Annotated in this window: 55 protein-coding genes and 1 pseudogene; 24 read left to right on the plus strand and 32 right to left on the minus strand. The window is 64.3% G+C overall.

Annotated features, from left to right (window positions below; all coding sequences use genetic code 11):
• Positions 1-208: 208 nt before the first annotated feature.
• Genes I3J27_RS08510 through I3J27_RS08525 form a run of 4 tightly spaced genes read right to left on the minus strand, consistent with a single transcriptional unit; the run spans position 209 to position 7032 of the window.
• Positions 209-2272, minus strand: a complete 2064-nt coding sequence (locus I3J27_RS08510) for a hypothetical protein (RefSeq protein WP_270167685.1) — start codon at positions 2270-2272, stop codon at positions 209-211.
• A 7-nt stretch (positions 2273-2279) separates the two neighbouring features.
• Positions 2280-5093, minus strand: a complete 2814-nt coding sequence (locus tag I3J27_RS08515; protein WP_270167687.1) for a DUF4159 domain-containing protein — start codon at positions 5091-5093, stop codon at positions 2280-2282.
• Complete coding sequence (locus tag I3J27_RS08520; protein WP_270167689.1) at positions 5090-6034, minus strand: DUF58 domain-containing protein; 945 nt, start codon at positions 6032-6034, stop codon at positions 5090-5092. The genes I3J27_RS08515 and I3J27_RS08520 overlap by 4 nt, the downstream gene beginning before the upstream one ends.
• Positions 6034-7032, minus strand: coding sequence for an AAA family ATPase (locus I3J27_RS08525; RefSeq protein ID WP_270167691.1), 999 nt, complete (start codon positions 7030-7032; stop codon positions 6034-6036). The genes I3J27_RS08520 and I3J27_RS08525 overlap by 1 nt, the downstream gene beginning before the upstream one ends.
• A gap of 259 nt (positions 7033-7291) precedes the next feature.
• On the opposite strand from I3J27_RS08525, the gene I3J27_RS08530 reads away from it, so the two are divergent.
• Genes I3J27_RS08530 through I3J27_RS08550 form a run of 5 tightly spaced genes read left to right on the plus strand, consistent with a single transcriptional unit; the run spans position 7292 to position 10879 of the window.
• Entirely contained in the window at positions 7292-7903 is a 612-nt protein-coding gene (locus I3J27_RS08530; protein ID WP_270167693.1) for a DUF1285 domain-containing protein, read from the plus strand.
• Positions 7900-8571 (plus strand): CoA pyrophosphatase, encoded by a 672-nt coding sequence (locus tag I3J27_RS08535; RefSeq protein WP_270167695.1) that lies wholly within the window; start codon positions 7900-7902, stop codon positions 8569-8571. The genes I3J27_RS08530 and I3J27_RS08535 overlap by 4 nt, the downstream gene beginning before the upstream one ends.
• Positions 8568-8831 carry a DUF6111 family protein gene (locus I3J27_RS08540; RefSeq protein ID WP_270167696.1) on the plus strand — a complete coding sequence of 88 codons (264 nt, stop codon included), beginning with the start codon at positions 8568-8570 and terminating at the stop codon, positions 8829-8831. Before I3J27_RS08535 ends, I3J27_RS08540 begins: the two co-directional genes overlap by 4 nt.
• Before the next feature lie 24 nt (positions 8832-8855).
• A complete protein-coding gene (locus I3J27_RS08545) occupies positions 8856-10112 on the plus strand; it encodes a CCA tRNA nucleotidyltransferase (RefSeq protein ID WP_270167698.1) in 1257 nt (418 codons plus the stop codon).
• Positions 10109-10879, plus strand: a complete 771-nt coding sequence (locus tag I3J27_RS08550) for a sulfite exporter TauE/SafE family protein (protein WP_270167700.1) — start codon at positions 10109-10111, stop codon at positions 10877-10879. The genes I3J27_RS08545 and I3J27_RS08550 overlap by 4 nt, the downstream gene beginning before the upstream one ends.
• Before the next feature lie 3 nt (positions 10880-10882).
• Here the strand turns inward: I3J27_RS08550 and I3J27_RS08555 are convergent.
• Positions 10883-11131 (minus strand): annotated as a pseudogene (locus I3J27_RS08555) (transposase); the annotation flags it as partial.
• A gap of 350 nt (positions 11132-11481) precedes the next feature.
• Here I3J27_RS08555 and I3J27_RS08560 point away from each other — a divergent pair.
• Positions 11482-12462, plus strand: a complete 981-nt coding sequence (locus I3J27_RS08560) for an alpha/beta hydrolase family protein (RefSeq protein WP_270167702.1) — start codon at positions 11482-11484, stop codon at positions 12460-12462.
• Positions 12463-13058: 596 nt separating this feature from the next.
• Here the strand turns inward: I3J27_RS08560 and I3J27_RS08565 are convergent.
• Positions 13059-13337, minus strand: coding sequence for a hypothetical protein (locus tag I3J27_RS08565; protein WP_270167705.1), 279 nt, complete (start codon positions 13335-13337; stop codon positions 13059-13061).
• 364 nt (positions 13338-13701) lie between these two features.
• Between I3J27_RS08565 and I3J27_RS08570 the strand changes: the two genes are divergently transcribed.
• Positions 13702-15117 (plus strand): alpha/beta fold hydrolase, encoded by a 1416-nt coding sequence (locus tag I3J27_RS08570; RefSeq protein ID WP_270167707.1) that lies wholly within the window; start codon positions 13702-13704, stop codon positions 15115-15117.
• 177 nt (positions 15118-15294) lie between these two features.
• On the opposite strand, the gene I3J27_RS08575 is transcribed toward I3J27_RS08570, so the two are convergent.
• The gene (locus I3J27_RS08575; protein ID WP_270167709.1) at positions 15295-16149 is read right to left on the minus strand and encodes an alpha/beta fold hydrolase; all 855 of its coding nucleotides are present in this window, start codon (positions 16147-16149) and stop codon (positions 15295-15297) included.
• Positions 16150-16444: 295 nt separating this feature from the next.
• On the opposite strand from I3J27_RS08575, the gene I3J27_RS08580 reads away from it, so the two are divergent.
• Entirely contained in the window at positions 16445-17071 is a 627-nt protein-coding gene (locus tag I3J27_RS08580) for a LysE family translocator (RefSeq protein WP_270167711.1), read from the plus strand.
• Positions 17072-17131: 60 nt separating this feature from the next.
• On the opposite strand, the gene I3J27_RS08585 is transcribed toward I3J27_RS08580, so the two are convergent.
• Positions 17132-17407 carry a hypothetical protein gene (locus I3J27_RS08585; RefSeq protein ID WP_270167713.1) on the minus strand — a complete coding sequence of 92 codons (276 nt, stop codon included), beginning with the start codon at positions 17405-17407 and terminating at the stop codon, positions 17132-17134.
• Positions 17408-17492: 85 nt separating this feature from the next.
• Between I3J27_RS08585 and I3J27_RS08590 the strand changes: the two genes are divergently transcribed.
• Both I3J27_RS08590 and I3J27_RS08595 read left to right on the plus strand, forming a co-directional pair.
• Positions 17493-17771, plus strand: a complete 279-nt coding sequence (locus tag I3J27_RS08590) for a hypothetical protein (RefSeq protein ID WP_270167715.1) — start codon at positions 17493-17495, stop codon at positions 17769-17771.
• 213 nt (positions 17772-17984) lie between these two features.
• Positions 17985-19058, plus strand: coding sequence for a TauD/TfdA family dioxygenase (locus tag I3J27_RS08595; RefSeq protein ID WP_270167717.1), 1074 nt, complete (start codon positions 17985-17987; stop codon positions 19056-19058).
• A 3-nt stretch (positions 19059-19061) separates the two neighbouring features.
• Here I3J27_RS08595 and I3J27_RS39170 read toward each other — a convergent pair whose 3' ends face one another.
• Entirely contained in the window at positions 19062-19202 is a 141-nt protein-coding gene (locus I3J27_RS39170) for a YodC family protein (RefSeq protein WP_370691945.1), read from the minus strand.
• Between the two features lie 79 nt (positions 19203-19281).
• Here I3J27_RS39170 and I3J27_RS08605 point away from each other — a divergent pair, with 79 nt between their 5' ends.
• Together I3J27_RS08605 and I3J27_RS08610 are read left to right on the plus strand one after the other, a co-directional pair.
• The gene (locus I3J27_RS08605) at positions 19282-20331 is read left to right on the plus strand and encodes an alpha/beta hydrolase family protein (RefSeq protein WP_270167720.1); all 1050 of its coding nucleotides are present in this window, start codon (positions 19282-19284) and stop codon (positions 20329-20331) included.
• An 85-nt stretch (positions 20332-20416) separates the two neighbouring features.
• Entirely contained in the window at positions 20417-20854 is a 438-nt protein-coding gene (locus tag I3J27_RS08610; RefSeq protein WP_270167725.1) for a GNAT family N-acetyltransferase, read from the plus strand.
• 144 nt (positions 20855-20998) lie between these two features.
• Here the strand turns inward: I3J27_RS08610 and I3J27_RS08615 are convergent, their stop codons facing one another.
• The 7 genes from I3J27_RS08615 to I3J27_RS08645 form a co-directional block, all read right to left on the minus strand.
• Positions 20999-21196: a YodC family protein gene (locus I3J27_RS08615; protein ID WP_270167728.1), complete on the minus strand. Its 198-nt coding sequence runs from the start codon at positions 21194-21196 to the stop codon at positions 20999-21001.
• A 110-nt stretch (positions 21197-21306) separates the two neighbouring features.
• A complete protein-coding gene (locus I3J27_RS08620; RefSeq protein WP_270167730.1) occupies positions 21307-22353 on the minus strand; it encodes a hypothetical protein in 1047 nt (348 codons plus the stop codon).
• 305 nt (positions 22354-22658) lie between these two features.
• Complete coding sequence (locus tag I3J27_RS08625) at positions 22659-23417, minus strand: HAD family hydrolase (protein WP_270167732.1); 759 nt, start codon at positions 23415-23417, stop codon at positions 22659-22661.
• Positions 23408-24295, minus strand: coding sequence for an oxygen-dependent coproporphyrinogen oxidase (gene hemF, locus I3J27_RS08630; RefSeq protein WP_270167734.1), 888 nt, complete (start codon positions 24293-24295; stop codon positions 23408-23410). The genes I3J27_RS08625 and hemF overlap by 10 nt, the downstream gene beginning before the upstream one ends.
• 129 nt (positions 24296-24424) lie before the next feature.
• Positions 24425-24790, minus strand: a complete 366-nt coding sequence (locus I3J27_RS08635) for a 6-pyruvoyl trahydropterin synthase family protein (RefSeq protein ID WP_270172634.1) — start codon at positions 24788-24790, stop codon at positions 24425-24427.
• 17 nt (positions 24791-24807) lie between these two features.
• Positions 24808-25440 carry a 7-carboxy-7-deazaguanine synthase gene (gene queE / locus I3J27_RS08640; protein WP_270167740.1) on the minus strand — a complete coding sequence of 211 codons (633 nt, stop codon included), beginning with the start codon at positions 25438-25440 and terminating at the stop codon, positions 24808-24810.
• Positions 25441-25455: 15 nt separating this feature from the next.
• Complete coding sequence (locus I3J27_RS08645; RefSeq protein ID WP_270167743.1) at positions 25456-25917, minus strand: tRNA (cytidine(34)-2'-O)-methyltransferase; 462 nt, start codon at positions 25915-25917, stop codon at positions 25456-25458.
• Between the two features lie 278 nt (positions 25918-26195).
• Here I3J27_RS08645 and petA point away from each other — a divergent pair, with 278 nt between their 5' ends.
• The 5 genes from petA (at position 26196) to I3J27_RS08670 (ending at position 32857) form a co-directional block, all read left to right on the plus strand.
• On the plus strand, positions 26196-26726 hold the full coding sequence (petA, locus tag I3J27_RS08650; RefSeq protein ID WP_026232845.1) for a ubiquinol-cytochrome c reductase iron-sulfur subunit: 531 nt from the start codon (positions 26196-26198) through the stop codon (positions 26724-26726).
• 62 nt (positions 26727-26788) lie between these two features.
• On the plus strand, positions 26789-28852 hold the full coding sequence (fbcH, locus tag I3J27_RS08655) for a cytochrome b/c1 (RefSeq protein WP_270167758.1): 2064 nt from the start codon (positions 26789-26791) through the stop codon (positions 28850-28852).
• Between the two features lie 143 nt (positions 28853-28995).
• Entirely contained in the window at positions 28996-29670 is a 675-nt protein-coding gene (locus tag I3J27_RS08660; protein WP_270167760.1) for a dienelactone hydrolase family protein, read from the plus strand.
• A 472-nt stretch (positions 29671-30142) separates the two neighbouring features.
• The gene (locus tag I3J27_RS08665; protein WP_270167762.1) at positions 30143-32308 is read left to right on the plus strand and encodes an anthranilate synthase component I; all 2166 of its coding nucleotides are present in this window, start codon (positions 30143-30145) and stop codon (positions 32306-32308) included.
• A 9-nt stretch (positions 32309-32317) separates the two neighbouring features.
• Positions 32318-32857, plus strand: coding sequence for an adenine phosphoribosyltransferase (locus I3J27_RS08670; protein ID WP_063692050.1), 540 nt, complete (start codon positions 32318-32320; stop codon positions 32855-32857).
• Positions 32858-32870: 13 nt separating this feature from the next.
• Here the strand turns inward: I3J27_RS08670 and I3J27_RS08675 are convergent, their stop codons facing one another.
• From I3J27_RS08675 to I3J27_RS08715, 9 genes are all read right to left on the minus strand, one after another.
• Positions 32871-33203 carry a GIY-YIG nuclease family protein gene (locus tag I3J27_RS08675; RefSeq protein ID WP_270167765.1) on the minus strand — a complete coding sequence of 111 codons (333 nt, stop codon included), beginning with the start codon at positions 33201-33203 and terminating at the stop codon, positions 32871-32873.
• Between the two features lie 83 nt (positions 33204-33286).
• A complete protein-coding gene (locus I3J27_RS08680) occupies positions 33287-33955 on the minus strand; it encodes a hypothetical protein (protein WP_270167767.1) in 669 nt (222 codons plus the stop codon).
• Positions 33956-34015: 60 nt separating this feature from the next.
• The gene (locus I3J27_RS08685) at positions 34016-34768 is read right to left on the minus strand and encodes a P-loop NTPase family protein (RefSeq protein ID WP_270167769.1); all 753 of its coding nucleotides are present in this window, start codon (positions 34766-34768) and stop codon (positions 34016-34018) included.
• A 194-nt stretch (positions 34769-34962) separates the two neighbouring features.
• Entirely contained in the window at positions 34963-36189 is a 1227-nt protein-coding gene (locus I3J27_RS08690; RefSeq protein ID WP_270167771.1) for a M48 family metallopeptidase, read from the minus strand.
• Between the two features lie 33 nt (positions 36190-36222).
• Positions 36223-36783: a LemA family protein gene (locus I3J27_RS08695; RefSeq protein ID WP_270167773.1), complete on the minus strand. Its 561-nt coding sequence runs from the start codon at positions 36781-36783 to the stop codon at positions 36223-36225.
• Positions 36784-36920: 137 nt separating this feature from the next.
• On the minus strand, positions 36921-37898 hold the full coding sequence (locus I3J27_RS08700) for a small ribosomal subunit Rsm22 family protein (RefSeq protein WP_270167775.1): 978 nt from the start codon (positions 37896-37898) through the stop codon (positions 36921-36923).
• A gap of 32 nt (positions 37899-37930) precedes the next feature.
• Positions 37931-41395, minus strand: a complete 3465-nt coding sequence (gene smc, locus I3J27_RS08705; protein WP_270167777.1) for a chromosome segregation protein SMC — start codon at positions 41393-41395, stop codon at positions 37931-37933.
• Between the two features lie 217 nt (positions 41396-41612).
• Positions 41613-42269: a DsbA family protein gene (locus tag I3J27_RS08710; RefSeq protein ID WP_270167779.1), complete on the minus strand. Its 657-nt coding sequence runs from the start codon at positions 42267-42269 to the stop codon at positions 41613-41615.
• A 131-nt stretch (positions 42270-42400) separates the two neighbouring features.
• Positions 42401-42895: a DUF721 domain-containing protein gene (locus tag I3J27_RS08715; RefSeq protein WP_270167781.1), complete on the minus strand. Its 495-nt coding sequence runs from the start codon at positions 42893-42895 to the stop codon at positions 42401-42403.
• Positions 42896-42986: 91 nt separating this feature from the next.
• Here I3J27_RS08715 and mutY point away from each other — a divergent pair, with 91 nt between their 5' ends.
• Both mutY and I3J27_RS08725 read left to right on the plus strand, forming a co-directional pair.
• A complete protein-coding gene (gene mutY, locus I3J27_RS08720; RefSeq protein WP_270167784.1) occupies positions 42987-44087 on the plus strand; it encodes an A/G-specific adenine glycosylase in 1101 nt (366 codons plus the stop codon).
• Between the two features lie 67 nt (positions 44088-44154).
• Positions 44155-44574 carry a PaaI family thioesterase gene (locus I3J27_RS08725; RefSeq protein WP_270167787.1) on the plus strand — a complete coding sequence of 140 codons (420 nt, stop codon included), beginning with the start codon at positions 44155-44157 and terminating at the stop codon, positions 44572-44574.
• Positions 44575-44577: 3 nt separating this feature from the next.
• On the opposite strand, the gene I3J27_RS08730 is transcribed toward I3J27_RS08725, so the two are convergent.
• Together I3J27_RS08730 and I3J27_RS08735 are read right to left on the minus strand one after the other, a co-directional pair.
• A complete protein-coding gene (locus I3J27_RS08730; protein ID WP_270167789.1) occupies positions 44578-45036 on the minus strand; it encodes a Clp protease/crotonase-like domain-containing protein in 459 nt (152 codons plus the stop codon).
• Between the two features lie 604 nt (positions 45037-45640).
• Positions 45641-46921 (minus strand): flavin-dependent oxidoreductase, encoded by a 1281-nt coding sequence (locus I3J27_RS08735; RefSeq protein WP_270167791.1) that lies wholly within the window; start codon positions 46919-46921, stop codon positions 45641-45643.
• A gap of 129 nt (positions 46922-47050) precedes the next feature.
• Here I3J27_RS08735 and I3J27_RS08740 point away from each other — a divergent pair, with 129 nt between their 5' ends.
• The gene (locus tag I3J27_RS08740; protein WP_270167793.1) at positions 47051-47671 is read left to right on the plus strand and encodes a glutathione S-transferase family protein; all 621 of its coding nucleotides are present in this window, start codon (positions 47051-47053) and stop codon (positions 47669-47671) included.
• Positions 47672-47772: 101 nt separating this feature from the next.
• Here the strand turns inward: I3J27_RS08740 and I3J27_RS08745 are convergent, their stop codons facing one another.
• A complete protein-coding gene (locus tag I3J27_RS08745; protein ID WP_270167795.1) occupies positions 47773-48696 on the minus strand; it encodes a LysR family transcriptional regulator in 924 nt (307 codons plus the stop codon).
• Positions 48697-48787: 91 nt separating this feature from the next.
• Here I3J27_RS08745 and I3J27_RS08750 point away from each other — a divergent pair, with 91 nt between their 5' ends.
• The 3 genes from I3J27_RS08750 to I3J27_RS08760 all read left to right on the plus strand — a co-directional run bounded on the left by I3J27_RS08750 (position 48788) and on the right by I3J27_RS08760 (position 51775).
• Positions 48788-49231 carry a nuclear transport factor 2 family protein gene (locus tag I3J27_RS08750; protein ID WP_270167797.1) on the plus strand — a complete coding sequence of 148 codons (444 nt, stop codon included), beginning with the start codon at positions 48788-48790 and terminating at the stop codon, positions 49229-49231.
• Positions 49232-49284: 53 nt separating this feature from the next.
• Positions 49285-49446 carry a DUF1127 domain-containing protein gene (locus I3J27_RS39175; protein ID WP_370691968.1) on the plus strand — a complete coding sequence of 54 codons (162 nt, stop codon included), beginning with the start codon at positions 49285-49287 and terminating at the stop codon, positions 49444-49446.
• A gap of 319 nt (positions 49447-49765) precedes the next feature.
• Positions 49766-51775 carry a HAMP domain-containing methyl-accepting chemotaxis protein gene (locus tag I3J27_RS08760; protein WP_270167799.1) on the plus strand — a complete coding sequence of 670 codons (2010 nt, stop codon included), beginning with the start codon at positions 49766-49768 and terminating at the stop codon, positions 51773-51775.
• Positions 51776-51826: 51 nt separating this feature from the next.
• Here the strand turns inward: I3J27_RS08760 and I3J27_RS08765 are convergent, their stop codons facing one another.
• A complete protein-coding gene (locus I3J27_RS08765) occupies positions 51827-52513 on the minus strand; it encodes a glutathione S-transferase family protein (protein WP_270167801.1) in 687 nt (228 codons plus the stop codon).
• 172 nt (positions 52514-52685) lie between these two features.
• The gene (locus I3J27_RS08770) at positions 52686-53561 is read right to left on the minus strand and encodes a LysR family transcriptional regulator (RefSeq protein ID WP_270167804.1); all 876 of its coding nucleotides are present in this window, start codon (positions 53559-53561) and stop codon (positions 52686-52688) included.
• A gap of 103 nt (positions 53562-53664) precedes the next feature.
• On the opposite strand from I3J27_RS08770, the gene I3J27_RS08775 reads away from it, so the two are divergent.
• Complete coding sequence (locus I3J27_RS08775) at positions 53665-54555, plus strand: SDR family NAD(P)-dependent oxidoreductase (protein ID WP_270167811.1); 891 nt, start codon at positions 53665-53667, stop codon at positions 54553-54555.
• Here the strand turns inward: I3J27_RS08775 and I3J27_RS08780 are convergent.
• On the minus strand, positions 54548-54874 hold the full coding sequence (locus I3J27_RS08780; protein WP_270167816.1) for a hypothetical protein: 327 nt from the start codon (positions 54872-54874) through the stop codon (positions 54548-54550). The two genes, I3J27_RS08775 and I3J27_RS08780, sit on opposite strands and share 8 nt — an antisense overlap.
• Before the next feature lie 175 nt (positions 54875-55049).
• Positions 55050-56180, minus strand: a complete 1131-nt coding sequence (locus tag I3J27_RS08785; RefSeq protein WP_270167818.1) for a site-specific DNA-methyltransferase — start codon at positions 56178-56180, stop codon at positions 55050-55052.
• Between the last annotated feature and the right edge of the window lie 159 nt (positions 56181-56339).

Below are 56339 nucleotides of genomic sequence, written 5' to 3' on the forward strand. Positions count from 1 at the left end.
GGCGTGGCGGGGAGCTCGCCTGCAGCCATCCTTCGAGACGCCCGCCTGCGGCGGGCCCTCAGGATGAGGTCGGAGTGTGAGGCAGCGACGTCAACAAGCCGAGCTGCCCGCTCAGCCTCATCCTGAGGAGACCGCGAAGCGGTCGTCTCGAAGGACGAGGCGCTTGCTCAGGCCCCGCCGCCAAGAGAGCCCATCACGGTTCAGCAGATCACCGCCCCTCGCGCACCCACGTCGCCGCAAACGCGCCGAGCAGCAGCAGCAGGCCGATCAGGCCGGCGAAGATCGGCAGCACGCCGACGCCCTTCACCACGCTGGCGTCGCGCATCCGCACGCCCATCCAGCCGTCGCCGGCGAACACGCTGGTCGAGCGCACCGGCACGATGCGCGGCAGCTCGACGTTTGTGCCGTCGACGACGCGCACGGCATTGCCGCCGGTCGCCTGGGTCAGCGGCTTCAACGTGTCGGTGGTGGAGGTGACTTCCGAAAACTCCTTCGGATTGGTCGGGCCGACATTGATCAGCGCCTTCAGCGTGCCGTCGGTGGCCTGCCACAGGCCGAGTTCGCTCGCCGGCAACTTGGCGCGCCACTCGCCGGGATCGCCGGGACTGAGCGTCAGGTCCTGCGACACGCCGGACGGCGAGGTCACGCTTACCGGCTGGACGCTGTCCGCCATGGTCTGGCGCACCACCACGAGGTCCTTGCCCTGCACTTGCAGGCGCAGCGCTTCTTCATCCAGATCAGGCTGCTTCATCAGCCAGTGCGACATCCGCCGCAGCAGGTCGAGATGCGGGCCGCCGCCTTCATAGCCGCGCGCCCACAGCCAGATGTGGTCGGACAGCAGCAGCGCGACGCGGCCCTCGCCGAAGCGCGACAGGAACAGCAGCGGCTTGCCGTCGACGCCGGTCATGACAGGCGGGTTGACGGCGTTGCGGGTGTCGACGGTGCGGAAGAAGCGGCTCCAGCGCGGCGGCTCGCTTGCCGAGCCTTCGAGGCCGCGCGTGACCGGATGGCGTTTGCCGACGTCCGACAAATGCGCATAGAACGGCTTCTCGGTTACGCCGACGGGTTCGGCCGGCAGCACCGAATCCAGCGGCGTGCGCCAGATGCTGGTGTTGGAGGCGTAGTCGGGACCGGCCGAGACCAGCACCGCGCCGCCGCCGCGCACATAGCGCGCGATGTTGTCGAAATAGGCGATCGGCAGCACGCCCTGGCGGGCGTAGCGGTCGAAGATGATCAGCTGGAATTCGTTGATCTTCTGCTGGAACAGCTCGCGGGTCGGAAACGCGATCAGCGACAATTCGTTGATCGGCGTGCCGTCCTGCTTCTCCGGCGGCCGCAGAATGGTGAAGTGCACGAGGTCGACGCTGGCGTCGGACTTCAGGAGGTTGCGCCAGGTGCGCTCGCCCGAATGCGGCTCGCCCGAGACCAGCAGCACGCGCAGCTTGTCGCGCACGCCGTCGATGGCGACGACGGCGCGGTTGTTCACCGGCGTCAGCTCGCGCTCGAGCGGCGAAGCCTCGATCTCGACGATGTTCGGGCCGGCATGCTTGATGTCGACGTCGACGCTCGCGCTCTGGCCGCTCGACAGCGTGCGCTCGCTCAGGACCTCGCCGTCCCGGCGGATCGTGACCTTGGCGCGCTCGCCGGTAACGCCCTGGTCGTCGAGGCGGTAGCTGATGGTCTGGTTCTGCCCGACGATGCCGAAGCGCGGCGCCGCCGTGATCGCGATGCGGCGGTCGCGCTCGTCCTTCTGCCCGGTGATCAGCGCGTGCACCGGCGCCTGGAAACCGAGCCCGGCGGAATTGGCGGGAATGTCGTGGACGCGGCCGTCGGTGATCATGAACGCGCCCGCGACGCGATCGACCGGGACGTCCGACAGCGCCGAGGCAAGCGCGCCGAACAGCTTGGTGCCGTCGGTTTCGCCGTCGGCCTGTCCGGCGTCGACGACGCGGACCTCGAGGCCCTTGATCTTCTTCAGGCTGTCGACCAGCGCTTCCTGCGCCTGCGCGGCCTCGCGGTTGCGGTTGCCGAAATTCTGGCTCGGGCTCTTGTCGACGACGATGGCGGCGACCGAGGTGAGAGGATCGCGGTCCTCGCGCGTGAAGGAGGGATTGGCGAGCGCCAGCAGGAACAGCGCCAGCGCGGCGACCCGCACGGCAGCACCCCGCGCGCGCGAAACCAGCAGCACGATCGCGATGACGACGATCGCCGCCAGCGCGAGCCAGAGGACGATCGAAGGAACGAGCGGCGTGAAGGCGATGCCGTAATTCATCTCTATCCTATTGCCCCAACCGTTCGATCAGGGCCGGTGCGTGCACCTGGTCGGCCTTGTAATTGCCGGTGAGCGTGTACATCACGATGTTGGCGCCGGCGCGGTAGGCGAATTCGCGCTGGCGGGCGTCGCCGCCGGACATCGGCAGCATGAACTGGCCGTCGAGCCGCTGCGCCCAGGCGCCGGCCAGATCGTTCGAGGTGATGATGATCGGCGAGACGCCGTCGCCGCCGCGGGCCGGCCGCTGCGCGCTGTCGTCGTCCTCATCGCGCGGCAAGGCTTCGACCCAGGTCTGGCCACTGCTGAAACGGCCCGGGAAGTCGCGCAGCAGATAAAATGTCTTGGTCAGCACGTGCTCGCGCGGCACCGGCTCGAGCTCGGGCACGTCGAGCGAGGACAGGATCTCGCGCAGCGTCTGCATGCCCGCCGTCTGTGCCGCGCCGTTCTCGCCGGGCGGCGCTTCGATCGCGTCGCGGGTGTCGAACAGCACGGTGCCGCCCTGCTTCATATAGGCGTCGATCTTGTTGATGGCATCCTGCGGCGGCTTGGGCGCGCCGGGCACGATCGGCCAGTAGATCAGCGGGAAGAAGGCGAGTTCGTCGCGGCCGGGATCGATGCCGACGGGATCGCCGGCCTCCAGCGCGGTGCGCTGCGCCAGGAATTGCGTCAGTCCGGACATGCCGGCCTTGACGATGGAATCGACGTCGGCATTGCCTGTCACGACATAGGCGAGGCGGGTCTGCGACACCGATTTCATCGCGAACTCGTCGGACGCGCTGTCGGCGTGTGACGGCGTGGGCGAAAGCGAGACGAGGCCCGCAAGCATCAGTCCGAGAATGATCGTGGCCGTCGCGGCGCGCCGGCGCAGCAGGGCTGCAATCCCGCCGCCGAGCACCGCGACGATGACGGCATCGATCAGGAACAGCGCAAGCGCCGTCGACAGCAGCCAGCCGCGCAGGTCCTGCGGCTCGGCATTGGTGTAGGTGGCGTGCCGGGCGCGCAGGCTCGCGGTGTTCAGCGCGGCGATGCGGTCGGAAGCGGCGAGCGTGTTCACGGCAAGCGGTCCTTCTGCCGGACCGTAGAAGCCGGGCGGGTGATCGGGCGTGGCGCGGTCGCGGTAATCCGCCGGCAGCGGCTTTGCGGTCGCCGGCGGCGGCCCGAACGCGCCGAACCCGTCGAGGATGTGCAGCGGCGCCACTGTCTCGGCGGTCGCTTCGCCCGCGACGCCGGGGCCGGGCTTGGCGGTGTAGCCGGACATGTCGACGACCCGGCGCAGCATTTCGACGAAGGTGCCGGACATCGGTAAGTCAGACCAGCGCATGTCGGCGCTGACGTGGAACAGGCTGACCATGCCCTTGCCGCGATGCTCGCCGGTGACAAGCGGCGTGCCGTCTTCCAGCGAGGCCCAGCTCCTGGTGGCGAGCACCGCATCGGGCTCGGCCAGCACCTGCCGGCTCACGGTGACGTCCTTGGGGACCGCGACGCCGGCAAACGGACCGTCGGCGGTGAAGGCGGCGAGGTGCTGCGGCTTCTCCCAGGTCAGGCTGCCGCCGAGCGTGCGGCCGCCCTTGCGTAGCTTGACCGGGACGAGATCGTCCTCGGCCTGCGCGAGGCGAGGGCCTGCAAACCGCACCAGCACGCCGCCCTGGTCGATCCAGGCGTTGAGGCGCTCGCGGATTTCAGGCGCGACGGTGCCGACATCGGCGAGGATGATCATCGGCAGCTTCTGGTCGAGGAATTGCGTGATGCCCTGCTGCGGCGAGCCCCGGTCGGCGAGCCGCACGTCGGCGAACGGCGCCAGCGCGCGGGTGAGGTAGAACGTCGGCGCCAGCAGCGGCTGCGCGGTCTCGCTGGTCGTACCGGTGACGATGCCGATGGCGCGGCGGCGCCAGCGCTTGTCGAGCAGCTGCACCGCGCCGGCGGAGCGTTCGCCCGCGATATCGAGCCGCGTGATGTCGTTGCGCAGCTCGACCGGCAGGTCGAACGCGGCCTCGGTCTCCTTGTCCTGCGGGCCGAACGAATAGCGCGCCTCGCCGATCGGCGAGGCCTTCTGGTCAAGCGCGCGCACGGTGCCGACGGCGATGCCGCTGTCGGTACGCAGCACCTTCACCGTCATCTTCGCAGCCGCGTTCTCGGCGGCGACCAGCGCCAGCGGGGAGGAGGTGCCGCCTTCGAAGATGGTCAGGTTGCGATCCCCGATGGTCTTGCCGAGGCCCTGGACGAAGTCCTCGCCGCGGCCGGTGTCGACGCCGTCCGAGAGCCAGGCGATCTCGCAGTCGCCGGTCGCTTTGAGGAAACGGTCGATGGCGGTCAGGGCTTCCACACGATCGATCGAATAGGGCTTTGGCGCGAGCTGTCGCAGCGCGACGCGCGCCGCACCCGCCGGCATCAGGGTGATGTCGCGGTTCGGCTCGGACAGCGGCACCAGCGCGATGGCGCGGCGGTCGTTGTCGGCATTGGCGATCAGCTCGTCGGCAGCCCTGATCCTGACGTCCCAGTGCGAGGCGGCGCTCCAGCCGTCGTCGAACATGATCATCAGCGGCGCCTTGCCGCCCGCGACTCCCGTCTGCGGATTCCAGATCGGGCCGGCGGCGGCAAAAATGACGAGCGCCGCAGCCAAAAGCCGCAATGCGGTCAGCCACCACGGCGTTCGCGACGGCGTCTCTTCTCTTGGTGCGATGTCGAACAGCAGGCGCGTCGGCGGAAACTCGATGCGGCGCGGCCTCGGCGGCATCACCCGCAGCAGCCACCACAGCACGGGCAGGCTGACGAGGCCGATCAGGAGCAGCGGTTCGGTGAAGGCGAGCGGCAATCCCATCATGCGGCCGGCCCCGCCTTGATCGTCGTGGTGCGGGCGCCCGATTTGCTCACCTGCATGCCGGCGTGCAGGAACAGCAGCAGCTCGGCGGCGGAGCGGTCGGTCGTATGCGTCGTGAACAGCCAGTCGAGCCTGCTCGTCTCGGCCCGGATCTGGTCGCGGTGCAGCGCGAGCCGCGCGGTGTAATCCTGCGCCCAGCTCTCGGCGCGGCCGGCGGTGATCACGCCAAAGCCTTCCGGCTCGACGAACTCGACCCGGCCCGAATAGGGGAATGTCTCTTCGGCGGGATCGACCACCTGCACCAGCGTGCCATGCGCGCCGGAGCCGGACAGGCCTGCGAGCGTGGTCCTGATCTCGGCGATCGGCGACCAGAAATCCGACAGCACGATCGTCTCGGCGAGTGCCGAGGGCACGAAGGAAGGCGGCAGGCTCAGCCGGTCGGCATCGTCATGCAGCATCGCCTGCGCCATCTTGTCGATGACGCTGCGGCTCGCGGTCGGTGCCATCAGTCCGGGAATGCCGACGCGTTCGCCGCCCGAGACCAGCAACTCGGCCAGCGCGAAGGCGACGATCAGCGTGCGCTCGAGCTTGGATTCGCGCGCGGGCTTGGAGGCGAAGGCCATCGACGGCGAGCGGTCGGGCCAGATCCAGACCGTGTGCGAGGCTTCCCATTCGAGCTCGCGGACATAGAGATGGTCGTCGCGCGCCGAGCGCCGCCAGTCGACGTTCTGCGACGGCTCGCCGGAAACGAAGCGGCGGTATTGCCAGAAGTTTTCGCCGGAGCCGGCGCGGCGGCGGCCATGCAGGCCGTGGATGACGTTGGCGGCGATGCGGCGGGCCTCGAGCACCAGGCGCGGCAAGGAGGCGGCGAGCGTGCGGCTTTCGCCATCGGCACGTCGGATCGCGATGATCTCCTTTGCCGTGTGCCCGTTCTCTGCGGCCATCAACCGATCCGTGTCTTCAACTGTTTGATCACGTCCGGAATGGTGCGGCCTTCGGCGCGCGCCTGGAACGTCAGCGCCATGCGGTGCTTCAGCACGGGCTCGGCGAGGTCGAGCACGTCGTCGATCGAGGGCGCGAGGCGTCCGTCGATCAGCGCGCGGGCGCGTACGGCGAGCATCAAGGATTGGCTGGCGCGCGGGCCGGGGCCCCAGGCGATGAACTTGCCGGTCTCGCCGCTCTCGGCGCCCGGACGGGCCGAGCGCACCAGCGACAGGATCGCCTCCACCACGGAATCGCCGACCGGCAGGCGGCGGATCAGTCGCTGCGCGGTGATCAGCGCGTCCGCCGTCATCGATCCCTTCGCCAGCGTCTCTTCGGCGCCGGTGGTCTCGAACAGGATGCGGCGCTCGGCGTCGCGATCGGGATAGTCGACGTCGATCTCCATCAGGAAGCGGTCGAGCTGGGCTTCGGGCAGCGGATAGGTGCCTTCCTGCTCCAGCGGGTTTTGCGTGGCGAGCACGTGGAACGGCTTCGGCAGATCGTGCCGCGCGCCGGCCACCGTGATGTGTTGCTCCTGCATCGCCTGGAGCAGCGCCGACTGCGTGCGCGGGCTGGCGCGGTTGATCTCGTCCGCCATCAGCAGCTGCGCGAACACGGGACCCGCAATGAAGCGGAAGGCGCGCCTGCCGGCGGTGCTCTCGTCGAGCACTTCGGCGCCGAGAATGTCCGAAGGCATCAGATCGGGCGTGAACTGGATGCGCTTGGCGTCGAGACCGAGCGTGACGCCGAGGGTCTCGACCAGCTTGGTCTTGGCGAGGCCCGGCACGCCGATCAGCAGCGCATGGCCGCCGGAGAGGATGGTGACGAGCGTGTTCTCGATCACGCGGTCCTGGCCGAAGATGACGGAGCCGATCGCCTCTTTCGCCGCGCGAATCTGGCTCGATACCTGCTCGGCCGAACGGACGATTCCGTCTTCCAGCTTCTCGACACTTTCCACCATCCGTCAGCTCCTCAAGAGTCCGCCACGCGGCTCGCTTGCGTCGTCGGGTGATCACACGTCGCGACATGAGCCCTATGCTAGACTTGCAGGAAGGCCATGTATTCGTTGAATTAACCTATCCCCACCTTATCGGCTTAAGGGTATGTAGGGCATCACGAAGTGGCGACCTCCACACCGGATGAATCCGGAGTGGAACCGTGCACCAGAGTACGACGTAAACCTGCACCAATCGTGCCAAATGACAAAGTCAGGGCAAACCATGGCGAACCAAGGGCAGAGCGCCGATCGCGGTCTTGAGGGGCTGACTGCCGCCGCCAAAAGTGCTGCCGGTGCCGAAGGCGCCAAAAAGGGCCTGCCTCCGGTGCATCTGTGGAATCCGCCGTTTTGCGGCGATCTCGACATCCGAATCGCCTCGGATGGTACTTGGTTCTACATGGGCACGCCAATCGGCCGTCACGCGCTGGTCCGCCTGTTTTCGACGATTCTGAAGCGCGAGGGCGACAAGCATTTCCTGGTCACGCCGGTGGAGAAGGTCGGCATCCGCGTCGACGATGCGCCGTTCATGGCGGTCGAGATGTTGAAGGCCGGCGAGGACAACCATCGCGTGCTGAGCTTCCGCACCAATGTCGACGACTGGGTCACCTGCGACGCCGCGCACCGGCTGCGTTTCGAGCAGGCCAGGGACGGCGGGCTGACGCCGTATTTGCATGTCCGGGCTGATCTCTGGGCCAAGGTTACCCGTGCGCTCTATTACGATCTGGTTGACATGGGTGAGGAGCGGATGGTCGATGGCCAGCCGATGTTCGGCGTCGAATCATCAGGCGAATTCTTCGCCATGGCCGATGCGGAGCAGGTGAGGGCCGCGCTTTGAACAAGCCTATCCTGAGGGACGAGCCCGTCGCGTTGGGCGCTGCGGATTTCTTCGCCCGCTCGAAGGCGACGCTCGGCTTCGACGTCCCGCCCGGCCTCTACGATCCGAACATCATTCCGGCTTCCGGCGATCCCGGCACCGACAAGATGCTGGAGATCGTCGCGCGCGAGCAGCCGGTGCGGCCCGCAGCGGTGCTGATCGCCGTGGTCGACCGTCCCGAGCCGACCATCCTCTTGACGCAGCGCTCCGCGCATCTCAACGACCACGCCGGCCAGATCGCTTTCCCCGGCGGCAAGATCGACGCAACCGATTCCTCGCCGCTCGATGCGGCGCTGCGCGAGGCCGAGGAGGAGGTCGGGCTGTCGCGAGACTTCGTCGAGCCGATCGGCTATCTCGATCTCTACGGCACCGCCTTCGGCTTCCGCATCCTGCCGACGGTTGCCAAGGTGCGGCCCGGCTTTCAGCTCACCATCAACCATTCCGAGGTTGATGATGCCTTCGAGGTGCCGCTATCCTTCCTGATGAACCCGGTGAACCACCAGGTGCACAGCAAGGAATTCCGCGGCATGGAGCGCTTTTATTACGCGATGCCGTTCGCGGAACGCTACATCTGGGGAGCGACGGCTGGAATGCTGCGTGTGCTGTATGAGCGGATCTATTCATCATGATCCGGACGGTTCTGACCGAGATCGGAATCTTCCTCATCCCGTTTGCCGTCTATGCGCTGTTCCTGGCCGCGACCCGGTCCGGCCTGTTCGCGCGATCGTCCTGGCCTGTCACGGTCGTCGCGCGCCTTGCGCTGGTTGCGATCGTGCTCGTCATCGCGGGGCTGATCGGGCTGGCGCATTTCTCCGGTGCATCACCGGATTCGACCTACGTTCCCGCCCATATCGAGAACGGCAGGCTCGTGCCGGGCGTGGAAAGATAGGGCAAGACAAATAGGGACAATACGATGAGCGCGGAGCCGTACCTCGCCGATGCGCCCTGGCTGACCGCAGGCGGGACCGCGCGCGTTCTCGAACTGCTCAACGCCAATGGCGAAGAGGCACGCGTGGTCGGCGGCGCCGTCCGCAACGCGCTGCTCGGTCTTTTGCCCGGCGATATCGACATCGCCACCACCGCGCTGCCCGACGAGGTGGTGCGGCGCGCCAGGGCAGCCGGCATCAAGAGCGTGCCGACCGGCATCGACCACGGCACCATCACGCTGGTGATCGACAGCCAGCCATATGAAGTCACTACGCTGCGCGAGGACACTGAAACCTTCGGCCGCAAGGCCAAGGTCGTGTTCGGCCGCGACTGGGTCAAGGACGCCGAACGGCGTGACTTCACCATGAACGGCCTGTCGGTCGATGCGAACGGTGTCGTCTACGACTATGTCGGCGGCATTGCGGACGCCGCCGTGCGGCGCGTGCGCTTCATCGGGGATCCCGACCAGCGCATCGCCGAGGATTACTTACGCATCCTGCGTTTCTTCCGCATCCACGCCGCCTTCGGGGCCGGCGAGCCCGACCGCGACGGTTATCTCGCCTGCATCCGGGGACGTGCGGGCCTGGCCAGCCTGTCGGCCGAGCGGGTGCGCATGGAGACGCTGAAGCTGCTGCTCGCGCACGGTGCATCCGCCGCCGCAGTCGCGATGGCGGATGGCGGGTTGCTGCAGGCGCTGAGCGGGGGCGTCGTCTATACTGGACCGCTGTCGGCGATGATCGCGATCGAGCGCGAGCTCGGTCTGCCGGCAAGCAGCACGCGGCGGCTTGCCGCGCTGACGGTCGCCGTGACCGAAGATGCGAGGCGCGTCGCGACGCGTTTGCGGCTCTCCAACGCGGAGGCCAAGGCGCTGGATTCGATGGGGCATCGCTGGTGGCGGTTTGCGGCCAAGGACGAGGCCAATGCGCGACGGCTGCTCTACCGGCTTGGCCCCGAACGCTATCACGATCGCGTGTTGCTCGGCTGGGCGCGCGCGGCGAGCGACGTGCATTCGTCGTACTGGCGCGCGCTCGCCGAGTTGCCGCAGCGCTGGACCGCGCCGAAATTTCCGCTGAAAGCCGCCGACTTCATCGCGCGCGGAATGGCGGAAGGACCTGCACTTGGACACGTGTTGACACTCGCCGAGGACGCTTGGCTTGCGGCGGATTTTCCCCTAGAGGAAGCCGCACTCGCTGCCATCGCCGATCAAGCTGCGGCCCGCATCAGCCGCGACGGGAGAACGTGACCATCGTTTCAGGCTTCGCCGACATCTCGATCTTCCAGCTCCTGCTGGTGGCAACGATGGCGTTGTTTGCTTCGATCATCGGTGGTCTCGCCGGCTACGGCACCGGCGCCCTGATGCCGCTGGTGCTGGTGCCTCTGGTCGGCGCCGAGCCCGTGGTGCCGATCATCGCGATCTCGGCGATGTTCACCAATTGCAGCCGCGTCATCGCTTATCTGCGTCATGTCGACCGCCGCCGTGCGCTGATCGTGCTGGCCTGCGCAGGCTTGACGACCGTGCTCGGCGCCTACGGCTACACGCGCCTCACCAATGCCGGCGCCGCGCTCGTGATCGGCTCCATGCTGATCCTGAGCGTGCCGCTGCGCCGCGTGCTTCGCCGCCGCGAGGTCAGGATCGGCGACTCTGGTCTCGCTGCCGGCTCGGTCGGCTACGGCGTGCTGGTCGGCGGCACCTCCGGCTCGGGCGTGATCCTGCTGTCGCTGCTGATGGCCGCGGGCCTCGAAGGTGCCGCCGTGATCGCGACCGACGCGATGATCTCGCTCGGCACCGGCCTGATCAAGATCTCCGTGTTCGGCCTTGCCGGCGCGGTGAATGCGCAAGTGCTCGCCTTCGCGCTGCTGATTGGCGCGATCGCGATCCCCGGCGCGTTCCTGGCAAAGGCTTTCGTCGAGCGGATGCCGGTGCACATCCACACTGCGATCCTCGACGCCGCGGTGATCACCGGCGGGCTGGTGATGATCTCGGCGGCGGGGAGGCAGCTGCTCACTTAGGACGTGGGCAGAGGCAAGCGCGTCTATGATGCGGCTCCAGACCACCGCTTGCCGCCAGCGGACGAACCGGTTGTAGCAAGTGGTGTATGGACCAAACGCCTTCGGCAGATCACGCCAGGGTGCTCCGGATCGCACGACCCAGAAGATGCCATTGAGGACACGACGGTCGTTCACCCGAGGAACGTCACGCGGCTTGTTCGGAAGCATCGGCTTGATGACAACCCATTCATAATCGGTGAGTTCGTAGCGCATGATTCGAGCCCCGAGTTCGAACGTTTGAGTCACAGGGGTCGAGCGCAACGCGCTACGGGCAGAAGCGGACATCAACCTGCTCCCGTTGAGTCGCCCCGAAGCGGACCTATGAAGGCTGTCGAGTGTTCGTTGAACCGCCTGCAGGCGTTTTCTTTGCGATCCGCGGCCGATAAGGGTTTGAACCACTTCTCAGAAGCGAGCTCTTATGAAGACAGATGCGATCTTAGAGACCGCGCGCTTTGGTCCTGTTCCTGTCGCTTTCCAGATGTATCTGAGGTTGCCAAATCGCGATCGCGCCACGAAGCCCTAACGGCGTAGCAACACAGAAGCGCTACCGAGGAGTGTCATTGTTGAAATTCGCCAGAATCGCGGCTCTCATGTCATTGATTGCGAGTACAAATTCGCTCCTGATTTCGTCGGAAGCGTTGGCCCAGTCACGGCCAGACGATGAGATGTTCGATCCAGCTAAAGTCATCAGCGGAATGCAGATTTCGCCCGCAGCCTGCAAAGAGATGGAGGCGCGTGAAACGGCGGTCTGGGTCAGCGTCGGGAGCAACGGATATTGCCTGAGATACTACGCAGCAGGATTGAAGGCAGACGGACAAAATCCACTGGCCGTCATCTGGATGCCGGGTGATGTGATGGGTGGGCCTAACGGCGTACGCCACCAAGCAGGGCTTGGCGTTGCGGCGATGATCGAACAATCGCAAGCGCAGTTCGGACGGTACGGTGTGCCGTTCATCTTCCTGGCTAGGCCCGGCACCTACGGAAGTGCAGGAAAACATTTCGACGTCAGGCACACGCCACTGGAAGCGAAGCTGATGATCGCTGCAATCGATACGTTGAAGTCGCGTTATCGCATTAGCCGCTGGGTGCTGGGAGGGCACAGTGGAGGCGGGACTCTTGCGGCAGAGTTCCTCGCTCAGCGCAATGACCTTCAGTGCGTCATTCTTTCTTCACCGGCTGCGGCGTATCGCGCGCGATTGAGGGCAAGGGGATGGGTCAGCCGTTTGAAGACCGAAGTCTTTTTTGATCCTTACGATTCCTTGAACGAAATACCGGATCAACCTGCACGAAGGATATTCCTGATCTCTGATCCGCGTGACTCCAACATCCCGTTTTCAACGCAGGAATTGTATTTCAATGGGCTGAAATCGCATGGACATTCTGCTTGGCTTGTCCCACTCACGAAGGCACGAGGCCCGACGTATCATAGCCTGGTTGATTTTGGCCAAGCGGCGGAAGGGATGTGTGCAAATGGGGTGGCGACCGACGTCATGCTGCAAACGTTGCGTGCGATGCCAATGCAATCAGATCGCATATCAAATTAACCTGATGCTGCGGCCCAAAGCGTTGCCGGTATTCAAAGTTGCTTCCTGAACCATCCCAGCGTCTGAGCCGAAAGCTGGTCCAACGTTTTGCTGCCCTCGAACACTCCGTTGCCGTAGTAAAACAGAGGACGCATCATGCTCTCGACACTGGACACGCAATCACGCTGGAGGATAAACAGGTCGCACGGGAGTGGTTTGCCAAGACAGTGCGGACATAGGAGTGATCTGCCGGACTTGGCGTAAGCGCGTCGCGACGCGCAACGGCTCAGACGCATTTGCGGTTGTCAATGGCCGGGGTACTCACCGGATGGGTACTTTACTTCCGCTTTCGGAGGCATAGCTGACAAGGCCGGACCTGCTGCTGGCTCGACCCGGTCGCGAATTTCGCTACGCTGCGGAATTTATTCGCTATCGGGCAGAGCTGACTGTGGCGAGCCGTCCGCACGGCGAATTTATGGGTTCTCGGCTTAGGCGGCCACGACCCAATTGGTATAGCGGCTTGCACGGATCGAGCCTCCGGCCCATAGACGTCGGCTTCAGGGCGCATGTCGAAGATGCGCGGCGTCAGCGAGGCCGGCCCAAGGCGGCACGTGCCTTCATGGGCCGAACAAACTGCCCAGAAACCGCTCCTTTTCGCCGGGCGCGTAACCCTGAGAAGCGCCAAAATACGGTTCATTGTCGCCAGGGTAGGGTGCGGCCCCGGCGTGTGCCGGCGGCCGAGATGGCGCGTAGGCAAAACTTGAAGCGGGACCTGATGCGAACATGCCCTGATCGGAATGAACAATGGCATGCCGCCGGTGTGCGTGATGCACCTGCGCCGCGTTCGCAACGCCGCCCAGGGCGATCAAAAGGCTCAAGGCCAAGACAGAACGCATCGTTTTTTCTCCAAATGCCCCCGCCCGCTTAGGTAGCGCTCCGCCGCGGCGTCCCAACACACGGCGGCCTCACGATTGGTCACATCCCTGGCATCTCGGAACGGGGCGCCCCGGCTGCGGCGAGGCAGCTGATCGCTCAGATGCGGATCGAAGCTCGGCAGGACGTGTCGCCCCGCTGGGCCGTCATCGGCGGTTCAAGACCTAATGCAGTCTTAGGACGGTTCGCATTGAAGATGCCGAGCATTCCGGAATGGCGATGGCGCCCGATGGCCGCACTCGTCATTGCCCCGCGTCCAAGCTTTGAGTTAATCTGAAAGTAACCGGTAAACCGCCGCGCAAATTAGGCAAGAGGGGAGCAGAGCAAGTGGCCCGGGGAGCGCTTCGACGAAAGCTGGCTGCTATCGTCGCGGCTGACATCGCAGGTTATTCCCGGCTGGTTAGTCACAATGAGACGGCCACCCTTCAAACACTTTCTGCGTATCGTCAAATTGTGGATGGACTAATTGCTGAATACGGTGGTCGAATAGCAAATACGGCCGGCGACAGTGTTTTAGCTGAGTTTCCCAGTGCAATGGATGCCGTTGAATGCTGTGTGGCCATTCAACTTCGGCTTGTTGAAGCTGAGGGCGATCGGCCGGAAGACTTGGCGCTTCGGTTTCGGATCGGCATTCATTTGGGCGATGTCGTTGTTCAGGGCAATGACCTCCTCGGCGACGGAGTTAACGTCGCAGCGCGATTGGAGAGCATAGCTGATCCTGGTGGCATTTGCATATCTGGCGCCGTTTTCGATCAAGTCGATGGCAAGTTGGAATACCCTATCGAACCTCTTGGGCTTCAGAGCTTGAAGAACATCGCGCGCCCGATCGAAGTTTACACAGTAAGGATACGGAACCAGTCGCGCTCTCCGGAGGCAGCGAATCCCTCTTCGACAAAATTCCAGCAAGAAATTCGATATTGCCGATCCTCGGATGGTGTTCGCCTGGCCTATTCCACCGTTGGGAATGGCCCATTCTTGTTGAAGTCAGCCAATTGGATTAATCACCTGGAGCTCGACTGGGAGCTGCCTCTGTATCGTCACCTATTTGTAGGATTGGCAAAGCGACATAAGCTCATCCGCTATGACGCACGTGGCAACGGACTGTCTGATTGGGATCAAAGCGAGCTATCGTTAGATGCCTGGATAAACGATATGGAGGCCGTCGTAGATGCGGTTGGCCTCGACCGCTTTCCAATATTCGGGTTTTCTCAGGGTTGCGCAGTGTCAGTCGCGTATGCAGTCCGTCATCCTGAGAAGGTATCCAAGCTCATTCTATTCGGTGGATTTGTAACAGGCCGATTCAAAAGGCCTTCTACCACCGCAGGAGACTTGGAACGATACAAAGCTACGGCCACTCTTATCAGACTGGGATGGAGCTCTGAAGATCCTACTTTTCGGCAGATGCTGGCCTCGCAGCTGATACCAGGCGCTACCAAAGAGCAGGCGCTCGCTTTCAACGAAATGCAACGACGGAGCTTATCGGCGGAAAGTGCCGCTCGATACTACGAGACGGTGAGCAATTTTGACGTGCGTAATCTGCTCCCGCAGGTAAGTGTTCCGACGCTGGTCCTGCATTTTCGGGACGATGCAATGGTGCCGATTGAAGAAGGCCGCCTGATGGCGGCAGGCATACAAGGTGCGAAATTTGTTTCGCTACCGGGCAAGAACCATCTACCCTTGGAAAACGACCCTGGTATGCCGCAGTTCTTTGAGGAGCTCGAATCATTCCTTAGGACAGAGTGACCGGGCTTCGACCGCTATTGGCCCACAGCCGAAGGTCCCAGTGGTAATCGGCCTGTCCGTTGCTGGGGTGAAGAGCGGACGCCGCAAAGATCGGTCATCATGGGCAGTTCATGACTCATAGCGAACAATAGCGCCCTTCTGTGTGATGTCTGCACCCAGCGGCATGGGGAGTCGATCTCACGCGGCTTGCAGTATCAACTCGCTCACGCGGTCTGGTGCATCGAGCATGGCCATGTGCCCAACGTCGGGCAGTTCGAATGTCGCCCAGGACTTGTCGCTCTTGCAGTCTGCCAGTGCCTTATCGAAGGGCGGCTGTGGAAATTTCGGGAGCCGGATGTATGTCTTCTTCGCCACCCTTTGGAGTGCTCCGGAAACCTTGATCTGCTGGAGATAGGTGCCGACTGGATGCGGGGTCACTTTAGACTCAGCGAATGCCCGATCGCGTTCGGCAACAACTGCGGCCGGGTACCTCGCCGATCCACGAACACCCGCCTCGCCCTTGTCAACGGCCACTTGTATGCCTTTGCGCACCACCTCGAGCGCGATGTCCGCTACCCTTTGTCCGTCGTCCGGAATGTACGCATCAAGCCATACAATCGATGAGACGCGATCGCCGATGCTTTCGAGTGCGCCCGAGCCTACAAAGCCTGCATAGGACCACGCCACTAGGCAAACGTTATCGAGACTTTCCCATTTGATCAGGTTGACGATGTCGGCGATGTGGGTGTCCAGATTGACGTCCTTGCTCAGCAAATGCGAGCGATCGGCCAAACCCGTGAGTGACGGAGCGAACACGTTGTGGCCGCCCTGTTCGAGCCGGTCAGTGACCCGGCGCCAAATCCAGCCGCCGCAAAAGGCCCCGCTGACGAGGACGAAGGTCTTCCGCGCCGATTGCGCGCGGGCGACACCGGGCGTGCCGGAGGCCGCTGCTGCCACGAGACCGCCGGCTGCAGCACTGCGAAGCATGCGGCGGCGAGTAATTCCACTATTCGCCATGACAAAATTCCTGTTGTTCAAGGAGGATCTGACCATCAGCGGATCGCGATCCGGAGGATATCCGGGTATCGGCTCGCAGCCAAGGTGCGCATGTGGCCCTTCTGCGACATCCAGCGATGTCCGCCATTGCACCGCCGTTGGCAGGGAAGCGGACATCGAACTACGGTGACAGTGCACTGTCACCGTAACCGCGCCCGAGTTGCCATTTTTTCGCATCAACTCTCGTGACCGGGGGGCGGATGTCCTCGGTGGGACCACAGTATCAAGGGCTTGCATTGAGCGACCGCGTCTGGCTGGCTCTTGGTCTCGAACAGCCAGATCGGAACTTGCCATGATCCATTTCGACACCTTGCTGACCTACATTGCGGTGGTTCTCGGTCTCTTCCTCATTCCGGGTCCCGCCGTCCTCCTGGTGCTCGCGCGGTCCTCCGCAGGCGGGCATCGTGTCGGAATAGCCACCGGTCTGGGAATCGCCGCTGGTGACATGCTTCACACCGCGATGGCCACGTTCGGATTGTCGGCGGTGCTGATGACGTCGGCTCTCGCCTTCAGCTTGGTGAAGTATGCCGGTGCTGCCTACCTCATCTATCTCGGCATCCGCGCGTTGATCGAACGAGGCGAGGATCTTCGGTTGGCGAAGTCGCGTTTGATCGACGCGCCGCTTGCCTTCCGGCAGGCCGTGCTGGCCGAAGTGCTCAATCCGAAGACGGCGCTCTTCTTCCTGGCCTTTCTGCCGCAATTCGTGCATCCCGAGCGGGGCTCCGTCGTTGCCCAGCTTGCGGTTCTCGGCCTTGTCTTCGTGATCATGAGCGCGATCTATACCGCGCTGATCGCTCTTGCCGCCGGGCAAGTTGCCGGCTGGCTCACCCGTCATCGCAGCATCGGCCGCTGGCAGGGCCGCGTCATCGGGGTGATTTACCTCGGTCTCGGCGTCCGCATGGCTATGCAGCAAAGATAGGCCCGATCGATCGCGCGCGAAGGCGACATACCGAAGGTGCGCCGCGCGACATCCTGCGCTTCACGGCAGAAGAGTCGTGAGCTCATAGACGGCGACAGCCGCTCCGAGACAGCGCCGCCAGGGATTGACGCCGCGGACGATCTCGTCGGCGGCCCAGATCAGAAGTCCGCCCTTGACGACAACCGCAAGGGCGACGCTGACTTGATCTGACGAGGGCCAGATCCAGAGCAGAACGGCCGCCACGATGACGATCCACAGCACGAGATTGGGCCACTGCACGATCGTGATGGCGCCTGTTTCGCGATTGCGGAAAAACCAGTTCAGGATCTTGCGCACGATTCTCGTAGGGGTTTGAACCATCTGCCGCGTGTTAACAACCAAGCGTTGGGATCGTTGCCATAAAGCCGACCGGGCGGAGATCATGTTCGACGTTCTGATGAACCTCCTGGTTGTTCTGTCTTTCGGCTTTCCCGCCATCCCGTGGCTTTTTGGTGCGCGATGGGGGGCGATAGGCGTTTGGCTCAGTACAGGATTGGCCGTCGTCATCCTGCTATGTCTTTTTCCGATATTGTTTTGGGTTGGATGCAGTGCCTGTGGACAGGGCGCGATCGCCATCTTTGTGCTGGGGCCGATCTGGATTGCTTCGGCGGTGCTGACGGCCACTTCGGCGGCGTTGGCGCACTACAAATTTGCGCACTGAGTTTCGCAAGACCGCGAAGGCGCCGGGGTAACATGCGGCCCACATTGGGCATCGCAGATGATGTGATTGAGCAAAGCATCAGCGATGCTACGTGTGGCGACCGCATCTCGTTGGTGCGTGCGTTTGGTGGCCAAGTTGCAAACAAGCGGCCGGCACAATATCGTCGATCGTCCTTCTCTTCTCTGACGACCAATCTTCTCGGGAGCCAACACCATGAATGTGGCCGCAGTATCCGGCGGGATCAATCGTCCCGCGGGGAAGATCGACATCCCGTCGGCTTGGCTCGGCGCCGAGATGAAGGTCAATCCTGATCGATGGTTGATCTCGCTTGCGGCCAGCGATATTGCGGAGCTCGAGAACGCGGCTGAATCCTATCTTGGCAGGACCAGGCAAATCGCCGACATCACGAAGGAAAGCTTTCCGCTCCCTCATTTCGGCGCGCACCTGCAAGATCTCAAGACAAAGCTTCTGGCAGGCCTGGGCTTCGAAGTCATCCGCGGCCTCCCGGTGGCTAAATACAGCCAGGAGTTTGCCGCCACGATATTTTGCGGGGTGGGCGCGCATCTCGGATCGGCGCGGTCGCAGAATGCGGCGGGTCACATTCTCGGTCACGTCCGTGATATCGGCGCCGATGCGAAGGATCCGAACACGCGAATTTATCAGACGTCGGAACGACAAACATTCCATACGGATTCGTCCGACGTGGTTGGCTTGCTATGCATTCGCGAGGCGATGGAGGGAGGCGATTCTCTCCTGGTCAGTACGGCGACGATCTATAACGAGATCTTCGACAGGCGTCCCGACCTTGCCGCGCTCTTGTTCGATCCCATCGCGACAGACCGGCGCGGCGAGGTGCCGGAGGGCGAAAAGCCATACCTCGAAATCCCGGTGCTGAATTGGCATGCGGGCTTCCTGACCGGGTTCTATCAGCGCCAGTATATCGACAGCGCGCAGCGCTTTCCCGACGCGCTCAGACTGACGCCGGCGCACATCGAGGCCCTCGACCTGTTCGACGCGCTCGCCAACGACCCGACGCTGCATTTTGGCATGCGGCTTCAGCCGGGTGACATGCAGTTCGTCTACAATCATGCCTTGCTGCACGATCGGACTGGATTCCGCGATTGGCCCGATGAAGGCCAAAAGCGTCATTTGTTGCGCCTTTGGCTCAGCATGGAAGGCGACCGGCCGCTGCCCGATTGCTTCAGGCAGTGCTATGGTTCGATTGAGATTGGCAACCGCGGCGGCATCATCACCAAGGGGACCAGGCTGAACGTTCCGCTGGATTGACCCTCAAGGCTTCCCGTGTGCCGCGCCCCTGCGCGGCAATTGTTGCGAAGGAATTCCGACGTTGTCGTCGCCCTTGACTTTCGCGTCGGTCAGCGGCTGGCCGACGGATTTCAGCATCACGACATCGCCGACTTTCAATTCCATGGATTGTCGCTATGAATTACGGTGGCAGTGCTGGACTGCACCCCTGAAGTGAGACACGGTAATTGCAGTGACAGACAGCTTGAAGACGACTTGGGTCGGTGCTGAATTTCGATCGTTCGATCTCGATGGGATACCCAACTGCGTCGGGGTGCACATGCGCGTCTTGTTTCTCGTGCTCACACTACTGGGCGCCGGCACATCCGCAGAAGCAGATCCTCGGCCATTTCGTGCAGGCGTCACGCGCATCGCGGTGCAGGACCTTGTCCCGTTTGACGCACTGGTCGCGTATCCCACAGACGTGACCGAAGTTCACTTTCAGGATGGACCACATACTATTGCCGCCAGCCGCGATGCGCCGATCGCGTCCGGGGCGCATTTTCCGGTTGTTCTTTTCTCGCATGGCGGAGGAGGAACAATCAAAGCGGGGGGCACCCCGGCCCCATATGCCGATCTTCTGACGTCGTTGGCACGCGAAGGTTTCATCGTGGTGGCGCCTTTTCACCCAGGATCCAGGCTCCCTCGCGAAGCTCTCGAAGATCGACCCCGCCAGATCCACAAGGCGCTCGATGCCATTTTGGCCGATCCACGCTTCGCAACGCATGCCGATCCTAACCGCCTTGGCATGATGGGATTTTCTTACGGCGGGGCTGTCACGCTGATCATCGCGGGCGCAGTTCCTAGCCTGGCTCACTTGGCGGTCTACTGCCGAAACCGCACAGACGACCCGATGGCCTGCGACGGCGTCCCAACCGACGGCTCCTTGGCCAACGCGGTCGGCAGGAAATCGCCGTATACGCTCGCCGTGAAAGCGCTCGTCCTGTTGGAGCCATGGGGCTCCTTGTTCGATCGGACCGGGTTAACGTCGCTCGACATGCCAACGCTGCTCTATCGCGCAGAAGGCAGCGCTCTCCAGGCCGATGGCAACATCCTCGCTCTTGCGGCGGCGTTACCCCATCCGCCGCGGCAGGAAACCGTACCGGGCGGCCATTTCATATTTTTCGGTCCATGCCTTCCCGCGCTAGAAACGGATGCGCCCGCTGTCTGCAAGGATGCTCCCGGCATCGACCGGGCCGCGGTCCACCGACGGATCAACGTCGAAATTGGAGACTTCTTGCGCCGGAATTTATAGCCCACATGTCTGACCTGGACGCTATGCGACGCCAATTGGAGAAAGCGCGATGATCCGTCGGGCTCAAGCGTCGGATATCTCTCGGGTGGCTGCTCTCTATCACGCGGTCTGGCACGAGACCCACGCTCCCTTCATGCCCCACGCAGAAATCATCCATCGGTCCATGGAATTTTTCATGGGAAGGATAACGGCACTCTCACATTCGACTTTGGTCACAGAGCTGAACGAAGAGGTCGTGGCGTTTTCGGCGTGGAGAGGTCAGCTATTGGGCCAACTTTTCGTGGCGATGCAGCATCGAGGGACGTGCGTCGCGTCAAGTCTGCTGACAGCCGCTGAAACTGAGATGGCCAGGGAAGGCATTGCCGATGCAGAACTACATTGTGTCGTTGGCAATGAACGTGCGCGCCGCTTCTACGAGCGCATGGGCTGGCATCACAAGGCGGACATCATGGAGCAGGTTGCCGGTGAGCACGAGCAGATCGGCGTCCCGTTCTGGTGCATGACCAAGACTCTCACCATCTAGCACACGTCCATCAACCACTTCCGCGGTTGGCCCTTCTGCGGTATCCAGCGATGTCCGCTAATTCGCTGCCGTCGGCAGAGAAGCGGACATCGGGATCGCCGGAGCGAATGCTCCGATCCAGCCAGGATGCGATCGTAGGCGTGCCTACTCCTCGTCGTCGTCCTCTTCCTCGTCCTCTTCTTCTTCCACCTGCACGAGGGTGGCGAGCGGCAGCGTCTCGCGGAACAGGTCGCCTTCCATGCCCATCCACAGGCACAGCACCTCGTCTTCCTTGATCTCCGCGACGGTCAGCGGCTGGCCGCCGGATTTCAGCATCACGACATCGCCGGCTTTCAAGTCCATGAATTGTCCTTTCGGGTTGATCGATCCGAAGGAGGCTAGCAGGCGGTCATGACACGCCGATCACGCGCGCGGCGCGCCGGTGAACTCCGCCAGTGTTGCGCGGGCCGGGTTCAGCTGCGCTCGTTCCTGACCGGCTGGATCGGCAGGCATTCGTTGCTGAAATAGCCGATGGCGTCGCGCACCACGGGAACGTGACAGACGAAGCCGGTCGGGCGGTACCGCACCCTGATGCGATCAAGCTGCGCCATGGTCAGGGTCATGAACGCATCGAGCCGGCGGGCCTGAGACTGCAGCCTTTGCTCGTTGCTGACCGGCGGCTTCATGGCGTCCGGCCGGCGATCGCCGGGGACCTCGCTGCTCGATGCCACTGCGCTCGATTGGCCGCGCAGCGCCTCGAAGCAATGGTTCATCACCAGGACGTGGTGCTTGGCGCTCCACCAGTTCAGGACGACGACCTTCTGCAGGGGATCGGCTGCGCCGCCCGGCAACCTGGCGCAGAGGGCGACATAGGCCTTCGGCCCGTTGGCGTTCGGATCGTTGCAGAGTTCTTCGCTGGGGCGCCCCGGATCGCTTCCATTGTAGGCGGCACCCTTGAACTGGGGAAGATTGGCTTCGGACTCGCAATCGAAATTATACTTCGTGAGCAACGTGGCCGTCAGCGGATCCTGGTCGAGCGTGTGCTCGGCTGCGGCATCGCGATCCATGTCGCTTGGCCAGTCGATGTAGATCTCGGCCTTGCGCGCGAAGATGGCGCCGTTTCGCCGCAAGGCAGTTCGAGCCTTCCAATAGTCCGCGAACGGTTCGAGCGTCTTTGTGTCCACGGGAATGAAGGCGGGACTTGCTTGCGCCTTTGTCGGGCCGAGCCACTCGGGCAGAATGCTCTCCTGCAGCATCTGCACTTCGGCGAATGCGTTTGAAATCTCGATGAAGGTCTCCGTCGCCTTCTGCATGTCGGCCTTGGCCTGCTCGCCGACCTTCTGCTCGTAGGAATTCAGATACTGGAAGTATCCGCCCAGGAAGCCGGTCAGCAAGGTGACGGCCGTCAATCCTTTGGTGACCGACAGGCGGCTGTCCCAGGATTGAATCCGCTGCCATACGCCGGGGGCGTCGGGTGGCGATTGCGTACGCGCTGTGTCCTTTGGAAGGTCCTGCTCCATTGTCGCCTCCAGCCTACTCCACGCCCCATGACGCGAGAGTAGCGCAATCCCGGATTGCGGATTGTGAAGCATTTCACTTCAAGTGAGGCAGGCGGGCTGTCGGAAATCGCGCGGCACAGTTCGCCGAGCGGGGTATGCAGCTCACGCAAGAGCGCCTTCATCGCGAGCCCCGCGACGATGACAAGATACCCCTGTTTTGCCCGACGGAGCAAACCGATTTCGCCAAATCCGTAAGTCATTGATTCTGCAGCAGTCGGCTACTGTGCATGGGGTTGTTTTTCGAGTTTTTGTTTTTGGCGCCCTGATTACGACTGGTGCGGCACCAGCTCGGTCAGCGAGCGGATGATGCGGTCGGGCTTGACGGTCGAGCCTTCGGGCAGGCCGTCGCCGTGCACGTCGATCCAGATCGAATAGATGCCGAGGCGCTGCGGTGTCACGACTTCCCATTCCAGATTGTCGCCGATCATCCAGGTGTCCGAAGGCGTGACGCCGAGCGCCTCCATCGCGTGCAGATAGGCGCGCTCCTCGGGCTTGCCGAAACCGTGCTCGCCCTCGATCTGGATGTGGTGGAAGCGGTGCGCGAGCTCGAAGCGCTCGACCTTGGCGCGCTGGGTGTCGCCCGCGCCGTTGGTCACCAGCGCGAGCTTGATGCCGAGCGCCTTCAATTGGTCGATCGCCTCATGCGCGCCGGGGAAGACGAACATCTCCTCCTCGCGATAGGCGGTGAAGCGGTCGGCGAGGCGAATGGCGAGATCGTCGGGCAGGGCGCGGTGGCCGGCAGCGGCCAGCGCGGCGAAGCCGCCCTTGACCGTCAGATGGCGGGCTTCGGCGAGCTTGAGCCGCCACGAGGCGTCCGCATTGGCCCAGAAGTTCTTTGCGAAGGCGAGGACGGTGGTCGCGACCTGCTCCGGCGGCAGGGGCGCAAGCTCCTCGGCGAACTCTGCTGCAATCGTGTTCCAGGCGATCTCGGGCCGGCCATAGGCCGACAGGATGGTGTCGTCCATGTCGATCAGCATGGCGCGCGGCAGCGGCCTCGAATTGGGCTTCATCGCGGTCATGGCCATTTCACCTCCGGCGGCAGCGACGACAGGATGGAGTCCACATTGCCGCCGGTCTTGAGCCCGAAGATGGTGCCGCGGTCGTAGAGCAGGTTGAATTCGACGTAGCGGCCGCGCCGGATCAATTGCTCCTCGCGATCCTCGGCCGTCCAGCTCGTCGCGAAATTGCGCCTGACGATGTCGGGGTAGATCTTCAGGAACGCGCGGCCGACATCCTGGGTGAAGGCGAGGTCGGCGTCCCAGTCGCCGCTGTCGTGCCAGTCGTAGAAGATGCCGCCGATGCCACGGGCCTCTTTCCGGTGCGGCAAATAGAAATACTCGTCGCACCACTTCTTGTACTTGTCGTAGTCGGCAATGCCGTTGTGCTGCGCGCAGGCCTGTTTCATCGCGGCGTGGAAGGCGATGCTGTCGGCATCGTCCTGCGTGCGCCGGCGGTCGAGCACCGGCGTGAGATCGGCGCCGCCGCCGAACCAGGCTTTGGTGGTGACGACGAAGCGCGTGTTCATGTGCACCGCGGGCACGTGCGGATTGCGGTGATGCGCGATCAGCGAGATGCCGGAGGCCCAGAACTTCGGATCCTCCGCCGCGCCCGGGATCTGCGCGCGAAACTCGGGTGCGAATTCGCCGTGCACGGTCGAGCAATGTACGCCGACCTTCTCGAACAGCCGGCCCGACATCACCGACATCACGCCACCGCCGCCGGCGGCACCGGTATGATCGGTGCGCTGCCACGGCGTGCGTTTGAAGCGGCCGGCCTCGCCGGGATAGAGGCTTTCCGGCGCGTCGTCCTCCAGCCGTTCGAAGCTCGCGCAGATGTCGTCGCGCAAGGCCTCGAACCAGGTTCGGGCGCGCGTCTTGCGGTCGTCGATGATTGAGGCGTCCATATTCTATTCCCGAGCGAAACTGCCGTAGGGTGGGCAAGGGCGCGTTCGCGCCGTGCCCACGATCTTTCACCATTGTCTTGGGTGGTGGGCACGCTACGCTTTGCCCACCCTACGAGACCGAGATCGTAACTAGCCTTGCGGACCGTAATAGGTGCAGCTCTCGTTGCAACTGTCACGGTGGACGCTGACGCGGGTGAGCTTGCCGATATGGGCCAGCCGCTCCCAGACGAAGCGCGACAGGTTTTCCAGCGTCGGTGTCCCCAGCGCCTCGATCTTGTTGAGGTATTTGTGGTCGAGCGTGAGCCGCACCTCTTCGATGGCGCGCTGGAGCAGGCCGAGATCGACCACCATGCCGGTCTTGGGGTCCGGCGTGCCGCGCACCGTCACCTCGGCGCGAAAGGAGTGGCCGTGGATCTCTTCGCTGGCCGCGCCAAACGTCGTTCCCGACAATGAGTGCGCCGCCTCGAAGCGGAACGATTTCGTCAATTCCCACATCTGTTCGAAAACCAATCCTATCTGATGCCGAGCGATTTATGCGTCTGCACGCTCAGCCGCCATTGCGGATGATTCAGGCAATAGTCGATCGCACGCGCGGTATTCTGGACGACCTCGGGTCCGTCCATCGGCTGGAGCGAGAAGCGCTCGAAGGCGAGGTGCTCGAAAGTCTCGGGTGCGGCAAGCGCCTGCGGATAGACCAGCTTCAGCTCGTGGCCGCGGCGCAGGACGAGCTCGCTGCCGCCCTTGGGGCTGACGCAGATCCAGTCGAGCCCCGCGGGCGCTTCGATTGTTCCGTTGGTCTCGACGCCGATCTCGAAGCCACGCGCATGCAGGGCGTCAATCAGGTCGGTGTCGACCTGGAGCAGCGGCTCGCCGCCGGTCAGCACCACGTAGCGGTTGTCGGAGGAGGCGGTCCATTGCGCGGCGATGGTGTCGGCGAGTTCCGCAGCCGAGGCGTAGCGGCCGCCGAGTGTGCCGTCGGTGCCGACGAAATCCGTGTCGCAGAATTTGCAGGTCGCCGACGGCCGGTCGGCCTCGCGGCCGCTCCAGAGGTTGCAGCCGGCAAAACGGCAAAACACGGACGCGCGCCCGGCATGGGCGCCTTCGCCTTGCAGGGTCAGGAAGATTTCCTTGACCGCGTAACTCAACCGTCTCTCCTCAAACTATGGGCCCTTGGGGTTCCGAAGCTGCCGCAGCGCCTCGCCTGCGGCCATCGCCGCGGTCATGGCGACATTGAGCGACCGCAGCCCCGGATGGATCGGGATCACCAGCCGTGCATCGGCGGCCTCGACCACCGCGTCGGTGACGCCGGCGCTCTCGCGCCCGAATAGCAGGATGTCGGACGTCTGGTAATGAAAATCGCGGTAGTCAGCGGCGGCCTTGGTGGTGAACAGCAGCAGCCGGTAGCCCTGTGCCGCGCGCCACTCCTCGAATTTCGACCAGGAGTCGTGCCTGGTAAGGCTGACATGGTCGAGGTAATCCATTCCCGCCCGGCGGAACAAGCGGTCGGAGACCGGGAAGCCCGCCGGTTCGATGATATGGGCGGCCATGCCCAGACAGGCGCACAGCCTGAGAATCGTGCCGGTGTTCTGGGCGATGTCGGGTTGGAAAAGCGCGATCTGCATGGGCTGTATCGGGGTCGGTGCGGGCCGGAAATGTCTCAATAAAACATCGCTGGCTGCGGAATTCGTGCATTGCACGCTCCCACGCCGTTAGCGGGCTTGCGCTCGCCCGGCAAGGGTGCCAATAGAACGATTCTGGACTGCTGTTTTCGCCTTGTTTTGGCGGGGACGAGTGAAGTTCTGCCGCCGCGGGGGGCCGCGGGCGCCGGCAGGCTGTTCCGGGGACCTTGGGGGCTCCTGGAGCGGTTCCACCGGCAGCATAAGAAGAAAGGGTTGGAATCGTGACGACAGCGTCTTCGGCGGACCATCCGACACGCCGTGATTTCTTATTCGTTGCAACGGGGGCAGCTGCAGCAGTAGGGGGCGCAGCTGCGCTCTGGCCCTTCATCTCCCAAATGAATCCTGATGCGTCGACCATCGCGGCCGGTGCGCCGATCGAGGTCGATCTCAGCCCGGTCGCCGAGGGCCAGGACATCAAGGTGTTCTGGCGCGGCAAGCCGATCTACATCAGCCACCGCACCAAGAAGCAGATCGACGAGGCGCGCGCCGTCAACGTGGCGAGCCTGCCCGATCCGCAGAGCGACGAGGCCCGGGTCAAGTCCGGCCACGAGCAATGGCTGGTCGTGATCGGCATCTGCACCCATCTCGGCTGCATCCCGATCGCCCATGAAGGCAATTACGACGGGTTCTTCTGCCCCTGCCATGGTTCGCAGTACGATTCGTCCGGCCGCATCCGCCAGGGGCCCGCGCCCGCGAACCTGCCGGTGCCGCCGTACCAGTTCGTTTCCGACACCAAAATCCAGATCGGCTGAGCTTCGGACCTGCGTCCGAAGCCTCGCGTCGTCTCGTCGTTTTATTTCCTCAGGATCGCATCATGAGCGGACCATCCGACTACCAGCCGAGCAATCCGGCCCTGCAATGGATCGAGCGACGTCTGCCGATCCTCGGTCTCGTCCATTCCTCCTTCGTCGTCTATCCCACCCCGCGCAATCTGAACTACTGGTGGACCTTCGGCGCCATCCTCTCCTTCATGCTGGGGATGCAGATCCTGACCGGCGTGATCCTGGCGATGCACTACACGCCGCATGCCGATCTCGCCTTCAAGTCGGTCGAGCTGCTGGTCCGTGACGTCAATTACGGCTGGCTGCTGCGCAACATGCACGCCTGCGGCGCGTCGATGTTCTTCTTCGCGGTCTACGTCCACATGCTGCGCGGCCTCTATTACGGCTCCTACAAGGAGCCGCGCGAGGTCCTGTGGATCCTCGGCGTCATCATCTACCTCCTGATGATGGCGACGGGCTTCATGGGCTACGTGCTGCCGTGGGGCCAGATGAGCTTCTGGGGCGCCACCGTCATCACCAATCTGTTCTCCGCCATCCCCTATGTCGGCGAGAGCATCGTGACGCTGCTGTGGGGCGGCTATTCGGTCGGCAACCCGACGCTGAACCGCTTCTTCTCGCTGCACTATCTGCTGCCGTTCCTGATCGCGGGCGTCGTCGTGCTCCACGTCTGGGCGCTGCATGTCGCCGGCCAGAACAATCCCGACGGCGTCGAACCGAAGACGGAAAAGGACACGGTGCCGTTCACGCCGCATGCGACCATCAAGGATGGCTTCGGCGTCGCCTGCTTCATGCTGCTGTACGCCTGGTTCATCTTCTACATGCCGAACTATCTCGGCGATGCCGACAACTACATCCCGGCGAACCCGGGCGTGACGCCGCCGCACATCGTGCCGGAATGGTATTACCTGCCATTCTACGCGATCCTGCGCTCGATCCCGAACAAGCTCGCGGGCGTCATCGGGATGTTCTCGGCGATCATCATCCTGTGCTTCCTGCCCTGGCTCGACGCAGCGAAGACGAGGTCGTCGAAGTACCGTCCGCTCGCCAAGCAGTTCTTCTGGATCTTCGTCGCGGTCTGCATCCTGCTCGGCTATCTCGGTGCGCAGCCGCCGGAAGGCATCTACGTGATCGCCGGCCGCATCCTGACGGTCTGCTATTTCGCCTACTTCCTGATCGTGCTGCCGCTGCTCTCGCGCATCGAGACGCCGCGGCCGGTGCCGAACTCGATCTCGGAAGCGATCCTGACCAAGAGCGGGAAGGCCGTGGCCTCCGTCGCGGTCATGCTCGTCGCGGCCGGCGCGCTGTTCCTCGGCAGCATGCAGGACGCACGCGCCTCCGAAGGCAGCGACAAGCCGCCGGGCAACAAATGGTCGTTCGCGGGCCCTTTCGGCAAGTATGACCGTGGCGCGCTCCAGCGCGGCCTCAAGGTCTACAAGGAAGTCTGCGCCAGCTGTCACGGCCTGTCGTACATTGCCTTCCGCAACCTCGCGGAAGCCGGCGGCCCGGGCTATTCGGTGGCGCAGGCGGCGGCGTTTGCCTCGGACTACAAGATCAAGGACGGTCCGAACGATTCCGGTGACATGTTCGAGCGTTCCGGCCGGCCGGCGGACTACTTCCCCTCGCCATTCCCGAACGAGCAGGCAGCCCGTGCGGCGAACGGCGGCGCGGCGCCGCCCGACCTGTCGCTGATCACCAAGGCGCGCTCCTACGGCCGCGGCTTCCCAATGTTCATCGTCGACTTCTTCACCCAGTACCAGGAGCAGGGCCCGGATTACGTCTCGGCGGTGCTGCAGGGCTTTGAGGAGAAGGTGCCCGAGGGTGTGACCATCCCGGAGGGCTCCTACTACAACAAGTACTTCCCGGGTCATGCTATCAAGATGCCGAAGCCGCTCAGCGACGGCCAGGTGACCTATGACGACGGCTCGCCGACCACGGTCGCGCAATACGCCAAGGACGTCACCACGTTCCTGATGTGGACCGCCGAGCCGCACATGGAAGCGCGCAAGCGCCTCGGCTTCCAGGTGTTCATCTTCCTGATCATCTTCGCCGGCCTGATGTACTTCACCAAGAAGAAGGTCTGGGCCGACTCCCATTGAGCGGCGCGAGACGAGAATGAAGAAGCCCCCGCAAGGGGGCTTTTTTGTTGGGCACGAGAGTGTGTTGTTCGGCGCGATTGCCTATCGCGCGCGCAGCCGCCAAGATACCGCAACCGCTCCCCCAAAACTCATCGGAGGACACCATGGGAACCGCCATCACCTTCAAACGCCCGGACGGCAAGGATGCCTCGGGCTATCTCGCCAATGCCGCGCGCGGCAACGCGCCGGGTGTGGTCGTGATCCAGGAATGGTGGGGCCTGTCGGACCAGATCAAGGGCCTCTGCGACCGCTTCGCGCTGGCCGGTTTCGATGCGCTGGCGCCCGATCTCTACAAGGGCAAGGTGGTGCCGTATCACGACACGGATTCCGCCAACAAGGAGATGAACTCGCTCGACTTCATGGATGCGACGACGCAGACCGTGCGCGGCGCCACGCAATATCTGTCGCGCAACGGCGCCAAGGTCGGGCTGACAGGCTTCTGCCTCGGCGGCGCCGTCGCCATCATCGGTGCGACGAAGATCCCGGAGCTCGCTGCCGGCGTCGTGTTCTACGGCATCCCGCCGGAGCAGGCGGCCAAGCCCGCCGACGTCAAGATCCCGCTCCAGGCTCATTTCGCCAACAAGGACGATTGGTGCACGCCGGAGCTGGTCAATGGCTTCGAAACGGCCATGAAGGCTGCCGGCAAGTCGCTGGAGTTGTTCCGCTATGACGCGGAGCACGCCTTCGTCAACGAACAGCGCCAGGCCGTGCACGACCGCGAAGCCGCCGAACTCGCTTGGGGACGGGCGACGGAGTTTTTTAGGAAGCATCTGGGGTAGGGACCGCGTCAGATCGATCCGAAGACGAAAGCCGTCGAGAACACGAGGCCTTCGTGATCCCGGAGGAGCATAAAGCGGCCGTTCGCGAGGGTCTCGATCAAGCCGAGCGCGGCGAGTTTGCCAGCGATGCCGAGATGGCAGCCCTTTGGAAGCGGTGTGGCCTTTGACTTTGTAGCCCGGATGGAGCGCAGCGCAATCCGGGGCCTGTTTCCTTGTGGCACGAACCCCGGATTGCGCTGCGTTCCATCCGAGCTACGCCAGGCCGGCCCACCCTTGACGCCGCCCCCTCGCCATGATGATAGTTCCCCCATGAGCACCGTCGTCCGCCCAGCCCGTCTTTGGTGGCGCACCTCCTAACGAGGTGGCCGGTGCGATTTCATTTCTCAAAATCGCTAGAGGTCGCCACGCAGTGCGGCGGCCTGATCGTTTGTCCTGTGTGGCGTTCCCTCGGCAAGTTTCGTAAGAGGACCACATGAACAGGACAGTCTTTGCCCTCCCGGCCAGAAGCGACTATGTGACCCGCGCAGGTCTTGCGATCACGCGCGTGGCCGAGCAGTTTACCGGCGGTGCGAGCCGGCTCGACGATCTCATCAACCTGCTCGACCGCCGCCGCGGCGTGATGCTGTCCTCGGGGACGACCGTGCCCGGCCGCTACGAGAGTTTTGACCTCGGCTTCTCTGATCCGCCGCTCAAGCTCGAGACCACTGGCGTCAATTTCAAGCTTGAAGCGCTGAACGGGCGCGGCCAGGTGCTGATCGCCTTCCTCGCTGATGTCCTGCGCGAACCGTGCGTCGTGATCTCCGAGAAGACGGCTTCGCGGCTGTCAGGCCACATCATCCGCGGCGATGCGCCGATCGAAGAGGACCAGCGCACCCGGCGTGCAAGCGTGATGTCGCTGGTGCGCGATCTCGTCGCCGCTTTCTCCGCCAATGACGACGGGCTGCTCGGCCTGTTCGGCGCCTTCGCCTACGACCTCGTGTTCCAGATCGAGGACCTCGTGCAGAAGCGTCCGCGCGAGAACGACCAGCGCGATATCGTGCTCTATGTGCCCGATCGTCTGCTGGCCTATGACCGCGCCACCGGCCGCGGCGTGGTGCTCGCTTACGACTTCGCCTGGAAGGGCAAATCCACCGCCGGCCTGCCGCACGAGACGGCCGAGAGCCCGTATCTGAAGACGCCGCGCCAGGGCTTTGCCGACCATGCGCCCGGCGAATATCAGGCCACCGTCGAGACCGCGCGCGCGGCCTTCGCGCGCGGCGATTTGTTCGAGGCCGTGCCGGGGCAACTCTTCGCCGAGCCTTGTGACCGCTCGCCGGCCGAAGTGTTCCAGCGGCTCTGCGTCATCAATCCGTCGCCCTATGGCGCACTGATGAATCTCGGCGAGGGCGAATTCCTCGTCTCGGCTTCGCCGGAGATGTTCGTGCGCTCCGACGGCCGCCGCGTCGAGACCTGCCCGATCTCTGGCACGATCGCGCGCGGCACAGACGCGATCGGCGATGCCGAGCAGATCCGTCAGCTCCTGAACTCGGAGAAGGACGAGTTCGAGCTCAACATGTGCACCGACGTCGACCGCAACGACAAGGCGCGCGTCTGCGTGCCCGGAACGATCAAGGTCTTGGCGCGTCGCCAGATCGAGACCTACTCAAAACTGTTCCACACCGTCGACCATGTCGAGGGCATGCTGCGCCCCGGTTTCGATGCGCTGGACGCCTTCCTCACCCACGCCTGGGCGGTGACCGTGACGGGCGCGCCAAAGCTCTGGGCAATGCAGTTCGTCGAGGATCACGAGCGTTCGCCGCGGCGCTGGTATGCCGGCGCGATCGGCGCGGTGAATTTCGACGGCAGCATCAACACCGGTCTCACCATCCGCACCATCCGCATGAAGGATGGTCTTGCCGAAGTGCGCGTCGGCGCCACCTGCCTGTTCGATTCCGATCCGGCCGCGGAAGACCGCGAGTGCCAGGTCAAGGCCGCAGCCCTGTTCCAGGCGCTGCGCGGCGATCCGCCGAAGCCGCTCTCGACCTTTGCGCCTGATGCGACCGGCTCGGGCAAGCAGGTGCTGCTGATCGACCACGACGACAGTTTCGTGCACATGCTCGCCGACTATTTTCGCCAGGTCGGCGCCGACGTCACCGTGGTCCGCCATGTCCATGCGCTCGACATGCTCAAGCAGAGGAAGTGGGATTTGCTGGTGCTGTCGCCCGGCCCCGGCCGGCCCGAGGATTTCGGAATCAAGAAGACGATCGATGCAGCGCTGGAGAAGAAGCTGCCGGTGTTCGGCGTCTGCTTGGGCGTGCAGGCGATCGGCGAATACTTTGGCGGCGAGCTCGGGCAACTGACGCATCCCGCCCACGGCCGGCCCTCACGGGTGCATGTGCGCGGCGGACGCTTGATGCGCAATTTGCCGAACGAGATCGTCATCGGCCGCTATCACTCGCTATTCGTCGAGCGCGACAGCATGCCGGAGGTATTGTCCGTCACCGCCAGCACCGAGGACGGCGTCGCCATGGCGCTGGAGCACAAGACCCTGCCGGTCGCCGGCGTGCAATTCCACCCGGAATCGCTGATGTCGCTCAGTGGCGAGGTGGGCTTGAAGATTGTCGAGAATGCGTTCCGGCTGGACGCGCGCGTTGATTGAGAGGCACCGATGACCTTTGACCACGATTTGAAGGCGAGCGTCCGCACCATCGTCGACTATCCCAAACCGGGGATCATGTTCCGCGACATCACGACCCTGCTCGCGGACGCGCGTGCGTTTCGCCGTGCGGTCGACGAGCTCGTCAATCCCTGGGCCGGCAACAAGATCGACAAGGTCGCCGGCATGGAAGCGCGCGGCTTCATCATCGGCGGCGCGGTGGCGCATCAGCTCTCCGCCGGCTTCGTGCCGATCCGCAAGAAGGGCAAGCTGCCGCACACCACCGTTCGCATTGCCTATTCGCTCGAATACGGCATCGACGAGATGGAGATGCATGTCGATGCGATCCAGCCCGGCGAGCGCGTGATCCTGGTCGACGACCTCATCGCCACCGGCGGCACCGCGGAAGGCGCGGTGAAGCTGCTGCGCCAGATCGGCGCCAACGTGGTCGCCGCCTGCTTCATCATCGACCTGCCCGAGCTCGGCGGCGCCGCCAAGCTGCGCGCGATGGACGTGCCCGTGCGCACGCTGATGACGTTCGAGGGGCATTGAAGACCGCCGAGCTCTAGATCGCCTCGGCCTTCAGCTCGGCGCGCCAGTGCAGCATACGCTCCTTCAGGAGCGCATTCCTGACATAGGCGGTCTCCTCATCCTCCAGACGTTCGCACTCGGCAAACGCCAGGCCTGCTTCGCCGTGCGTGTTCCAGGCGGCCTGGAGGCTGCGGCAGGTGTGGTTGCCTTGGCGGAGCGAGAACCAGATGCGGTTCTGGATCGTCTCGAGGTTCGGCGCCTGGCCGACCCAGGCCTCGCCTGAGGCCGCGCAGCGGACCACATAGATGCCCGCAATGGTCTTCCGCTCCTTGTAGGCGGCGATCGCTGCTTTTCGGTCGATGCTCACGGTGAGGCCTTGCTGAGGGACGCTGGGACGCAAGCTCAATAGCTGGCGGTCCGCCGGCCGTCAATATTATCCGGGTAAAATATTCAGGACCGTTGCAGGATCAGGCTGAGCTCGAGCTCCCGGAAGGCGAGGTAATTGCGCCGGGTCCATTGGTGCAGCTCAGTCGAGGCGTCCTTCTCCTGGCGCAGATAGCCGGTGAAGGAGAAGTTCAGCCGGTCGATATAGGTCTTGAGGAAGCCGGGCAGTGCGGGCAGGTGGAACAGCCGGCCGGCAGCCATCGCGGCCGGGAGCTCGCCGCGCACGACGTGCTCATTGTCCACGGTGATCAAATTCATCCGCGGGATCTGCCCGCGCAGCATCTCATGGGCGCGGGTCGAGACGCGGTCGGTGTCGGCGACGAACAGGATCTGTGGTGCGACGTGGCGGCGCGCGGCTTCCTTCAGCAGGCCGATCTCGTCGGCCATCTTGAAGAACTCGTCGAAGGCGTGGAAGCCGAGGTCGATCACCTTGGCAAGGCCGTCATCGACAATGACGCGGTCCATCAGCTGCATCTTGCCGTAGGTGTCGATCACGTCGGCGGTTTCCGTGATCTTCGGCAGATAGTCGAGCAGCGACGGCTCCTTCAGATTGACGTCGAAGGCCGCGACATTGCCGTTCTTGAGCAGGAGAAATTCGCTCAAAAGCCGCGCCAGCAGGGTCTTGCCGACCTGCGGGCGGGGCGAGCAGATGATGTAGACGGGTGTCGCGGGCATCGCCAGCTATATCAGTCGAACTTGGCGACCAATCCAGCCGTATCAGCCCGGCTTGCGCAACTATTTTTCGCTGTTGCGGGTCACGGGTTTCGAACCGACGATGTCGGTCAGCCGGATCCGGTCGAATTCGCTCCAGACGTTTGCCAGCCAATGCCGGACATAGCCGCGCAGCACGAACGAATAGTTCGCAGCGTCGTCGTTCATGCCCTTGTTGGCGACGAATTTCAGGAACGGAACGGAGGACACCTCGACCTGCTCATAGGCCATTTCGTTGAGCTTGGGGATGGTCAGCTCGGTCGCGTCCTTGATGCGGTGGAAGTAGGAATTATAGGTGGCCTGGTCCCACTGGAAGAACTGGGTGTCGTTGATGAAGTTCTTCACCAGGAAATATTTCGCGCCGGTCATGAAGCCGGCGGTCTCCGCGATCTCGTCGAGTGAGGCGATCGAGGGGCCGAGGATGTGGAAAACCGCGAAGGTGATCTGGCCGGCCTTGGCGGCGTCGAGGAAACCGATGTCGCGCAAGGAGGCGAGCGCTGGCGAGAGCAGGCCGGCGCGGACGTCGATCACGGTCACCGACGGGCTCGTCGCATTGAGCGTGTCGAAGATCTTCATCTGATCGGCCGTGGTCGTCATGTCGACGATCTCGGTGATGTCAGGGTGGAAGCGCTTCAGGGTTCCGCGCGGGGACTCCGTGTCGAAGGCGCGCGTCGGCACGTTGTTGGCGGAAAAATAATCGAGCAAGGTGCGCGACACCGTGGTCTTGCCGACCCCGCCCTTGTCCGCGCCCACCACAACCACTGCCGGCTTTGCCATTGCTGTCCCCTAACGCGCGCCCCCGATCGCGAGGTCGCAATCGGCCGGGCCCCAAATCGATGTCCCAAGGATGTCCCAAGTCTGCTGTTGGGCGCGAACATGGCAGAAACAAGGGAGAATTCAATTCCTCGGCATGTAGTTACGGCAATTCCCGAGGTTTTTCCCGATCGCTGTGAAACCGGTCGCGGCTCGCGTCATTCGCGCCCTGAGTGGCGGCCCCAGGGACCGATCGGATTGATCGGGTTTCCGGCTGCGGTTCCGGCAGGACTGGGGACAGGCACGGGCGGTGGGCTGACCGATCCGCCTGCATCGTTCCACGGCCCCTGAGGCACCGGCGGGGTGTCCTGCTGCTTGGCTTGCGTCTCCGATTCTTCGGTCTCGTCATCGGGCGGGGGCAGCGGGCCGGGATCATGGCCGCCGGCAAACTTGACCAGTGCGTCGACCCGGGACTGCACCGAGGGATGGGTCGCGAACAAATCGGCAAAGCCCTCGCGCGGATTGTCGACGCAGAGCTCCATCACCGCCGAGGTCGCACCCGGCAGCTCACCGCGGTTCTCGATCTTGCGCAGCGCCGAGATCATGGCATCGGGGTCTTTCGTCAGCTCGACCGAGCCGGCGTCGGCGAGAAATTCGCGCGAGCGGGACAGCGCGAGCTTGACCACCTGCGACAACAGCCAGGCCACCACGATCAGCACGACCGCGATGATGATCACGATCACCGCGCCGCCGCCGGAGCTCTTGCTGTCGCTCGATGACGAGGACGAGCGCGAGGACGAGGAGGAGCCCGACGACCATGAGCCGCCACCGGAGCTCCAGTTGAAATTGGTGAACAGGCGGAAGAACAACTCGCCGAAGAAGCCGACCACGCCGGCGATGATGACGGCGACCACCATCAACTGCACGTCGCCGTTCTTGATGTGGGTCAGCTCGTGGCCCAGCACCGCCTCGATCTCCTTGTCGTTCAGCGCGCTGAGGAGGCCGGTGGTGACGGTGATCGAATATTGCCGTGGATTGAGGCCGGTCGCGAACGCGTTCAGCGCCGGTGAGTCCATGATCTTCAGCTTCGGCATCGTGATGCCGCGCGAGATGCAGAGGTTTTCGAGCAGATTGTAGAGCCGCGGCTCCTCCTGCCGGGTGACGTCGTGGCCGCCGGTCACCGCGTCGATCATCGACTGGTGGAAGAAATAGGCGATCACGACCCAGGCCGCCGCCACCACCGTCGCGATCGGCGCGGCGACGATGAGGTCGTGGAAGGCGCGGCTCAAATAATAGGCGACCGTGCCGTTGCTGTTGATAACGACCTCGGCGACCAGCGCGCCGGCATAGACCAGCACATAGACCAGCGCGAACAGGCCGGCGAGCAGCACCATCGAACGAAACTTGTTCGAGGCGATGTGCGTGTAGAGACCATACGCGGCCATGACGCGCTGCCCTGCCGGCCTATCGGCTCGACTTTAGAACTTCACCTGTGGCGCAGCCTCGACCTCAGTGCGGCTGGCGCCGAGATCGAAGAAGTCCTTCCTGGTGAAGCCGAACATGCCGGCGAACAGAGCGGCCGGCATCTGCTGGATGCCGGTGTTGTATTCCTGGACCGCGCTGTTGAAGAAACGACGGCTCGCCGCGATCTTGTTCTCGAGGTCGGAGAGCTCGGATGCGAGCTGCTGGAAGTTGGCGTTGGCCTTGAGGTCGGGATAGGCCTCCGACAGCGCGATCAGCCGGCCGAGCGCGCCGGAGAGCTGGTTCTCGGCGGCGGACACCTGCGCCGGCCCCTGCGCCGACATCGCCGAATTGCGCGCCTTGATGACGTCGTCGAGCGTGCCGCGCTCATGAGAGGCGTAGCCCTTCACCGTCTCGACCAGGTTCGGGATCAGGTCGTGGCGCTGCTTGAGCTGCACGTCGATGTCGGCAAAGGCCTGGCCGACCCGCTGGCTCAGCGCCACCAGGCGGTTGTAGGCGCTGAAGGCGAACAGCACGAGGACGACGATGACGCCGAGAACGATCCAGCCGGTCGACATGGAGAACTCCTGATGGGGGAAGAAGCTGGGCGCAGCCTAGACCAAATTGGCGCGAAGCGAGAGCCCGGCGCAGAAGGGAGGTAAGACTTGGTCGAATGAGGAACCATCCACGTTCAAGGCGAATGCCCTGAACGAGGTTAACTTTCGGCAATGACCGCATCGCCCCAACGCCAGCGCCGGGCGTTTGCATAGGCGGCCTTGTCGCGCCGCGGGACCTTGGTGACGGTGACGCCGCCCTCGGTGCAGAGCTTTGCCGCGATCTCGGCCTTGCCGATATCCGGCGGGGCCAGCACGCGCGCGGCGCGGCTTTCCGGCGGCGTGCGGGTCAGGGCGACGTAGATGAAGCGCTCGTCCTCGAACGGCACCTCGGCGCCCTTGATCTGGCGGTGCGCCTGCGAGCGCGGCAGGCGCTGCGAGAAATGGCACCAATCGGGCGCTGCGAGCGGGCACGGCTTTTCGTGCGGGCAGGGCGCCGCGACGAAGGCGCCGGCTGCGATCAACTGCTGACGCAGCGCGAGGATGCGCGCGGTGCCGGCGGGCGTGCCGGGCTCGATCACGACCAGCGCGTGGCGCGCCTTCGCCCACATGGCCGCGGTGAGCTTGCGTTGATCGGCCTCACCGAGCTCGCCGATGACGTAGCTGGCGACGACGAGATCTGCTTGCGAGACCTCTTTGAGGTTGCCGCCGGCATCGCCCGGCAGATAGCGGCACTCCGCCAGCCGCGAGCTGTCGCGCGCCAGCTCGAGCGCCAGCCGGCTCAGGGTGGCATTGGCGTCGAGCAGCGTGAAATCCTGCAGCGACGGGAACGCTTCTGCTGCGGCCCAGCTCGCGGTGCCCGGGCCGGCGCCGACGTCGAGCAGCGTTTCCGGGGCTAGGTTCGGCGCGATTTCGGTCAGCGCATTCAGGCTTGCAGCCACTGCCGCGTAGGTCGCCGGCATGCGCGCCAGCGCATAGGCAAGCGCATCGGCGTCCGACTTGATCGTGCCGGAGCCGCCGCCGGCGCGATAGGTGGTCGAGATTTTCTGCGAGCGCTGTGCCGCGTCGGTGCGCGAGAAGCCCTGCAGCTTGCCGTCGAGGGCGGCCTTGAGTTCAGCGGGGAGGGTGGGCGAGATCATATCCGCCCACCGTCATTCCTGGGCCAGCCGTATCACGCCACGTTCTGGTCGAGAATGTCCACCGCCTCTGCCAGGCTCACCGACACCAGTTGCGAGACGCCGCGCTCGGCCATGGTGACGCCGAACAGGCGGTTCATCCGCGCCATCGTGATCGGATTGTGCGTGATGATGATGAAGCGCGTGTCGGTCGAGCCGGTCATTTCGTGCAGCAGGTTGCAGTACCGTTCGACGTTGTGGTCGTCGAGCGGTGCGTCGACTTCGTCCAGCACGCAGATCGGCGAGGGGTTGGTGAGGAACACCGCGAAGATCAGCGCCATCGCGGTCAGCGCCTGTTCACCACCCGAGAGCAGCGACAGCGTCTGCGGCTTCTTGCCCGGCGGCTTGGCGATGATTTCGAGGCCGGCTTCGAGCGGGTCGTCGCTCTCGATCAGATGCAGCGCGGCCTCGCCGCCGCCGAACAGCTCGACGAACAGACGCTTGAAGTGGTTGTTGACGACCTCGAACGAGGTCAGGAGCCGCTCGCGCGCCTCCTTGTTGAGGCTCTGGATGCCCTGGCGCAGCCGCTTGATGGCCTCAACCAGGTCGTCGCGCTCGGTGACCAGACCGGTGTGCTGGGTCTCGACCTCGCGCAGCTCTTCCTCGGCGCGCAAATTGACTGCACCCAGACGCTCGCGGTCGCGGCGCATCTTTTCGAGGTCTTCCTCGATGTCGTGCAGCGGCGGCAGCTCTGCGCCCGGCTCGATCTCGGCGAGGCCGGCGACGGCCTGCGGCTCGACTTCCAGCATGTCGCGGATCTCGCGCTCGATGTCCTCGAGCCGGCGCCGCGCGCCTTCCATGCGCTCCTCGGCGCGGGCGGTGGCCTCGCGGGAGCTGGAGAGCGCCTCGAGGGTTAATTTCGCGACGCGATCGGTCTCCGCCATTGCGCTTTCCGCCGTGGCGAGCGCGTCGGCGGCCATGCGGCGGTCGTTTTCCGCATATTCGATCTCGGTGATCAGCGCGCTGCGCTTCTCCGCGAACACGGCCGGCGCGTTCTCGAGTTCGCTGCGCTCGATCGTGAGTTCGGCGATGCGGGCCTGGATGGTGTCGATGTGGGAGGCCGCGCTCTCCTTGCGGTTCTGCCACTCGGTGCGCTCGGCGAGGATCGCCTGCACGCGGCGGTCGGCAAGCTCGGCCTCGCGCGCCAGCGCCTGCGCCTCGGCGCGGACCTGGGCGGCCATGCGGCGATGGCCTTCGATGTCGCTGCGGACGGCGGCGAGACGGGTCTCGGTGTCCTCGCTCGACGGCAGCTCGCTGATGCCGGCCTCGGCGTATTCGTAGGCGGCTTCGGCCTCGGCGCGGTCGGCGGCGAGACGGCTGTGCGCTTCCGACAGCGTCGCCTTGCGCGCGGCATGGCGGCTGATCTCGCGCTCGGCGGTGGCATGGCGCTCACGCGCGACGTTGAGCTCGCGCTGCGCGGCGCGCCAGGCTTCGCGGCTGGCGCCTTCGGTGCTGGCGGCCATCTGCAGCTCGGACTCGGCATTCTCCAGCGCCTGACGCTTGATCTGTGCATCGATGCGGGCCTGCTCCAGCTCGTTCTCGATGTCGACGAGGCGGGCGCGTTCGGCCAGGCGCCGTGCGGCGCCGGTCGGGGCGTGGGCTGCGGCGACAAAGCCGTCCCAGCGCCAGACGTCGCCTTCGGGCGACACCAGCCGCTGGCCGGTCTTGAGCTGCGAGACCAGCTCGGCGCCGCGCTCGCGCGGCACCACGCCGATCTGAGCCAGGCGGCGGCTCAGCTCGGCCGGCGCCTGCACGTGGTTGGCGAGCGGCACGGCACCTTCGGGCAGTTCCGGATCGCCGTCAGTGACGCCGGCATTGGTCCAGCGCATCGGTGCCGACGGATCGACCGGCGCGTCGAGATCGTCGCCGAGCGCGGCACCAATTGCCTTTTCAAAGCCCTTGTCGACGGTGATGCCGTCGATGATCGGCGGCCACAGATTCTTGGTCTCGCCGTTGACGATCTTGGAGATCGTGCGAGCCTCGGTGTCGAGCCGCTGCACGCGCTTGTCGGCCTCGACCAGCGGCGAGCGCGAGGATTCCAGCGTCTGGCGGGCGGCGACGTGTGCGGTTTCGCTCGCCTGCGCGGCGGCTTCGGAAGCCGCCAGTGTCTGCTCGGCGGTCTCGACCGTCGCGGTCAGCTCGTCGAGGTCGCCGAAGCCGCCGGTCTCCGCGGCGAGCTTCTGCTCTTCCGCGGTGACGTTCGCGATCTCCTGGTCGAGACGGGCGAGCTTGTCGCGGTGGGTGCGGACGTTGGCCTCTAACTGGTTGCGCTTGGCGGTGAGGTCGGCGAGCGCGGTGGTGAGCTCGGCGAACTGCTGCTCGGTTTCGGTCAGCACCGCCTCGGCTTCGCCGACGCGCTCGTCGACACCGGAGCGTTTCTCGACGCGCGACTTGATCTCTTCCTTCAGCTCGGCATCTTCGGTGTCGAGCCGCTGCAGCGCGACGTCGGCGTCCATGGTTTGTTGCTGAGCACGGGAAATGTCGCCTTCGAATTGCGCAAGACGGCGCTCGAGCTCGGCGACGCGCTCCTTGGCGCGCTCTTCCTCGCGATCGAGCAATTCGCGGGCATTGGTCAGGCGCTGGAGCCCGGCCGCGGCGCGCGCTTCGGCATCGCGCAGCGCCGGCATTTCGGCGGCGCGGATGGCCTGAATGCGGGCGGCTTCGGCCTGGTGCTGGGTGCGCTCGGCCATCTCGCGGACGGCGAGATCATGGGTCTGGCCGGATTCGTTGACGTCGGCATGGGCGCCGATCCAGCGCAGGTGGAACAGCGTGGCTTCGGCCTTGCGGACCTTGGCCGCGACCTCGCGATAGCGCACGGCCTGACGGGCCTGCTTCTTCAGGCCTTCCATCTGCCCTGCAAGCTGGCCGATCACGTCCTCGACGCGGGTGAGGTTGGTTTCGGCCGCCTTCAGCCGCAGCTCGGCCTCGTGGCGGCGGGCATGCAGGCCGGCGACGCCGGCAGCATCTTCCAGCACGCGGCGGCGCTGCTCGGGCTTGGCCTGGATGATCTCGCCGATCTTGCCCTGGTGGACGAGCGCAGGCGAACGCGCGCCGGTGGCGGCGTCGGCGAACAGGATCTGCACGTCGCGGGCGCGCACGTCGCGGCCGTTGATGCGGTAGACCGAGCCGGCCTCGCGCTCGATGCGGCGCGAGATTTCGAGCAGCTGGCTGTCGTTCATCGCCGCCGGCGCGGTGCGATCGGCATTGTCGATCGTCATCGTCACTTCGGCGTGGTTGCGCGCGGGGCGGTTGCCGGAGCCGGCGAAGATCACCGCGTCCATGTCGGCGGCGCGCAAGCTCTTGTACGAGGTCTCGCCCATCGCCCAGCGCAGCGCCTCGACGAGATTCGACTTGCCGCAGCCGTTGGGTCCGACCACGCCGGTCAGGCCGGGCTCGATGACGAAGTCCGTGGCTTCAACGAAGGACTTGAAGCCGTGAAGGCGCAGGCGGGTGATTTTCATAGGCACGCATCTCTGTTGGCAGGCGCGAATCCCCCTGCCGGGACAATACCATGGAAGGCAATGTCGCTATCCGGGCGAGTCGCGCGAGGCGCCTCATGCGGCTGGACAATGGCCGCGGTGCGCCGCGAGGGCAACCGGCCAAAGCCGCTTTTCCCAAGGGATTTATGCCGGGAAAGATACGGCTTTCGAGATGCGAATCAGGATCTTGACGAGCGAATCAGCTCTTCAGCAGCGGATTGATCTTCTTGGCGAAATCCTCGAACGAGGTCTCGCCCTTGATCTTCTCGCCGTTGATGAAGAAGGTCGGCGTCGAATCCACCTTCAGAACGTCGCTGGCATATTTCTGGTCAGCGGCGATCTTGTCGAGCAGCGCCTGGTCCTTCAGGCAGGCCTCGACCTGCTGCTGGGTGAGGCCGGCCTGCTTGCCGATCCGCGTCAGGGTCTCGGTGGTGTTCTTCACCACCCAGTCGTTCTGCTGGCGGAACAGCATGTCGGTGACGGCGAAGTATTTCGGCCCGTCGTCCTTGGCGATGCAGCGCGACAGCATCGAGCCGGCGGCGGCTTTGATGTCGAGCGGGAACTCGCGGAAGACGTAACGGATCTTGCCGGTGTCGATGTATTCCGTCTTGATCTTCGGGAACACTTGCTCGTTGAACGCCGCGCAGTGCGGGCAGGTCATCGAGGCGTATTCAGTGATGGTGACGGCGGCGTCCTTCGGGCCGAGCGCCATGTCGGGCAGCGACACCGGCTTGGCGACATCCGCGGCGGCCTGCGCCATCGCCTCGGAGATGAACCGCAACGGCGAGAGCCCCGCGATCGCGGCAAGCCCGGTCAGCGACAGCATCGTGGTGAAGGCGCGGCGGGTGATGATCAAGGTCGGCTCCCGAATTGGCGTGGTCTCGCCCGAGTATCATGGGTTCCCGGGTGGCCTGTCGCTAGCTTGAAACGTCGTTTGAGGCAATGGCGAGCGGCAAGCACGGGTCCAGATTAGCCCCTGAATGAGGCTCAATTTCGCTTGATGGCGGCCCCGAGCCGCGCCAGCGCCGTCTTCAATTCTTCGTCTTCGATGTCGCCCAGGCTCTCTGCCACCTTGGCAACGCTCTTGGGATCCGGCGGGCCGGGCCGGGCCGGCCGGCGAGCCCGCGACAGGGGGGCTTGGCGGAAGGCCAGCTTGCCGACCGCGCTCCAGCCGAAGAAGCGGTTGACCCGCTCCAGGATCACATCCGCCGAATGCTGGATCTCCAGCGCCATCGGCCCCTCGACCCGCAGCACCAGGGTCGCCGGCTCCTGCGGCTGGCCCTCGACCGGCCGCGGCCATTGCATCTTCAGTGGCTCGGCATGGGCCGCGATCTCCGGCCCGGCGATCTGCGCCCATCGCGTCACCAGCTCACGTGCCGCAAAACCCTGCTTGGCATAGGCCTCGGCAAAGACGTGGTCGAGCAGGAGTGACAGCGGCTTGGCGCTGATGGGACCGGGTTTCATGGGGCGGAGCTTGGACATGAGCCCTTATAGCACGAAGAAAGACGTGGATGCCCGCGACGAGCGCGGGCATGACGTGGAGAGATCGGCGTGAGGTCGCTACAGTGGGTGCATGAGCCCCAAATCCGCGCTGAAGGCGAAATCGGAACCCGGTCCGGCGGAGACCTCGTCGCGCCCGATCGCTCTTCTGCAATGGTACGACCGTCACCGCCGTCGCTTGCCCTGGCGGGCGGCGCCCGGCGAGACGTCGGACCCTTACCGCGTCTGGCTGTCGGAGATCATGCTCCAGCAGACCACGGTGAAGGCGGTCGGGCCTTACTTCGAGAAGTTCGTGGCGCGCTGGCCTGATGTCACGGCGCTCGGGCGTGCCGCGCAGGATGACGTGCTGCGGATGTGGGCCGGGCTTGGATACTATTCGCGTGCGCGCAATCTCTACGCCTGTGCGGTCGCGGTGACGCGCGAGTATAGTGGCGTGTTTCCCGACACGGAGGAGGGCCTGCGCGCGTTGCCGGGCATCGGCCCCTATACGGCGGCGGCGATCGCAGCGATCGCGTTCGATCGCCGCACCATGCCGGTCGACGGCAATATCGAGCGCGTGGTGTCGCGGCTCTTCGCTGTTGAAGAAGAACTGCCGCAGGCAAAGCCGCGGATCCAGCAATTGGCGGCGACGCTGCTCGCGGACGCGCGTGCGGGCGATAGTGCGCAGGCGCTGATGGATCTCGGTGCCACGATCTGCACGCCGAAGAAGCCGGCCTGCTCGCTATGCCCCTTCACTGAGGATTGCACTGCGCGCTTGCAGGGCACGCAGGAAACGTTCCCGCGCAAGGCGCCGAAGAAGAGTGGAATGTTGCGCCGTGGCGCGGCCTTCGTCGTCACGCGCGGCGAGGAGCTGCTCGTCCGCTCGCGGCCTGAAAAGGGCCTGCTCGGCGGCATGACCGAGGTGCCGGGCTCCGACTGGCTCGCCGGCCAGGATGACGCGACGGCAAGGCAGCAGGCGCCGGAATTGAAGGGGCTGTCGCGTTGGCAGCGCAGGGTGGGCGTCGTCACCCACGTCTTCACGCATTTCCCGCTGGAGGTGGTCGTTTACACGGCGAAGGCTGTAGCCCGCACTCGCGCGCCCGAGGGCATGCGCTGGGTGCCGATCGCGACGCTTGCCGGCGAAGCGCTGCCCAACGTCATGCGCAAGGTGATCGCGCATGGATTGGACCTCTAGCCGTCCATCCTGCTGACAGCATGCTGGCAGCAGGCCTGCGTTATCCGTGGGTGCAACGGAGGTTCGCATGATCAAGACCGCGCTCGACAACTTTCCAAGGCCGCCTTGCGCCGAGCTGCTGGGATGGCGCCTGCTTGATGCGCGTCCGGAGGAGGGCTGGATCAGGCTCGGCTTCGAGGGCAAGCCCGAGTTCTGCAATCCGGCGGGCTTCATCCAGGGCGGCATGCTCTCGGCCATGCTCGACGACACCATGGGGCCCGCGGTGCTGGTGATGAGCGAGGGCCGGCTCTACACCACCACGATCAGCATGACCGTGAACTTTCTGGCGCCCGCCAAACCCGGCCCGATCATCGGCGAGGCGACGGTAAGGCAGCTCGGCAAGACCATTGCGTTCGTCGAAGCGAAGCTGATGGCGGAGGACGGCACGGTGCTGGCGACGGCGAGCGCGAGCGAGCGGCTGCTGGAGGCGGCGAGGGTGGTGCGGTAGTCGTTACCGTCGGGGCCGTGTCGCGGAGTGCTGCGCGCAAGGCTTATACAGCGCCTGTAGTGCTTTGCCGCGCAGCAAGATGAGTTGCGGCCTCAACCCGCCGCGCGCCGCGATCCAACGCTGCACCGGCCCAGGATACATGGAGTACAGGTAATTGGTGGCGTCGGGGTCGGTAATCGTCCTTCCCTTCCGACCGAAATCCCAAGCAGCGTGGAAGCCGAGAGCGGCCTTCGAGGTCACACAGATCTTGTCAGCGGCAACTGCACCGAGAACGATGGTGCACGATGAGGCACAAAGTCCATCGATGATGACGGTCTCTCCGGAAGTGCGCAGGCGCTCATATCGGTCAACGTAGGTGTCGATTAACCCGCCCCGATCGCCGGCGATCCGTATCGTCGCATGACTTGCGTGCATTTCGGCCAGCAAGATGGCGGCCGCAAGCAATCCCGCCCGGAACTTCATGATGCCTGCCTCGGTTATTCGCGCCTATCGAGGAGCATCCCGGGTCATTGAAACCGACAGGCATTGATCTAGGTCAATTGGACATGCAGGGCGCGCCAAATGATGGCGCAAGTGCCTGTCCCGTGGACGGCATCACCCTGCGGATAGAACCGGCACTCCAATGACGGGAGGACGCCCATGTTTCGATATGCTCTGGTTGGCTTGGCCGCAGCCGCTCTTGTCGGCGCAAGCCTTGTTCCCGATGACGCACTCGCCCGCGGCGGCCGCGGAGGAGGTGGCGGCTATCGGGGAGGGGGATTTCACGGAGGAGGCGCGCACTACAGAGGCGGTGCCGTTCACGCGGGTCGCTACGGCGGCCGCGCTCACGTCTCCCGGCCGATAGCAGGCTACCCCGTAGCACGTACTGCGGCGCGTAGAGGCGTCTACCGGGGAGCCGCATACGGAGCCGCGGCAGTAGGAGTCGGAGCGGCGGCGGCAGGTGCATACGGCTACTACAACAACCGTTGCTACGATGCCTACGGCAATTGGGTGTGTTCCGGACAGTATGGATATTGATGGGCCGTGACGGACGCGGGGCGGTTGGACAACTCTTACCGCCCCGCCTTCAGGCGCTCGCGCGCTTCGCATCCCTGCTGACAATCGGCGGCTTCGCATTCAGCGCCTCGACCTGGAATCCCGCCACCCGCTTGTAGTTCGCGGCGATATCCTCCAGCTCCTTTTGCGACAGCACGTCGGTGACGACCTCAAAGCCGTCGGGGGCGCGCTCCTCGACGAGCTGCATCACCTGCTCGGGGCCGTTCTTGCGGTTGAGCAGGACGAGGTCGGTGGTCGCCGGCCTTCGTTCGGCTTCATAGGCCAGCAGCGCCGCACTCGTCGGGCCGTGCGCCAGGATCTCGCGGGTGATGGTGCGGGCATCGAGGATCGCCTGCGAGGCGCCGTTCGAGCCGATCGGGTACATCGGATGGGCGGCATCGCCCATCAGCGTGACCTTGCCGAAGGTCCATTGCGACACCGGATCGCGGTCGACCAGCGGATATTCATAGGCGTGCGGGCAGTTCCTGATCAGGCCCGGCACGTCGAGCCAGTCGAACTGCCAGCTCTCGAACCAGGGCAGAAACTCTTCCAGCCGCGCGGTGCGGTTATAGTCCTCGCGCCGCCACTGATAGGTCGGCGGCATGTGCCGCTCGGCCACCCAGTTGATCAGATGATTGCCCGCGGCGTCCGGCTCTTTCGAAATCGGATAGCAGACGAATTTCAGGATCTCGTGCCCCGCCATGATCATGGTGCGGCCGCTGAGGAAGGCCTTTGCAGGCGTGACGCCGCGCCAGAGGATGCGGCCGTTCCAGATCGGCGGGCCCTCATTGGGGTAGAGCTTTTCTCGCGCGGCGGAATGGATGCCGTCGGCGGCGATCATGATCGCGCCGTCGTAGGTCCCGGCGGCCTTGCCGGTCGCCCTGTCGATGAAATCGGCGCGCACGCCACCTGCCGTCTCGGTCCAGCCGGTCAGATGGTGGCTGGTCAAGATATTCTCGCGGCCGAGCCGCTCGATCGCGGTGTCGAGCAGCAGCTGCTGCAGCGTGCCGCGATGGATCGAGAATTGCGGCCATTTGTAGCCGGCCTCGAGCCCGCGCGGCTCGCTCCAGATCGGCTTGCCGTGCTTGGAGAAATAGGCGAGCTCGGCCGTCCGCACGCCGCTGGCATCCAGCTTGTCCATCAGTCCGAGCTCGATCAGCTCGCGCACCGCATGCGGCAGCACGTTGATGCCGACGCCGAGCGGCTTCAACGCGGCCACGCTCTCGAACACTTTTACGGGAACGCCGATTCCGTGCAGGCTGAGCGCAAGCGTCAGCCCGCCGATGCCGCCACCGGCGATGAGTACGGTCATGACAAAACCCCTCCGATTGCAGGCGTCTTGGCACAGGCGGGCGGCGGTGGGCAACTGCGAAGGAGAAAGTCGTGCTATAGACCGGAAGGCCGACAACCGTTAATTTCCGGCTTTCCCATGAGGTCCGACATGCTCAAGCTCTACTACGCCACCGGCACCTGCGCGCTCGCCACCTACATCACGCTGGAAGAGGCCGGCGCCGACTACACGGCCGAACGGCTGAGCTTCAAGGACAACCAGCAGAACAGCCAGGATTATCTCGCTATCAACCCGAAGGGCCGCGTGCCCGCGCTGGTGACCGATCGCGGCGTGCTGACCGAGACGCCGGCGATGCTGGCCTATCTCGCGCAGACCTTCCCCAAGGCGAAGCTCGCGCCGCTCGACGATCCCTTCGACTTCGCCCAGGTGCAGTCGTTCAACTCGTACCTCTGCTCGACCGTGCACATCAACCACGCCCACAAGATGCGCGGCGCGCGCTGGGCGACGCAGGAGAGCTCGTTCGCCGATATGAAGGCGAAGGTCCCGCAGACCATGGGCGCCTGCTTCTCGCTGATGGAGCAGAAGATGTTCAAAGGGCCTTGGGTGATGGGCGATCAGTTCACGATCTGCGACCCCTATCTTTACACGCTCTCGACCTGGCTCGAAGGCGACAGCGTCGACATCAGCGCCACGCCGAAGATCGCCGACCATTTTAAGCGCATGTCCGATCGGCCCGCCGTGCGCAAGGTGATGGACGCGCAGAAGGCGTGAGGCTCTTGCAGCTCTCGTAGGGTGGGCAAAGGCGCAAAGCGCCGTGCCCACCATCTCTCCAGACGACGACGGGATGGTGGGCACGCTCCGCTTTGCCCACCCTACGGCAGTTTGCGCTTGGCTTGCTCCAGCTCCCGTCCCGTCTCCAGCATCAGCCTTCTCAGCCAGATCGAGCCGGGGTCCATCTGCGCCCGCGTCGGGTAGAACATGAACTGCTCGTCGATCCCGGGATCGAGCGGTGGCGCCACCGCGACCAGGCCGAGCTGCTTCGACAGCGCCGCGATCAGGCGGCGCGGCACGAAGGCGACGAGATCGGTGCGGGCGGCGACGTGCAGCGCTTCGAGATAGCCTGACACGACCAGCGAAATATGCCGCTCGATGCCCTTGGTGAGCAGCCAGGTGTCGATCAGGTCCTCAGCGTTGCCGCGGATGATCACGCCGACATGGCGTGCGGCGAGAAACGCCTCGCGCCGCTTCAGTTTCGCTCCCATGGGATGGCCGCGCCGCACCGCCAGCGCATCGCTGTCGGTATAGAGCAACTGGCGGTGAAAGCCTTTGAAGGCGTTGCCGATCGAGATCACGAGATCGATGGTGCGGGCGAATTCGGCGTGGAAGATCGCGGGTCCCCGCCACGGCACGATGTCGATGCGGACATTGGGCGCGGCCCGCGTCACCTTTTCCATCAAGGGCGGCATCAACAGCTCGACGGCGAGATCCGGCATCATCAGGCGGAATGGCCGCTCGCTGCGCGCGGCGTCGAAATCGTCGGGCACGAACAGCCCGCGCACCTGGTCCAGTGCCTGCGCAAGCGGCGCGCGCAGCGCCTGTGCCCGCGGCGTCAGCTCCATCCGCGCGCCGGTGCGCACCAGCAGCGGATCGCCAAAAATGTCGCGCAGGCGCTGGAGCGCGTGGCTCGCGGCCGGCTGCGACAGCCCGATCCGCATTGCGGCGCGGCTGACATTGGCCTCGCGCAGCAGTGCGTCGAGCGCGGTCAATAGATTGAGATCGAGCGAATTCAAATTCATGGGGTGAATAGATATCATACCGGCTATCGATTTGAAGAATTCTCTTCGTGGCGCGATGGTCTGCGTGTTGCCACCAAAAGGAGATGCCGCCATGAGCGCGAGCGCCAACAAGAAACTGATGCAGGATATCTTCGCCGCCGCCGCCAATCCCGATCCGGCCGTGCGCGATCGTTCCCTGTTCGCCGCAAGCCTTGCCGAAGATGCCAGATGGGTCGTGACCGGGCAATATTCCTGGTCGCGCACCTTTTCGGGCAAGGAATCGATCCTCAACGATCTGCACGGCTATGTGCGGAGCCGCCTTCGTGACCGGACGCGCACCGTCGCCCACCGCTTCATCGCCGACGGCGACATCGTCGTGGTCGAAGCCAAGGGCGACAACGTCACGCCCGAGGGCGTGCGCTACGACAACGATTATTGCCTGGTCTTCCGGATCGAGGACGGGAAGATCAAGGAGATCCGGGAATATTGCGACTCGATCCTGACCGAGAAAGCGCTTGGGCCGTTTCCGCAGACGCCGGTGAGGGCCGCGAGCTGACCGGAACGAGTATGATCGCGCCCGCCGACCGGTGCCGTACGCCCCGGCCGGCGATGGTGGTGTCGATCTGGCGCAGGTTGGCTGAGATCGTCCATATCAGGCGCGAACGATCCCGCGCCCGGTGTCAGCTCGCCGCCATGAGCGATCGGGAGCTTCAAGACTGCGGCATGACACGGTCGGAGATCGCGTACGAACTGAGGAAGCCCATCCGGTGAAAATAGTGCGGGGGTGCAGGGCGGCAAATTGCAGCAGGCCAACACCTGAAGCATGCATCCGGGCACCCCTGCAGCGCTGTGCATGCGGCTGCACGCCTTGCGCCGAAACCCTGCGGAGCTGCCGATAAAATCAGCAGGTCATGTGCTGGCCTGCGCACACATGCGCGAAGAATCGGAAGGTTCAATTAACGAGTGTCCCTCATTGTGTCGCAGTGCAGCGTGAGTGTCGAAAGGCGACTCGCGGCTGCCGGGGTGGCCGTGACGATCGCCGGAGTCGTTCGTCTGCCCGAATTCACATACATCTGGGTGGACAGTGGGAATGCCGAGTTTTCGTTTGCGGATCAGGGGACGCCTGTACGCAGGTTTCATGGCCTTGGTGGCGGTTGGTCTCGTGATGGCGGTGGTCGCCGTCTGGAATTTGCGGGCCGTGCAGGATCAGGTCGGAAGACAATCCGCACTTTCGGACAGCACCGCGCGGGTGCTGGAGATATCGACCCATCTTCAGGCGATCCAGCGGGCCAATCTGCGATACATCTACGACGCCAACGAGCCCGCAATGAAGGAGGCCGCAGAGCGGGAGACCGCGGCGACCGAGCTGTTGAAGGTCGGGGCGCAGGGGACGCTCTCCGAAGAGCGGCGGAAGCTCTACAATGATCTGATCGCCGACATCGCCAAGATGCGAAGCCTGCGTGACAATCTCGGCGACGCCGTCAACGAGGCGAGAACCGGCAAGGCGACGCTGCTGCCGAGCGGCGACGAGCTGACCGTCAAGATGGGCAAGCTGACCGACGTGGCGCGCGCGGCTGTCGACGAAGACACCGCGGCCCTGGTCGCGGACCTCGAATCCAGGCTGCTTCTCGTTCAAATCGCGAATTGGCGTTTCCTGGCCCTGCGCGACACCAAGGGGCCCGCCAACTTCAGGACCAATGTGGACAGGGCGTCGCAGCGGCTTTCGGCGCTGGAAAAGAGCCCGCAGGCAACCGAATTGCGCGCCACGCTCGCGCCGGTGAAGACCTCGCTCGGAATCTACAAATCCGCGTTCGAGACGACGTCGGCGGCGATGCTCCAGGCCGACGAGATCTACCACAAGAACCTCGCGCCCCTCATCGTCGAGAGCATCGCCAAGCTCAAGGCCGCGGAAGGTACCCTGAAGCAGGACTATAAGGAGTCGCGCAGCCGGGCCGAAGCCGTGATTGACGGCACGACGACCGTGCAGGAGGTCGCGGGCGGCCTTGCCACCTTGTTCGGGCTGATCGTGGCCTTCCTGATCGCCCGCAGCATCGTCGGTCCCCTGACCTCGATGACGCGTGCGATGGGGCTGCTGGCCGGCGGCAATCTCGCGGTCGAGATCCCCGGGCGCGGCAAGACCGATGAGATCGGCGACATGGCCAAGGCGATCGAGGTGTTCAAGACCAACATGCTCGACACCGAGCGCCTGCGCCATGAGCAGAGCGAGACCGAAGCGCGGCAGGCCGAGAGCCGCAAGGCGGATATGGTCAGGCTTGCCGACCAGTTCGAGCAGGCGGTCGGCGAGATCGTCGATACCGTGTCGTCGGCATCGAGCGAGCTGGAGGCTTCCGCCGGCACGCTGACGGCGACCGCGACGCGCGCGCAGGATCTGTCGACCGAGGTGGCGTCGGCGTCACAGGAGGCCTCGGCCAACGTGCAAGCCGTTGCCTCGGCGACCGAAGAGCTATCCTCCTCGGTGACGGAGATCGCCCGCCAGGTGCAGGAATCCGCCCGCATCGCCAGCGAAGCGGTCGGCCAGGCGAGCAGGACCAACGAGCGCGTCGGCGAGCTGTCCAAGGCGGCGGCTCGGATCGGCGACGTGGTCGAGCTGATCAGCACGATCGCCGGCCAGACCAACCTCCTGGCGCTCAACGCCACCATCGAGGCCGCGCGCGCGGGCGAGGCCGGTCGCGGCTTCGCCGTCGTCGCCTCCGAAGTCAAGGCGCTGGCCGAGCAGACCGCGAAGGCCACGGGCGAGATCGCCCAGCAAGTCTCCGGCATCCAGGCCGCGACGGAGGAGTCGGTCGGCTCCATCAGGGAGATCAGCGGCACCATCGAACGGTTGTCGGAAATCTCGTCGGCGGTTGCGGCGGCCGTGGAACAGCAGGGCGCGGCGACGCAGGACATCTCCCGCAACGTCCAGCAGGCGGCCCATGGCACGCAGCGCGTCTCGACCAATATCGGCGACGTCCAGCGGGGCGCCTCCGAGACCGGCTCGGCCTCCTCGCAAGTGCTCTCGGCGGCGCGCTCGCTGTCGTCGGACAGCAATCGCTTGAAGCAGGAAGTCGCCAAATTCCTGAACTCGGTCCACGCCGCATAAAAGCAAAAGGCCACGCGCATGCGCGTGGCCTTTAAATCGCGGCAGGTGCGATCAGGCGACCTTGGTCGTCATGTGCTTGAACATGTTGGCACGCGCTTCGTCGTCCATCTCGGCCTTGAAGGTGAACTTGTCTTTCAGAGCGATCGCGCGGCTAGCTGCAGGCCGCGCCGAGATCTCGTCCACCAGCCGCTTCACGTTCGGGTATCGCGCAAAGGCGTCGTCGCCGAGCTTGAACGGCACCATCCGCGCCCAGCCCCACAGCGCCATGTCGACGATCGAATAGCTGTCGCCAACCATGTATTTGCGATCTTGGAGGTGCGCGTCGAGAATCTTGTAGTGGCGATCGGTCTCGTACTGATAGCGGTTATGGGCGTAATCGTGGCTCTGGTCCTTCGGCGCAAAATGCTTGAAGTGCACGGCCTGGCCCGAATACGGCCCGACGCCGGTGGCAATGAACATCAGCCATGACAGCGTCTCGCCGCGCACATTGGCGGCGGGCAGGAACTTGCCGGTCTTCTCGGCGAGGTAGAGCAGGATGGCGTTCGAGTCGAACACGATCGTGCCGCCATCGTCGATCGCCGGCACCTTGGCGTTCGGATTGATCTTCAGATAGTCCGGCGTGAACTGCTCGCCCTTGCGGGTGTCGATCTTGACCGGCTCGAAGGGCAGGCCGGCCTCTTCCAGGTAAAGAGCGACCTTGGTCGGGTTCGGCGATCCGTTGAAATAGAATTTGAGCATCACACATCTCCCCAGGTTTCTTGCCGAAAGCGAACGCAGCGTCATTGCCGCCTGCGGCCTTGTCTTGCCTGAACCTCGTCGGAGAGAGCAACCAGCGAGTTTGCCGGGCGGTATCTGCGCAGCGCGCAGATCAGCCGGCGTAACAAAGGCCGATCGCCGCCGTAATGGCGGATCAGGTCCGGCTGAGCCGTTCCCGCAGGAATTCGATGAAGCGCTGCGTCTTGGCTGGCAGCAGGCGCGTCTCGGTCACCGCGTAGACGGTTACGGGCGAGCCCTGCCATTGCGGCATGATGCGGCGCAGCCGTCCGTCCGCCAGTTCGTCGGCCACGATTTCCTGCGGTACAAAGGCGATGCCCATGTCGAGCGTTGCGAGGCGGCGGATCATCCCGACATTGTTGAGCCGGAAACGGCCGCCGACCTCGGTCTCCATCGTTTGCGTCCCGCTATGCAACGTCCAGACACTCAGCTTCATCATCGAAAGGCATTGATGGCGGACGAGGTCCGCTGGTTCATTCGGTTCGCCGTTGACGTCGAGATAGCGTGGAGAGGCGTAGAGATGGGCTGAAAAACGCGCAAGCGACCGCGCGATCATGTGGGACGGCTCGGATTCGCCGACGCGGATTGCCAGATCGAAAGGCTCGGATATCAGATCGACGCGCCGCGGCCCGAGGTCGAATTCGAAATCGATGTCGGGATACCGCCGCGCGAATTCGGCGATCAGCGGTGCCAGATAGGTGTTGGCGAAGTCGACCGGCAGCGAGACGCGCAGCAGTCCGCTCGGCTGCGCCAGCATCTCGCCCAGTTGCTCGTGCGCGAGGCGTGCTTCGTCGACGATGCGTTTGCAGCGCCCGAAGTAGATCTCGCCTGCTTCGGTCAATTCGATCCGGCGGGTCGTCCGGTTCAACAGGCGCAGCCCGATCTCCTTCTCGAGAAGCGCAATCCGGCGGGACAGGGTCGAATTGGGGATGTCGAGGGTCTTGGCGGCCGTACGGAAGCTGCGGGCCTTCGCCACTTCCACGAAGAGCGCCATATCGTTCAGCAACGCCATGGTATTATCCCGCCTGCGGATCAATCAGTTCCATTTTACGGCATTTATTCCACTCAATGGAAGGTCCATCTGTTCTTCGTCAAACATCGAAGAGCAATCCGCCGTGAAACGCATCGAATTGGACAAGAAGCTGAACTTAAGTCTTCCGGCGCTCGAAAACCTCGAGCTCGCCGGACTGAATGTGACGGTGATCGGCGGCACCGGCGGGATCGGCCGGGCGCTCAGCCATCAACTCGCCGCCAAAGGGGCGCGTGTCCTCGTCGTCGGTCAGACTTTCCGCGACCAGAACGTGCCGCGCATCGCGTTCATGAAGGCCGATTTGAGCCTGATGCGGGAAGCCCGGCGGATCGGCCGCGAACTGCCTGCCGCGACACTCGACATCGTCGTCTTCACCACCGGCATCATGGCGGGGCCCAGGCGCGAGGTGACTCTGGAGGGCATCGAACGTGATCTCGCCGTCAGCTATTTGAGCCGCTTTGTCATTCTGAACGAGATCGCTCCTCGTCTCGGACAGGACCGGGTCTCGGCCACTTGCAGGCCCCGGATCTTCGTCATGGGCTTCCCGGGCACGGAGCAGAAGGCGGACGTGGACGACCTGAATTCCGAATTGAGCTACAAACGGTTCGCTGCACACTCGAATACGGTGGCCGGAAACGAAGTGCTGGTTCTGCAGGCGGCCAAGCGCTTCGCCGACGTCGATGTCTTCGGCCTCAATCCCGGCTTCGTGAAGACCGGCATTCGCGCCAATCTCCTGGGGTCGCGCACGCTTGTCGCTGTGATCGAATGGCTGACCAGCTTCATGATGGTCGCGCCGGACGCGTATGCCGCGCGGTTGGTGCCGTTATTGGTGACGCCCGATCTCGACGGCCGCAGCGGCGCCATGTTCGACAACAAGGCCCGCGCGATCTTGCCCAGCCCGTCGTCAACGGACCCATCCTATGCGGCCGCGCTGATGGATGCGTCCGACAGATTGGCCGGTCGAGCGCTCAACTGAAAAAGAGCAAGCCAAGAAGGGCGATGACGATCATCGCCGCACCGACCGCTTCCAGCCGCAGCCCGAGTCGCGTGGCGAGATGCATGTCGGAGGCGCGCGCCTTGCGCTCCGATCCGCGCGCATAGCCGTGCACGATGACGTCGTGATTGAAATTGTCGTGCGCCTCGTTGCTGCTGGCGAGCCCGACGCAGATCACGAGCACGCCGAACAGGGCGAGGCCGAAGAAGCCCAAGAGCGCGATCAGGAACATCGGAAACATGCCGAGCAGGAAGATCGGCAGCAGCGGCACCAGCAGCAAGGTCTCGGACTGTCGTCGCATGGGAGCCACCCGGTCAGGACGGGCTGATCGGCGAAATCTAGTCCTGCCTCTGGCCTCATTCAAGGTGCGTAGGGTGGGCAAAGGCACTCTTACGCCGTGCCCACGTCTTCGCATCGATTGGGCAGGACGTGGGCACGCTTCGCTTTGCCCACCCTACGAGGTTCGAGCGCTGGGGCTATTCCGCCGCCATGCCGGCGCGGATCTCCGCACGCAGCTCGTCGATCAGCTTGAGACCCTTCTTGGTCTCGACATGCCAGAAGGTCCAGCCGTTGCAGGCTTGCGCGCCTTGCGCCACGGCGCCCATGCGGTGGATCGAGCCGACCTTGTCGCCCAGCATGATCGCGCCGTCGGCGCGCACCAGGGCGCCGAGCTTCTTTTTGGCGTCGAACAGTTTGGTGCCGGGCATGATCATGCCGCGTTCGATCAGCTCGGAGAACGCGACGCGAGGCGCTTCGCGCGCGGTCATGAACGGAGCGAGGCTCGCTTCCGGCAGCGGCTCGACCGCGGCGATGCGCGCTTCCGCCGCCTTGGCATAGGTCTTGTCGCGCTCGAAGCCGATATAGGAGCGGCCGAGGCGCTTTGCGACCGCGCCGGTGGTGCCGGTGCCGTTAAAGGGATCGATCACGAGATCGCCGGGCTTGGACGAGGACAGCAGCACGCGTGCGAGCAGGCCTTCCGGCTTCTGCGTCGGATGCACTTTCTTGCCGTCGGCACCCTTGAGGCGCTCCTCGCCGGTGCACAGCGGGATCAGCCAGTCGGAGCGTGCCTGCACGTCCTCGTTGGCGGCTTTCAGCGCCTCGTAGTTGAACGTGTAGCCCTTGGCTTTTTCGTCGCGCGCAGCCCAGATCATCGTTTCGTGCGCGTTGGTGAAGCGGCGGCCGCGGAAATTCGGCATCGGGTTGGTCTTGCGCCAGACGATGTCGTTCAGGAGCCAGAAGCCGAGATCCTGCATGATCGCGCCGACGCGGAAGATGTTGTGATAGGAGCCGATCACCCAGATCGTCGCCGACGGCTTCATCGCGCGGCGGGCGGCAAGCAGCCAGGCGCGGGTGAAATCGTCATAGGCGGAAAACGAATCGAACTTGTCCCAGTCGTCGTCGACGGCATCGACATGGGATTCGTCGGGGCGCTTGAGATCGCCCTTGAGCTGGAGATTGTAGGGCGGATCGGCGAACACGAGGTCGACCGAACCAGCCTGAAGCTTCGACATCTCGGCGACGCAATCGCCAAGGACGATGCTGTGCGAGGGAGACTCAAAGTTTGTGCGGGGCGCCCTTGCAGACGCCCCGCGACGCGACACTACCATGACTCAAGAACTCTGACTCAGGCGACGCTGTCGGCGACGCGGGACCAAACAACCGACTGACCGTTACAATGAAGCGGCAAAGTAAAAATCGACTTAACCCGCCGCTTTCGTGAGCAGCCATCGCATCGCGTGCTGCGCGCGCAGCGTCGTGCGCATTCG

The sequence above is a fragment of the Bradyrhizobium xenonodulans genome (genome assembly GCF_027594865.1).
In the GTDB taxonomy this organism is placed as follows: Bacteria; Pseudomonadota; Alphaproteobacteria; order Rhizobiales; family Xanthobacteraceae; genus Bradyrhizobium; species Bradyrhizobium xenonodulans.

Coding starts and splice junctions, on each gene's coding strand:
- I3J27_RS08510 (WP_270167685.1), bottom strand. CDS start 2,272: ATGAATTACGGCATCGCCTTCACGCCGCTCGTTCCTTCGATCGTCCTC.
- I3J27_RS08515 (WP_270167687.1), bottom strand. CDS start 5,093: ATGATGGGATTGCCGCTCGCCTTCACCGAACCGCTGCTCCTGATCGGC.
- I3J27_RS08520 (WP_270167689.1), bottom strand. CDS start 6,034: ATGGCCGCAGAGAACGGGCACACGGCAAAGGAGATCATCGCGATCCGA.
- I3J27_RS08525 (WP_270167691.1), bottom strand. CDS start 7,032: ATGGTGGAAAGTGTCGAGAAGCTGGAAGACGGAATCGTCCGTTCGGCC.
- I3J27_RS08530 (WP_270167693.1), top strand. CDS start 7,292: ATGGCGAACCAAGGGCAGAGCGCCGATCGCGGTCTTGAGGGGCTGACT.
- I3J27_RS08540 (WP_270167696.1), top strand. CDS start 8,568: ATGATCCGGACGGTTCTGACCGAGATCGGAATCTTCCTCATCCCGTTT.
- I3J27_RS08545 (WP_270167698.1), top strand. CDS start 8,856: ATGAGCGCGGAGCCGTACCTCGCCGATGCGCCCTGGCTGACCGCAGGC.
- I3J27_RS08565 (WP_270167705.1), bottom strand. CDS start 13,337: ATGCGTTCTGTCTTGGCCTTGAGCCTTTTGATCGCCCTGGGCGGCGTT.
- I3J27_RS08575 (WP_270167709.1), bottom strand. CDS start 16,149: ATGGTCAGATCCTCCTTGAACAACAGGAATTTTGTCATGGCGAATAGT.
- I3J27_RS08580 (WP_270167711.1), top strand. CDS start 16,445: ATGATCCATTTCGACACCTTGCTGACCTACATTGCGGTGGTTCTCGGT.
- I3J27_RS08590 (WP_270167715.1), top strand. CDS start 17,493: ATGTTCGACGTTCTGATGAACCTCCTGGTTGTTCTGTCTTTCGGCTTT.
- I3J27_RS08595 (WP_270167717.1), top strand. CDS start 17,985: ATGAATGTGGCCGCAGTATCCGGCGGGATCAATCGTCCCGCGGGGAAG.
- I3J27_RS39170 (WP_370691945.1), bottom strand. CDS start 19,202: ATGGAATTGAAAGTCGGCGATGTCGTGATGCTGAAATCCGTCGGCCAG.
- I3J27_RS08615 (WP_270167728.1), bottom strand. CDS start 21,196: ATGGACTTGAAAGCCGGCGATGTCGTGATGCTGAAATCCGGCGGCCAG.
- I3J27_RS08620 (WP_270167730.1), bottom strand. CDS start 22,353: ATGGAGCAGGACCTTCCAAAGGACACAGCGCGTACGCAATCGCCACCC.
- I3J27_RS08625 (WP_270167732.1), bottom strand. CDS start 23,417: ATGGCCATGACCGCGATGAAGCCCAATTCGAGGCCGCTGCCGCGCGCC.
- hemF (WP_270167734.1), bottom strand. CDS start 24,295: ATGGACGCCTCAATCATCGACGACCGCAAGACGCGCGCCCGAACCTGG.
- I3J27_RS08635 (WP_270172634.1), bottom strand. CDS start 24,790: ATGTGGGAATTGACGAAATCGTTCCGCTTCGAGGCGGCGCACTCATTG.
- I3J27_RS08645 (WP_270167743.1), bottom strand. CDS start 25,917: ATGCAGATCGCGCTTTTCCAACCCGACATCGCCCAGAACACCGGCACG.
- fbcH (WP_270167758.1), top strand. CDS start 26,789: ATGAGCGGACCATCCGACTACCAGCCGAGCAATCCGGCCCTGCAATGG.
- I3J27_RS08660 (WP_270167760.1), top strand. CDS start 28,996: ATGGGAACCGCCATCACCTTCAAACGCCCGGACGGCAAGGATGCCTCG.
- I3J27_RS08665 (WP_270167762.1), top strand. CDS start 30,143: ATGAACAGGACAGTCTTTGCCCTCCCGGCCAGAAGCGACTATGTGACC.
- I3J27_RS08670 (WP_063692050.1), top strand. CDS start 32,318: ATGACCTTTGACCACGATTTGAAGGCGAGCGTCCGCACCATCGTCGAC.
- I3J27_RS08680 (WP_270167767.1), bottom strand. CDS start 33,955: ATGCCCGCGACACCCGTCTACATCATCTGCTCGCCCCGCCCGCAGGTC.
- I3J27_RS08685 (WP_270167769.1), bottom strand. CDS start 34,768: ATGGCAAAGCCGGCAGTGGTTGTGGTGGGCGCGGACAAGGGCGGGGTC.
- I3J27_RS08690 (WP_270167771.1), bottom strand. CDS start 36,189: ATGGCCGCGTATGGTCTCTACACGCACATCGCCTCGAACAAGTTTCGT.
- I3J27_RS08695 (WP_270167773.1), bottom strand. CDS start 36,783: ATGTCGACCGGCTGGATCGTTCTCGGCGTCATCGTCGTCCTCGTGCTG.
- I3J27_RS08700 (WP_270167775.1), bottom strand. CDS start 37,898: ATGATCTCGCCCACCCTCCCCGCTGAACTCAAGGCCGCCCTCGACGGC.
- smc (WP_270167777.1), bottom strand. CDS start 41,395: ATGAAAATCACCCGCCTGCGCCTTCACGGCTTCAAGTCCTTCGTTGAA.
- I3J27_RS08715 (WP_270167781.1), bottom strand. CDS start 42,895: ATGTCCAAGCTCCGCCCCATGAAACCCGGTCCCATCAGCGCCAAGCCG.
- mutY (WP_270167784.1), top strand. CDS start 42,987: ATGAGCCCCAAATCCGCGCTGAAGGCGAAATCGGAACCCGGTCCGGCG.
- I3J27_RS08725 (WP_270167787.1), top strand. CDS start 44,155: ATGATCAAGACCGCGCTCGACAACTTTCCAAGGCCGCCTTGCGCCGAG.
- I3J27_RS08730 (WP_270167789.1), bottom strand. CDS start 45,036: ATGAAGTTCCGGGCGGGATTGCTTGCGGCCGCCATCTTGCTGGCCGAA.
- I3J27_RS08735 (WP_270167791.1), bottom strand. CDS start 46,921: ATGACCGTACTCATCGCCGGTGGCGGCATCGGCGGGCTGACGCTTGCG.
- I3J27_RS08740 (WP_270167793.1), top strand. CDS start 47,051: ATGCTCAAGCTCTACTACGCCACCGGCACCTGCGCGCTCGCCACCTAC.
- I3J27_RS08745 (WP_270167795.1), bottom strand. CDS start 48,696: ATGAATTTGAATTCGCTCGATCTCAATCTATTGACCGCGCTCGACGCA.
- I3J27_RS08750 (WP_270167797.1), top strand. CDS start 48,788: ATGAGCGCGAGCGCCAACAAGAAACTGATGCAGGATATCTTCGCCGCC.
- I3J27_RS39175 (WP_370691968.1), top strand. CDS start 49,285: ATGGTGGTGTCGATCTGGCGCAGGTTGGCTGAGATCGTCCATATCAGG.
- I3J27_RS08760 (WP_270167799.1), top strand. CDS start 49,766: ATGCCGAGTTTTCGTTTGCGGATCAGGGGACGCCTGTACGCAGGTTTC.
- I3J27_RS08765 (WP_270167801.1), bottom strand. CDS start 52,513: ATGCTCAAATTCTATTTCAACGGATCGCCGAACCCGACCAAGGTCGCT.
- I3J27_RS08770 (WP_270167804.1), bottom strand. CDS start 53,561: ATGGCGTTGCTGAACGATATGGCGCTCTTCGTGGAAGTGGCGAAGGCC.
- I3J27_RS08780 (WP_270167816.1), bottom strand. CDS start 54,874: ATGCGACGACAGTCCGAGACCTTGCTGCTGGTGCCGCTGCTGCCGATC.
- I3J27_RS08785 (WP_270167818.1), bottom strand. CDS start 56,180: ATGGTAGTGTCGCGTCGCGGGGCGTCTGCAAGGGCGCCCCGCACAAAC.